Below are 57,671 nucleotides of genomic sequence, written 5' to 3' on the forward strand. Positions count from 1 at the left end.
AACTATACACACCCACACCCACCACCGCAACCCAGTGGGTGATGAGATAGAACACCAATAAAAATACTAGTCAGATATCTATAAATTCTACAGTGCTGGTTGGGGGTGCGAAAGACCCCGAAACTATGAAGCTCTTCACTGTTCTTAAAAAGCTCGTATTCCCGTCATGCCACCTCAAAAACTCGAATCGCTAAAATATTCTTTTCTCTTTAGGCCGCCGCACTGAAGATATAAATGAAGGGTTCCCATACATCGAACTGTGTGGAAACCCTTCAAGATCCTGTGGTAAATCAGGAATAGTAAACCCTATACTACGGTAATCGCACCCTGGTTTTTCTTGCCTCGACGCACGATTGCATACTTACCGTGCAAAAGCTGCTCAGATGAGATCAGGGCATCTTCACCTTGACCCTTCACACCATTGACAGATGCGCCGCCTTCTTTCAGGATGCGTCGCGCCTCAGACTTGGAAGAGGCAAAACCAAGCTCCGTAAGCGCAGTAATCAGATCCAGCCGATCCGAAGAGAGCTCAACCGAAGGCAGCTCATCCATTACAGCCTGAAGAGTGCTCTCGTCCAAGGACGCAAAGTCTCCCTTGCCAAAAAGAGCCTCCGAAGCCGCTATGGCCTGTTCCGTAGGCTCAACACCGTGAACAAGGGCCGTAACCTCATAAGCAAGCCGTTTCTGTGCTTCACGCTTGTACGCTTCGGTTTCGACCTTATGCTCGTATTCGCCAATCTCCGCACGAGTCAAGAAAGTAAAGACCTTCAAACGATCTATTACATCCGCATCAGCGGTATTAAGCCAGAACTGGTAAAAGGCATATGGAGAACACATCTCGGGGTTCAGCCAAATTGCGTTGCCTTCGCTCTTACCAAACTTCGTGCCATCAGAGTTTGTAATCAGAGGGGTTCCAATAGCATGAACGGTTTTTCCCTCGACCTTACGAATCAGCTCGGTGCCGCTGGTGAGATTACCCCACTGGTCAGAACCACCGGTTTGCAAAGTGCATCCGTACTGACGGTTAAGCTCAAGATAATCCAAGCCCTGCAAGATTTGGTACGAGAACTCAGTGTAAGAAATACCTTCTTCAGAGTTTAGGCGTTTAGCAACAATTTCCTTCTTGACCATCGTACCCACACGAAAATGCTTACCAATATCGCGCAAGAAATCGATAGCCGAAAGCTGCCCGCCCCAATCCAAATTATTCACCATACGAGCCGCATTCTCGCCCTCAAACGAAAGAAAACGCTCAATCTGAGACCGTAGAGATTGAACCCATTCAGCAACGACTTCTCGGGAGTTAAGTACGCGCTCCGATGTCTGCCGGGGGTCTCCGATCAGACCAGTAAAACCGCCCACCAGACCTAGGGGGTAGTGCCCGGCAAGTTGCAGACGACGCATTACCAAAAGCTGCACAAGGTGCCCCAAATGTAAGGATGCGGCGGTAGGGTCGTACCCGGTATAGAATGTAAGCTTTTCATCGCTCAATGCTTTTTCAAGTGCCTCTTCGTCAGTACTCACATGCACGAGTCCGCGCCATTTGAGCTCCTGCCAGATGTTCTCGAACGTGTCGTCATTGTGCTGCGCATTAAGGATGTCGGCAGACATGGTTCTCTATGTTCTCCGTTCCATGACATACGGTGTAAAAATATTTGATGCGCAGAATACAGCCTGCACATAGTAAGTACACCCAGGATTGATAGTTATAGCCTAGCACTACGTCGCTACCTGCGATACATGCCAACACTACTTACGGGTCTACTTTACGACTGGGCAGATCCGACTGCTTCAGCACCTAGACCTGCGGGCATTGAGGTTCCTACCAGATGAAGCCGCTGTGTGGGGCGAGTCATTGATACGTATAGATCACCTACAGCACCTTGTGCATCGTCAAGAAGCTGCTGCGGTTCCACGATGATGACAACATCAAACTCAAGCCCTTTAGCTTCCCAAGGAGTCAAGACAAGAACCTGATTTTCGACGGCATCCTCAGCGGTTCCTGTACGATCCGCATGTGTTTCCATAACTGCACGCGCCACCTGTGTGTACTGGGCGGGGGAACAGACTACTCCGATAAGAGCCCCATCTCCTAGGGCAACCTCATCACTCACGCGCTGGACAGTCTCAGCAACCACGTGTTCCTGGGGCACCCGATGGATAAAAGGTGCCCATTGTCCTTCACGCACAGCACGAGGTGCTGACACTTCATACCCGGCTTCGCGTGCAACGGCGACCGCCGCATCCGCAATTTGTGCCGGGGTACGGTAGTTAATCGTCAATTCATCAAGAGTAAACCGTTCCCCCACAAAAGGTTCAAGAGCCTGAGACCACGATGAAGCGGCAGAGGCTGAAGACGCCTGCGCAATATCTCCCACTACCGTAAACGATTTCATGGGGCATCGTCGCATCAGCAAACGCCATTGCATAGGCGAAAGCTCTTGCGCTTCATCCACAACAATATGCCCATAAGCCCAGGTGCGATCCGCCTGTGCCGCAGCTGCAGCAGTCATACGATTGATACCTACCTCGTTGAGAGCGGCGATCTGCTCGGCCGTAACAACGCCGTCTGCACCAATATCGGCGAGTGTCTGATGCACATTCTCAAGTGCTTTTGACGCATTCTCAAGGTTAGCTCGATGCTCAGCCTCTGCGCGTGCTGCTGCTGCCGCACCCGTGACCCGGGAGAAATCACCGAGAAGCTCCGCAGCTTCATCCAGTAAAGGAACATCAGCCTCAGTCAAAGGAGCATCGGCAGGGCGTTTGAGAAGCTCCCTTTCTACCTCAGTAAAATTCTGAGTTGCGGACTCTAGATATTGCTGTTTCGAGAACAGGGAACGCACCAGCGTTTCAGGTGAAAGCGGCATCCAGGCAAGGTTAAGAGCACGTCGTACGTCCAAAGAAGCACGCACATCATCTTGTAAATAAGGGCGCTCCACAATGCGACCGGCGGCTTTATTAAGCTGATCGTCCAGCACGCTCGTCAGTTCCTTAAGCAAAATTTTGACGAACGTCTCGCGAGCTTCATTATGTGGTTTTCCAGTAGCACGAGCCCGAGAACGTGCTGAACGTACCATCTGTGGAGTAAGAACAACATCAGTGCCCTCAACGTTGAGGCGCTGTTCCCGCTCAGGAACTTTTTGGCGATCTTCAACTGCTTTCTTGATTACCTCTACCATGCGCAAATCACCCTTAAGCGCAGCGATACGACGATCGTTCTCGGGTACAGCGCGAAGCCCAGGGTACAGTGTTGCCAAGGAAGCCATGACCACTCCGGTTTCGCCCAGAGAAGGCAGAACACGCTCAATGTACCACATGAATGAATGCGACGGTCCTACCACTAATACACCCGCTTTAGCGAGGCGTTCTCGATTTGTATACAGCAAATATGCCGCACGGTGCAGAGCAACTGCAGTTTTACCGGTACCCGGTCCGCCCTGAACAACCCGAACGCCGGGCAACTCGGAACGAATAATCGCATCCTGCTCGGCTTGGATGGTCGCGACGATATCATTCATCCGCCCGGTACGTTTCTTATTTAAAGCCGCGAGAAGCGCACCTTCACCATGCAAAGTGTCGCTATCCTGAAGCAATTCGGAGTCGAACACTTCATCTTCGATGTTGGTGACGGTACGTCCCTCCAGCATCAGATGCCGCCGACGCCGAACCCCTAACGGATTAAACGCCGTAGCCTGATAGAACGTGCCGGCCTCGGGGGCACGCCAATCCATCAAAAGCCGCTTCTGGTCGCTATCCATAATTCCTAAACGGCCGATATACCGAACCTCATCGGCTCCGTCTTTTGTAAGGTCAAGACGGCCAAAAACAAGCCGCGCATCCACTGCGTTAAGCTGGGCCAGGCGATCTTCGTAATGGGTCGCAAAAGAGTCCCGCTCGGAACGGTTTTGATGCCCACCAACCGCCTGATTCTTGCGAACATCCGCGAGTTTTTGTGAGGTTTCTTCCCGTAAATCATCTAGTCGTGCATAGATTTTTGCAACATGTTCGCGTTCTTGGGCAAGCTGCTGCGCAAAGACACGTGTAGCAACATTCTCGGAAACATTCTTAGATGTTTCTGCGGGCATAAAAACTCCTTTAACGGCATAACGCCGATTAACTCACGATTTACGGCGATGCCGAAAACAGAGTATCTATTTTACAGGGTTATATGCACGCTCAAAAGCTATGTCTATGTGCTTTGAGGCAGGACGTTACTCAGAAACTACACTTAAAGTTTCTACTCGGTATTGCGCCAGAGCTTCACGCCCACCCAAATCTTTGAGCTCCAAGAGAGTGCCAATTCCTGCTACTTTCAGCTTCGCACGTTCAATAAGCTTCGTGGCAGCCACCAGCGTGCCACCGGTTGCCAAGATATCATCGAGTAGAAGCACGCGGGTTCCCGGTGCGAAATCATGACAGTGAATCTCGATAGCTGCAGTACCATACTCAAGCTCATATTCTTCGCGGTATGTTTCACGGGGCAGCTTACCGGCCTTACGTACCGTCATAAGGCCTTTGCCGGAGGCATAAGCAAGCGCTGAAGCCATAAGAAAACCACGGGCTTCTACACCAGCGACAACGTCATAAGTACCTTCAAAAAGCCGTGCTATCTCGTCAATAGATGCTTTAAAAACCTCAGCGTTTGCAAAGAGAGTGGTGACGTCGTAGAACAGGATTCCCTGATGTGGGTAATCCTGAATGGTTGCGCATGCCGCCGGAATAAGCTCTTGCATGGATGCGAGCGCTGAAACGTTCATTACTCTCTCTTTCGGAGGTCAGCGGGTTTTGGGATCAGTCGATGTATGTTCGCCGCAGAATTAATGCGGCACGGTGGCTTTGACAGCCTCAAGAATTCTACCTTTTTTCGATAAACATGGCACGTAGTTCATGTTTAAGGATTTTTCCAGTGGGCCCCAACGGCATGGAATCTACAATTCGATAATGGCGCGGATACTTATAGGCAGCGAGTTTATCACGCGCGAGAGTATCTAATTCTTGAATCAGCGATTCATCATCCTTGTGCCCGCGAGAGACGACAACAGCTATAATCTCCTCGCCAACGAGCGCATCATCAAGACCAATAACGGCAACGGCTCGAACCTGCGGATGCGCTTGAAGAACATCCTCTATTTCACGAGGATAAACGGAATACCCATTACGCAGCACCATGTCTTTAATGCGGTCCACAATATAAATATTGCCGTTGTTATCCAGACGAGCTATATCTCCGGTGGCAAACCATGTACCGTCGAAAACCTCGTCCGTAGCCAGAGGGTTATTCCAGTATCCCGCCATGATATTTTCGCCCGAAACCCAAAGCTGCCCATGAGTTCCTGCAGGTAAAGACCGACCTTCATCGTCACGTATCTGCACCTGCACTCCCGGAAGCACACGTCCGACGGAGCCAGTTACGTGCCCAAACTGGGCCTGATTAAAACTGACAACTGGTGAGGTTTCACTCAGTCCGTACCCTTCATATATAGGACAGGAAATTAACGCATCAAATGCACTGTGCGCAGATGCGGGCAGGGGTGAGCCTCCAGAAATACCAAATCGGATGCGTCCTTTCAGTTGGCGAGCGTTAGACGGGTTTTCTTCGAGTGCGGCTATAAGCGCAGCATACATGCTGGGTACTGCTGCAAGAACCGTCACATCGGCTTGGTCGATGATTTTGATTGCCTCTTCGGGGGTGAACCTTGGCAAAAGAGCGATGGATGAGCCAGCAGCGCATACCGCGTTGAGGGTGACTGTTTGCCCAAAAGCATGAAAAAGAGGTAAGCCGCCAAAAATGATATCTTCAGCGGTAAATCCGAACACTTGAGCACAGCTTTGGGCATTACTCAGAATATTAGCGTGCGTTAGGGTTGCACCCTTGGGCTTTCCCGTAGTTCCCGAGGTATAGAGAATAAGCGCCGGATCCGCCGGGCTTACGGGGCATAATTTAAGTTCTGGTTCAGACGGATGGTCTGTTCCAAAGGAAGCTAATGAAGATTGAGGGTCTGCACTCGTGCCGCCTAATATCTCAAGATGCACGGTTCCGTCGCACACGAGGGGCACTTGGTGTGCTTCAGCTGCTAGGCGGGTTCCTTCCCAGGCAAAGAGCATGGTAGCGCCGCTATCCTGCAGATGATGTTCAAGCTCGGCACCACTCAGCAGAGGGTTTAACGGAACACAGAGAGCACCGCTTGCCAGAATGCCATAGTATAGAGCGGGCATCAGGGGAACATTAGGCAAAGAGAGCGCTACTCGATCGCCTTCCTTCACACCACATTTTCGCAGATGTGTCTGTACCCGAGCCGCCGCCTGCCCCAGTTTTCGATATGTCACCGTAGCGATATTCGAGGAGGCTGAAAATACTAGCGCTGGAGTGTTCTCGTGTATGCGGCTTGCGAGCAGATGTGCAATATTGTGCGATGTTGCCGGTTCAGGGGTGGAGGCATTCTCAACAGTAACGGGCATCGTTTCTTTATTCCTGTTGTATGTTCTTTCGTAGCATGAAAAAGCTCTAACTCGGGGTAGTGCTAACAGCACAATATGGCGTTTGTTTAGCCTTCTCCATTCTAAACCCGTCAATCTCAGGCAAAGTTTACAGCATACCTATAAACCGAGCTTTTTACCTGTCACATTTATTCAACAAATTTGTATTCTGATGAATTCATAATAGTATTTACGAATAAATCAAAATAAACGATAATCTCTTATGCAGGAAGCCTCCATGACCGATAACTTTTCAACATCATCTCAGGTCTGCCCCGAACTAAAAGACCAAGAGCTCGAATTCCTCAATTCGATCTTTGACCTTGCCCGCAATAATAAGCCTATTGCGCTCCAGTCGCTCCTCGATCAAGGCATACCGGTAAATCTCACAAACTCCCACGGAGACACCCTCCTCATCCTTGCCGCTTACCATGAGCATGAAGAAATCGTGCGCGTTCTTCTCAAAGCGGGCGCAGACCCAGATCGTCTCAATGACCGTGGGCAAACGGCGTTAGTCTGCGCGGTATTCCGCGATAACCTCACTATCTCTCAGTTGCTTCTTGATGCTGGCGCCAATGCGTCTTTAGGTACACAAACCCCTGCGGATGTTGCTCGGTTCTTCGACCTACCGCGTATGCAAGAACTTCTCGCTGCGGCAGCAACAACCGCTGAATAGCACAGAGGCAGCGGGAACAAACCATCACGTCTCAATTTTGCGCCCACCGCCTCGTGCAAACCATAGCTTTACACGGCATCCAACGTATCTGAATATTCAATAAAGTCTTTTATTAGTTTGTAGACCATGCCAAGAAACTAGCTGCAAGTTCCTGTCCACCAGCAGGATCGCGGGATATTACCATTACGGTATCGTCTCCAGCTATTGTGCCAAGAATTGCCTCTAAACCGCTCTGATCGATAGAGGACGCTAGGAATTGCGCGGCACCGGGTGGGGTACGCAAAACCGCAATATTGCCCGAGCCTTCCGCCGTGATAAGCAGCTCTTTAAAGAGCGAAATCATGCGCGCATCGGGAGCTGCCCCTCCCCCACGACGCGCAGGATAGTTTGGAACAGCATATATGAGACCAGCACCCTCATCACGAATACGTTCAGCACCAATTTCCACAAGATCACGTGAGAGTGTAGCCTGAGTAACTTTCATACCGTCATCGGTAAGATATTGCGCCAGCTCAGCCTGAGAACGTACACGGCGGGTCTGCAACAATTCCACGATACGTGCCTGACGCGCGATTTTTGTCGAGGGGAAAGGCATTTTGTCTTCTACTTCCTTCGGTTCCAACCACAGGTTGAGTCTAGTCACGGACCCCACGAGGTGCCGCACCGCTCTCAATACTCAAAGATAATACATATACACATAATTATGCGACCTAAATATCGATTATGCGCAACTTTCTTTGAAAACTTTTACGTTTCTAGCATACTTTGTGGACTTTATATCCTCTATTCCCGCATACAAAAGCGGAACCTGACCTCGCATATTCTACAAGGTCAGGTTCCGCCTACTACTGTGCTACTTTTGCCGCGACTCTACATCGTCCTGTGAAGATTCTTCCTCAACGATGTAGCCCTCATCGTCCTCTTCATAGTCGTCAGATTCCTCGAATCCGTCGACATCTACATAATCAACACGAGAGCGGCGATTAGACCATATGCCAAAGGCGCATCCACCGATCAACACAACAAGAGCTAGCGCAAAACTACCCCAGCCAACGAGGTACTGCTGACCTACACTGCCCTGCTCAATCGCTTTAACGCTTCCTTTTTCACCGGTACGCACAACCTCAATCTGGTGGTCAGTGGTCTCTGCGACTAAAGCACTTACCTCACGGGGGAAATCCTGCGCATAGGTTCCAGTCTGCGTACCACGAAAATCGATATTTTCACCCGCATGGACCTCATAGGTGTCCTTCAGGTTTGAGCGATATTTCATGCCGTCGATGCGGTTATCCTTCGGCAGATTACCCTTATATTGCGCTACATTCGAGTCTGTTTCTAAATCGGGGGTCAAATCAACGTAACTGCCTTCAATAACCCAGCTTTTGCCCTCGTATTCCGCGTCCTGATTCGCGGAGAAAAGCGCACGAACACCCACAACGCACAGAACGATTGCAACCACGATAGCCAGAAGTACGCTAAATACCGATACCCAGTTGATGTGGGGTCGTTCTTCGTAGTATTCATCGTCGGCATCGCTCATGCCGAAAAAATCATCCCTGGATTCTTCAGTACCCTCGTAATCGACGTCTTCGTATTCGTCATCACGCTGTGTCATGCGCTCTCCTTATCGTGTTTCCTGTACTAGGGTACCGGTGCCTTAGCCTTACGGAAAGTTAAGACGTGATAGAACCTTCACAGAGTGACGATTTTCTAACGCTCACCTACAGCTTGGCAAGTACATGACTCGTATGAATACATAGCTAACGCCCCTTCTGATCCGTGTAACGGCGAAGGGGCGCTAGTTATGAACTATGCCATAGTGCGTCTACACACGCGCCACAGCCCCAAAGCGTTCCGCGGCAACAGCAACCGCTGCCTCACGCGAAGCGCTTGCTTCTTCAGCAGTGAGCGTGCGATCAGGTGCTCGGAAGCGCATAGCAAACGCCAATGATTTTTTACCGCTCTCGACACCCTGGCCACGATAATCATCGAAGACTCGCAAATCTTCGAGCAATTCCCCGGCGCCATCACGAAGAGCCTGAGCTACCTCAGAAGCAGGAATATTCTCATCGACCACAAGAGCAACATCCTGAGTAGCTGCCGGATAACCGTAAATAGGCGATGCCTGAGGCACACCCATGCGGGAAGCAAACAGTTCAGTAAAGTTCACCTCAAAAGCACAGGTACGTTCAGGGAGATTCTCAGTCTGCAGGAGCTTCGGATGCAGCTCGCCAGCATAACCGATAGTTTGTCCGTCCTGTGTGCGGAGCTGCGCGGTTCGTCCAGGATGGAATGCCTGATGGGTTCCTTGGGCAATCACAATCTCAACACCTAAAACATCCGCTATGAGGCGCGCCGCATCCAGCGCATCGCGCCAGTCATAGGCACGAGCCTGAGTGCCAGGCATTGGCTCGTGCTCGGCGCCAGCAAACAGGCCACTAAAATACACAGGCTGCTCGGGGATACCCGCATTCAAATCCGCAAGAACCTCATCACTGGGCCGTTCACCCAAAGGAGGGATACTAGCGGAGCCCTGTCGTTCACCAGGAATAAAAACGCGGCCAGCTTCAAAAATCTTCAAGTTTTTGAAACCGCGCGAGAGATTCCGCTGCAAAACCTCTGTTAAACCGGGCAGAAGCGAGCGACGCAGCCATCCCTCAGCAGAAGAAATTGGGTTCGCTAACCGTACCGAGTTCACTTTTTCGCCGGCGGTTGGCGAAGACCAAAGATTATTCGCTTCCTCCGAGACGAAGGGATAAGCGAAAACCTCGGTCAACCCAGCTGCCGCGAGTGCATTAGCAGCTCGCCGACGGGCGGCTTGTTCTGGGGTATATCCGTGACCTGCGGGAGCGACGGGTAGAGTGTACGGAATATTCTCGTATCCATCCAAACGAGCAATTTCTTCCGCTAGATCTTCCGGAGCCAGCAAATCATTACGCCACGAAGGAGCTTTTACGGTGTATCCCGTCGCGGTCGCCTCAACCTCACATCCTATTTCTGTGAGAGTATTGACGATCTGTTCGGGTGAATACTCCACCCCGATACGGTTCGCCACGTAATCCTGGGGAAGGTCGATGACCACCGGCTCGCGAGAAATCACGACATCGGTCACCCCCGCATCTGCAACTCCTGCTGCGAGCTCGACAAGCAGCTCAACTGCACGCTGGGCAGCCGCTGGCTGAAGTTTCGTATCTACCCCGCGTTCAAAACGCTTAGACGCTTCAGAGATAAGCTTATGACGGCGCGCGGTACGCGCAATGGAAACTTCATCAAAGCGTGCCGCCTCAATCAGAATATTCTTTGTCTCGGTCGTGACCTCGGTAGAAGCACCACCCATGACACCAGCAAGGCCGATAACGCCAGAATCATCGGTAATCACAATGTCCTCTGGATGCAAGTCGCGTTCAACGCCGTCCAAAGTCGTCAGCTTCTCCCCTGCGACTGCTCGGCGCACCACGATTTCTCCCTGTACCTTATCGGCATCATAGAAGTGCAGCGGCTGACCAGTCTCAAGCATCACGTAATTGGAAATATCAACCGGCAGCGAGATAGAACGCACACCCGCTAAGCGCAAGCGTGAAGCCATCCACGTGGGTACTGGCGTGGTTGCATCCACACCATTAACCTGGCGCATGGTGAAGCGTACAGTTGCCGGGTTATCGTGAATTGGCGTGGAATCCTCTAGACGTACCGAGATGCCTTCAGAGTTAGCCTTGGGGGCGCGAGCGCCGTATTCCAGAACGAAGTCGTTAAAAGAAGTTCCGGTCGCATGCGCATATTCACGGGCAATACCGCGAATCGAAAACGCATATCCGCGATCGGGAGTCACATTAACCTCTGCTGCTTCGTCATGCAGACCCAAAAGTTCCAACGCATCGGAACCAAGTTCCGGGTCAAGACCCAGCGTAGAGAGCACCAAAATACCACCGTGATCTTCACCAATCCCCAGCTCTCGGGTAGAAGCAATCATACCGGCAGACTTATGTCCATAAGTTTTACGGGCGGTAATGGCGAAGTTTCCGGGCAGTACGGCGCCGGGAAGAGTTACTACGACTTTGTCGCCGACCTTGAAGTTATGGGCACCGCAGATAATACCCTGCACGCCGGATTCTTCAATGCCTTTGCCGGTGAGAGTCTGTGTTTGTCCGTCGGGAACTACGCGCACCTGGCACCAATTCACGGTCTTGCCGTTGGAGTGAGTTTCGGGCTCCAGTGAAAGCACCTGACCGACCACGATGGGGCCGGAAATCTCATCGGTAGGACGATGCACATCCTCTTCCTCTAGACCTACCTTCACGAGAGTTGCAAGAACGTCCTCAGCCGAAGCATCCTCGGGGACAGGCGCAAATTCGCGCAGCCATGATAGGGGTATACGCATAGTGTCTAAATCTCCATCCCGAACTGCTCAGAGAAACGGATATCGCCCTCAATCATGTCGTGCATATCAAGGACATTATTACGGAACATGAGGGTACGCTCAATACCCATACCGAACGCAAAACCCGAATATACATTGGGATCAATACCTGCGGCACGTAAAACATTGGGATGCACCATGCCGCAACCGCCCCACTCAATCCACTGGGGCCCGCCTTTCGCATGGGGGTGCCATAGGTCGAGCTCTGCAGAAGGTTCAGTGAAGGGAAAGAAGTTCGGACGCAAACGAATCTTCGCATCCTCACCGAACATTGCACGCGCCATATATTCGAGAGTGCCCTTCAGATCAGCCATGGTCAGTCCCTTATCGACTGCCAAGCCTTCAATCTGATGGAATACTGGGGTATGCGTAGCGTCAAGCTCATCTGTGCGATAAACCTGACCAGGGCACACAATGTATAGTGGCAGCTCACGGGTAAGCATGGAACGCATCTGTACCGGGGAGGTATGGGTGCGCAAAAGAAGATGCGTTTCTTTAGGCTCTACATAGAAAGTATCCTGCATCTCGCGTGCTGGATGATCTGGCTTAATATTCAGGGCATCAAAGTTATACCACTCGGACTCTAGTTCCGGCCCATCGGCGACTTCCCAGCCCATACCCACGAAAATATCGGTAAGTTTTTCCTGCATCAACGCAACAGGGTGACGCCCGCCCAATGAATGGCGTGCTGTGGCAGCGGTTACATCTACCGCTTCTTCCGCAAGGATGCGCGCCTCGCGCTCTGCCTCAAGTTCTACGGTACGGGTCTCAATAGCCTCGGTGAGTGCCGCACGCGCCTGTCCCAAAAGTTTACCGACCGGCCCCTTATGCTGGTTTTCAAGGTCACGCATCTGCCGGTTGGCAAGGCTTAAGCTGCCTTTATCGCCAAAGAATCCAAGACGTACTTCCTTGAGCGAGTCAAAGTCTTGCGCGTGCTCACGCAGAGCTTTCTGCGCGCGTTCACATTCTGCCTCGAAGGCTTCTCGAACGGTTTCTAAACCGTTCTCAGGGTTCTCTTTTAAAACCTCTGCAATACGGGCAAGAATGTGCGCTGATTCGGGCGCGTTCTCATGTTCCTGCACGGAATCGGTCATAACTACTCTTCTCTGCATTTGTGCATTGTTCTCACCAGGCGGGCGCGCCGCAGGGCACGCAGACACGCGCTATCTTTCTAGTTTAGTGCAGTTGGAGTCTTCTTTCACGATAGCTTGTGTCTATAGGCCCTAGGCATGAAAAACTACGGAACATTCTCCCGATCAGAGTAGCCGAAAGCCTTCCACAAAATCTCAGCGCAACCAGCGTTAAATTTAAATAGATCCTGGCCGCATCACCTCTGTGAATGCAGCCAGGAATTATGTCGTCATTTATGTATTTAGACGAGGAGCTCTTTAACAGCGGGGTCAAAAGCGGAACGAATCCATAGGACATTCGTGATAAACCAGCCAGCATAGATGGGAACAAGACCGTAATGCTGGGAGTTAAGAATATTGCCGATCATCGACATAATAGCGATAAAAGCGCCCAAAATCGCAAATATCAGTCCAAAAGTAAGACCGATGCGTTTACCTTTCTGAATGGTGAAATAAACCCATAGATAAACGACCGCTGCCACGGCAAGAAGCACGAGACCGCCCCAAACCCCAAATTCCGGAAGGCCTTCAAGCGGTTTGAAGTTGTTTGGCGCAAAAGCTGAGATAACACCATGAAGAAAGCACAAAAGCGCCGATACAATCATGATTTCTTGAAGACGGAAAATTTTAGGATGTTTCGATGGTGAATTAAATAGGCTGTCGTGCGATTCGCCGCCTTCTTGGATGTAAATCGCTTGAGTATCCGAGGGGGCTGAATCACGTCTAAAAGTGTTCGGATCGTACTGAGGTGCTGGAGTAGTCATCATTGTCTCCCACGATGTATATGTGATTTCTAGCTCAATAGTACCCTGAGGGCTTACGGAAACAAATTAAATTTCCACAATATGACGCATAGCGGCTGGCCAACGTCCGCTATATGAACGTAGACCAGCCGCTAAAGGTTGAATACGAAGCTTAGTTAAAAAGTTTTGATGCTATAAAATCGTTCTCGTCTTTAACTCCTGCCGGAATAGCGAAGACCGCGCTCCCGGTATGCCGCAGATACTCACTCATAGCATCCGATGCCGTCATGGTACTGAGCAAAGGAATAAAATGCGTGCGAGGGTCACAGATAAAAGCGATAAAGAAGAGACCGGCATCCAGGTGCCCCAGCCCGTCAGAGCCATCCGTGTAGTTATACCCACGACGAAGTATCTGCACCCCGTTGTTTTGGTCTGGATGCATCAGGCGCATATGCGAATCATCGGGAATAATGGGACCGTATTTGCCCTTCATATTAAAATCTGGAGCGGTAAATTCTTCACCGCCTGACAGCGGCGCGCCTGTTACTTTGGTGCGCCCCACGATTTCTTCTTGTTCCCGTAGCCGGGAGCGGTCCCATGTCTCGATAATCATGCGGATGCGACGTGCCGCAAGGTAGGTACCGCCATCCATCCATTCGGGGTGCCCCTCCGAATTAGATTTTGAAGCCCAGACATGCTTTTCCAACAACTCTGGATTCTGAACCTTAATATTGTTGGTACCGTCTTTGAACCCGAAGAGGTTGCGCGGGGTATCCTGCGTACTTGACGTGGATGCGGTACGCCCAAATCCGAGCTGGCTCCACGCCACGACGGCACGACCCGCCGCAATACGCACCAGGTTTCGGATGGCGTGAAAAGCTACCTGAGGATCATCAGCGCAGGCTTGAATACACAGATCGCCACCGCTTCGCTCGGGCTCTATGACATCTCCCGCCATCTTGGGAATATCTACCAAGGCGGGCGGAAGTTTATCTTTAAACCCGTACGTATCTTTGCCTTCTGAATCCACGAAAAACGATCGTCCCAAGCCAAAGGTGATAGTTAGATGCCCAGCAGAAAGGTCCATAGCTTCGCCGGTATCTTTTGGAGGTGCTTCATAGGAGGAGTCCTCCCCCACGATTTCTCCCGCCATGAGTTTACGCGATGCTTCTGACCATTCTTTAAAAAGCTTCTTGATCTCATCCTTCGATGTGGTTTTAAGAGTGAGAGCCGCAAAATACATGCGGTCTTGGGCATCTGTCGAGATACCACTCTGATGCTCACCAAAGAAAGAATATGAGTCTTTAACAGCAGACTTACCCGAGGCCTCGGCATTTTTTTGGTCTTCTGCGGAACATCCGGCAAGAGCGCCTACAGTTGCCACAGAGGCAGCCGCTATACCTGCGCCCGTCATCAGAGTCCGTCGACTGGTACCACGAGATACGTCTGACTGGTCAGCAGTGTGGGATTGCTGAATCTGTGTCGTGGGTGTCTTTTTTTCACGCATGAGATATTCTCCCTATATATTTTGGAGATTATATGACAACTGTGTATCAGTTGAGTATTTGAGAACCGACCGCCCGCAAGCGTCTCTGTATCCGCAGTTATCTCGCGAATGTAGAAACACTCACGGACGGCTCAGCGTCTAGAGGCAGCATCTCTCAACGTCATCAATCCCCTGTGTGATCAGGATCTGTACGTTGAAATGCTGATACGTTACTTAGCTGTTGCCGATGAGGTACCTGCCGCTGGCTCGGAAGCATCCTGCGAAGCTCCAGCGGAGGACTCAGATGACGCAGCCGGCTTCGAAGAAGAAGTATCATCGCTCTTGCCCTCAGCGGACTCACCGCCTGCCACGGTCTCAGTCATCTGCGAGACAGGCTCTGCGAGCGCAGTCACGGCATCGGAGAGCTCACGGACTTCTTCTTTGCTCAGCTCGTCATAGGGCTTGAAACCGTCGCCCTGCTTGTACTTATCCAGGATCTTCTGCACGGCGTCGAATTTCTCTTGCAGAGTCTTGGCAAGCTCAGGGTTCTTCTTCTGCAGAATCGGCAGAAGGTTTTCGTAGTCCACCTTCGCACCATCTACGTTACCCTGGAAATCGGAGAGGTCAGTGTGTGACCAGTTCTCTTCCTCACCGGTCAGTTTGGTGTTGACAACCTCGTCCAAGAGCTCTTTCGCACCATTGGAGATCTGGAAAGCATCAAGCTTAAACTTATCCGAATGCACGTAATCGTACAGCTCTTGGGTGTCCTTCACGAGCGTTTCGCTGACTTGTTTACGTTCTTCAGTGGTAAGCGGCTTGTATTCTTTTCCGTCGTTGGCATCTGCCTTAGGCTGCCACAAGTCTTTCTCGATCTTGTGCCAACCGGTCCACTCCTGAATCTTACCTTCTTCAAGGTCGGTTTCACGCGCATCCAGCTTGAGGTCTAGGGTCTCACCGTAGCTTTCCGCAATGGGCTCGATGCGCTCGTAATGTATACGGGCCGCCGCGTACTTAGCCTTTGCCTCGTCGTTCTTGCCTTCTTGGTAGAGCTTGGCGAACTCGTCAGTATCGGTTTTAAGCGCCTCGACCTGGTCTTTCACGTATGAAGAGTATTGCGTAACTGCGGTATCGCGCATAGCCTGCTCATCAGCAGAGATGGGCTGAGCGCTCTCGTTCTTGACAACTTTAAGATCACCCTTGATGCCGTCGCCAACCATACCGGGCTTGCAGGCTGTCTTATACGAGCCTTCAGGAAGTTCAACAGTGAGATCACGAGAAAGGTTGGGACCAATGTTTTCGACCTCAGAAATAATGCGCAGTCCATCGGAGCCTAGTACGTAGAACTCGGTCACTTTCGAGCCTTCGTTCTTTACCTTGAAGGTAGCCTTACCAGCTTTAACTTCGGTGGCAGAAAGCTTGCACTCGGTATCGGTTGAAGTAACCGAGATAGAACCGTCAGCGGTTCCGCCAGAACCACCTGAGGCGTTATTCGCGCTATTGGGCGTGCACCCGGTCAGCGCAATAGCGCCGACTGACAGCAGGGCACCTGCGGAGTATAGGGACTTTCGCATTGTGTTTTCCTTTGTTCGGGGACAGAGAAATATGAAAAATCAGTTATCCGGCATCGGAAGTAGGGGTCTTAATACCTGCAGAGTTGGAGGAAGAAGCAGTTTCACCAGTGATTTTATTAGCCACCTTCGATACGTGCACCATGCCAGATGCTTGAGGCGCATCAGCAGCTTTACGCGAAGGGGTATGACCTCGCTTTTGTTTCCAGAAGAAGAGGGGCATAACGATACCCACGTACAGCACCCACGCTATAGCCTCGACCCACGTGGTAGTGGTTGAAAGGTTAAAGACTGCTTTCAGGATCGTGGCAAGGAAACCGCCCGGTTCGATAAAGTCTTGAGAAGCGAATGCTATATTGTTCAGTCCCGGCAGTATCCGTGCTTCCTGTAGATCGTGAATACCATAGGAGAGCACACCAGCGGCAATAATAATGAGGAAGGCGCCGGTCCAGGTGAAGAACTTCGCAAGGTTGATCTTCATAACGCCGCGCATCATAGCCCACGCGATGAGTACTGCCGTCAAGATACCAACAATGGCACCAATGACGGGAAGCACCGTACTAATCTCAGTACCTTGGGTAGCGGCGCGAGTGGCAGACCAGATAAAGAGCGTGGTTTCAAGACCTTCACGCCCTACCGAGAGAGTCGCAAGAACTATCACGGCCCATGAGCTAGTTTGAACCGCATCAAGTTTTCCGTGAAGTTCTGCAGAGAGGGCGCGAGCGTTTTCCGCCATCCAGAACACCATCCAGGTGACAAATCCAACCGCAATAATCGAGAGGGAACCGCCGATGGCTTCTTGGGCTTCAAAGGTCAGCGTTTCAGGTCCAAAGGTCAGGATTGCTCCGAAGATGAGCGAAACAGCGATGGCGGCTGCAACGCCAATCCAAATAGGTGGGAGAAGGTGATTACGCTTGGTCTTGTGCACATAGGCAATAAGGATACCCACGACAAGCGCGGCTTCTAGCCCTTCCCGTAAACCGATGAGGAAGTTACCAATGAATATTCCCCATGATTGTGCATCAAGACCCATAATTCGTCACCACGTTAGATTAGACAAAATTTCTTTTCTTTAATTTAACTCTAAAGGTTCCCTGGGTTACACGCCCCATCAGGATCGTGTGAGACTTAGCACACCATAAGTGTAGTGTTGGGATAGGCATAGTTTACCTACAGAATGTCTGCATAATAACAAGGGACCCAACGCTTGTTCAGAAAGAAATATCCGTTAACCTTTCATTTTTTACAGAAATAACGGATACTTATGCCTTTACGCTCTGGAAATGCCTCACAAGACGCACCGTTATATTTCAGCTCTGATGGAGTATGCTCAGCAGCTCCCGCACTATAGGCAAGTCGGCAGGAATCCAGGGTAAATCAAGAATATCTTGACCGCTCTGCTTCTTCACCGAAACCCATCGAAGTTCACGATGATCTTGGAGTGGTAAAGGCTCACCCCTGCTAATCTCGACAAGGAACACCCGCATAGCAGCCTTCTCGTTTAAGACCCAGCCTTGCGGATGATCTCCCTGTACCTCAGAACCAAGATGTACGCTCACACCAAGTTCTTCCATCAGTTCACGTTCCAGCGCCTGCTCGCAAGATTCCCCCGGCTCAACCTTGCCACCCGGAAACTCCCATAAACCCGCAAGGGATTCGGGCGCAGACCGCTGCGCAACAAGCATCCAAGAGGGTGATTCAAGGCTGTCTACAATAGCAGCACCCACCACTTGAACGGAATATTCCGACATCTGTTCCTTTCGAGAATAAGCATTCCAGCAGACCAAGAAGATCTATAAGTCCGGGCTTTCTACCGGCTAATGGGATACGCTCGTGGAGTCCTGCGCTTCGGGACGGTAAACATCCGGTTCCAGATATATAACGCGTGCCGCCGGTACCGCCTCACGAATACGTTCTTCAGTTTTGTCGATCTCATTCGCAACGGTAATTCCCGTATCAGCATCATGAATGCGGATCTTAGCCGCAACTAAAATCTCTTCAGGTCCCAGATGCACAGTCTTAATATGAATAACACGACCCTGATCCCCGTTTTCGATTGCAGCACGAATTTTCGCGAGATCCTCCGGGGAAGCAGCCTCCCCCAGAATCAAAGACTTCATCTCAGAAGCAAGGAATATAGCAATAAAAACCAGAAGTATACCGATAGCCAAAGTTCCGGCGGCATCCCACAGACCGTTGTCGGTCAGCAAAGTCATCGACACACCGAAAAGAGCCAAGACCAAGCCAAAAAGTGCGCCCGCATCCTCCAGTAGAAGTACCGGAAGCTCCGGATTCTTTGAGGTACGTAAGAAACGAAGCCAGCTCTGCTGTCCTTTTATCTCGCGCGATTCTTTAATAGCAACGCGGAATGAGTTACCTTCCAGGAGAATAGAACCTACAAGTACCGCAACCGGTACCCACTGCCACTCCGTAATTCCGTGAGGGTCATGCCATTTCTCGTACCCCTCGTAGAGAGCGAAGAGGCCGCCAAGCGCGAAGATAATAATAGATACGATGAAGGCATAGATATAGCGGTTACGCCCGTAACCAAAAGGGTGCTCTTCGTCTGCTTCTTTTTGCGCTACTTTGCCGCCTACCAGCAGAAGTAACTGGTTACCCGAGTCTGCCACCGAGTGAATAGCCTCGGCCAACATTGAAGATGAACGGGTCAGAAGGTAGGCAATAAACTTAAGAACCGCAATGCCTAGGTTCGCGCCTAAAGCCGCAAAAATTGCGCCTGATCCGGTGTGACCAGAATGAGCGGACATTCTTTCTCCAATACATGTCTGTGTTTCAAAAGTTCTTATTTTAGTGAGCCAATAGGTCCGGAAGCTATCGAGTCTGGTGTTGTGCCATTGCCGAAGCATAGAGGCATATCGCTGCAGCAGTACCCACATTCAGCGATTCAGCCGCGCCGTACACTGGAACTGCAATGCGCATCGTAGCCGCAGATTTCTCCTCAGCACTAAGCCCTTGAGCTTCATTTCCAAAAAGCCATATAGTAGGACGAGAAAGGTCAAACGCACCTTTTACCCCCGCCGGAGCTTCACTGTCAAGACCAGCGCGAAGAACTGCCGCGTGGTCAATAAGGTCTTGAAGATTTACAGTACCGTACCCATCGGCGGCAAGCACAACGGTTCCCTGAGATTTTACATCCTCGGCAAATTCTTCCAGCTCAACACCTTGAATAATGGGAACGTGAAAGAGAGAACCTGCCGTTGAACGTACTGTCTTGGGGTTATAAAGATCAACTGCCCCCTTCGTGGTGATAACGAGATCGGCCCCTGCCGCATCCGCCACACGCAGAATAGTACCCGCATTCCCAGGGTCCTGAATCCTGGATAGTACAGCGATAAGTTTAGGGTTGAGAGCGTTTTCACCCCATAAGACAGAGAACGAAGTATCCACCATGAACGAAATGGCAATAATACCTTGCGGGGTTACGGAATCCGCCATAGCCGCCAAGACTTCATCGGTCACGACACGCATAAAGACACGGCGGCCTTCCTCAGGTGTAGGGGTACCGTGCGCTTGTTCCAGAAGTTCAGCAATATCGGGGTGACGCTCATAAGCACTTTCCGTAACGTACACGGCGTCTAACACCGGCGATTGCAGATGAGCTTTCAGTGCCTCACGCACGGCTTGGGGTCCTTCGACCATGAACTGTTTTTTCTTGGTACGACCACGACGAGTGCTCAGCTTGGCGATGTCACGTACACGATCAGCATACGGATTCGACATCACGGTTGGGGAACTTATGCGTTCTAGAAAATTCACCCTTTAAGGGTACAGGCAAAAGGTAACCGATGCGCTCCCCCGCGCACACTAAAGTGGGGCTGCGTTTTACAGGATTTCTATGTAAGTAAAAAACGGTCGCCGTCATGAGACACGGCGACCGTTTACGCTTTAATACCTGCACTGCTGCAGGTATTACCTGGCTCTCAGTTACGCTTTAGGAGCCGAGGTATCCTCAGGTAGGTTCTTCTTAGCGATCTCAACCAGAGCGTTGAAAGCTGCTGGCTCGTTCACAGCGAGCTCAGCCAGCATACGGCGATCAACCTCAACACCGGCAGCTTTAAGGCCCTGAATGAAGCGGTTATAGGTCAACCCCTGTGCACGGGATGCAGCGTTAATACGCTGAATCCAGAGGCGACGGAAATCGCCCTTCTTCTTACGACGGTGGTCGTAACTGTATACGAGCGAGTGGGTGACCTGCTCCTTAGCCTTACGGTACAGGCGCGAACGCTGACCGCGGTAACCGGATGCACGATCGAGAATAGTACGGCGCTTCTTGTGCGCGTTAACCGCGCGCTTCACACGTGCCACGTGTGTCTCCTTCGTCTTTTATGTCCTGAACGGCCATCATGTTATACCGTGCAGGAGCGAGTCTTGGTCTATGGTGCGGTTTTCCCGCTTCTCTAGGCGAATTGTAAGCGTAGCTTACTTACCCAGCATCTTCTTAACAACCTTTGCCTGGCCACCAGTAACAATCTGGTCGGATGCCAGACGACGGGTCAAACGAGAGGACTTGTGCTCCAGGTAGTGGCGGCGGTTCGCCTGCTGGCGCTTAACCTTGCCGCTACCGGTGAGCTTGAAGCGCTTCTTAGCACCAGAGTGGGTCTTCTGCTTCGGCATAGCTGCCGTTCTCCTTACATTCATCCCCGCGCGAGCGGAGTAGCTTGAGGGGGAAGAGTGCCCTCCCCCAAGGACGAATTACGATCGGGGATTAACCCGCCGCACCGAACCCAAAGTTCAAGGACGCCACCTCAACGAGGGGCGCCCCCAAGCTGTGTTTCGGCTCTATTACTCGGCTGAAGCCTGAGCTTTCAACTCGGCAGGCATAGCATCTGCCAATGAGTTACTAACGGGCTTCGCCATAGTCGTGTCGAGACGCTCGCGACCCTTGCGGTTGCCTGAGTTCTGTCCACGGCGCACTTCTGCTTTACCGCGAAGCGGTGCCAGAACCATCACCATGTTGCGTCCATCCTGACGAGGACGAGACTCAATAGTGCTCACCTCAGCCAGTTCTTCTGCCAAACGCTCAAGCAGACGCACACCCATCTCGGGGCGCTGCTGTTCACGACCTCGGAACTGAATCATGGCCTTGACTTTATCCCCACCGGTCAAGAAACGACGAGCGTGCCCAACCTTGGTTTCATAGTCATGGGTATCAATCTTCAGCCGGAAACGGATTTCCTTCAGAACGGCGTTAACCTGTTTCTTGCGGGATTCACGAGCCTTGACCGCAGCTTCGTACTTGTACTTACCGTAGTCCATGAGCTTACAAACGGGCGGTTTCGCGTTCGGGGCAACCTCGACAAGGTCGAGTTCGGCATCCTCAGCAAGACGCAAGGCATCTTTAAGAGGAACAACGCCTACCTGCTCGCCACCGGGGCCAACAAGTCGGACCTCCGGAACGCGGATACGATCGTTTATGCGTGGTTCGCTAATGAGTAGCTCCTGTGCTCTGTGGGTTTCCCCGTGAATATTATCCGTGGCGAGCACTAAAAAAAGCCCTCGCCGTTTACAAGCGAAGGCACACATCGAATACCGAAAATTCGGTTATCTAACCCGTCTGCCTCATACCATATGCGGGCGGATGCGGGTGGGAGTATACTCCACTTGCAAACAGTACACTAGTCTACCGGGTTTATAGCTAATTCACAAGAAAATGCCAAGAAGGATAACCTTCTTCGTTATATTCCCGTTTTATCCCTGTGAAGCCGGTCAGTCAGCCCAGTAAACCTGCCGTGAGGGGCAGCTACGACTATGCGCATTACGCTACCCCGCACAAGGCAAAATCTTATCTGAAAGCCTGTGTGGCGAACATATGAAGATTTACATTCACGGATCGTTCAAGGTACTTCAGCACGCAGAATTAGTACACAGGACCGGTAAATTTCTCTCCAGGTCCCTGCCCCGGCTCATCTGGGATTGACGATGCTTCCCGGAACGCCAGCTGTAACGTCCGCAGCCCATCACGCAGCGGGGCGGCATGCTGCGAACCAATTTCTGGAGCCGCCGCCGTCACAAACCCCGCCAATGCAGTAATAAGTTTGCGTGCCTCATCCAAGTCCTGTAACTCCGCAGCATTATCTTCGGCAGCCAGACCGCATTTGACGGCTGCAGCGCTCATGAGATGGACAGCCGCAGCACCGATAATCTCAACGGCTGGCACATCGGCAATATCCCGCATCTGTTCACTAACGGCATGCATTTGTTCATCAGTTAGCTCTGTACCGCCGTGTACAGGTACAGATTCATTTGATGATGCGCCAAATTGAAAACTATTCGTCATATTACTCATGGTTCTAGAATCTCACACTCTCTAAAGTTCACCAAGACATCATCAACTGAGCCTACACAAATCTATGAAGCAGAAAGAAGCTTAATCTGCACAGAATCAACCACCTGTGACATAAGGTCGCTGCTCGCCAAACTCCGCTGAAAATCCTGAATTACCATATTGAGCTGTTCGCGGGTAAGTCCGGGAAGAACAGCAAGTTTAATCGCAAGTTCAGGACCGGCACCTCCGCCCCTTAGGATCTTCCCCGTGCCTGTGCGTGCCTGTACGCCATCACCAGTATCACACTGAATATCTACCAGAGCGGGTTGTGTAGAGATAAGGCGTTTTAGTTCATTTAGTACCTCGTCGTTGAGATACGAAGGGATCCACGGTTTCCCCTGCGCCAAAGACCAAACAGCGGGGCGACGTACCACAAAGGTGAGGTTCTGACCAGGATTCACAACAATGAGTTGGTTATCATCTTCCACAGCACTCAATGCCGTTTTACGCATAGAGGCTGCAACCGGGCGAGCCTGTGGGTGCCACTGCGTCAAAGCATCAACACTCGTAAAAACAGGAAGAGCTTTTCGACCGTCGGGAGCCTGCAGGCTGACTAATGCCATGTCAGCTTCTTTATCAGATACCAGACCATCATGGGTTATATGAGCTTGTGAAAGCTGAGCAACAATCGGAGCAAATATTCGCACTTCACTCAACGCTTCAACAACTGTTGCCTCATCAACTTCATCAGCTTCAAAAGAGGTCAGAACCCGCGCTAAATCTGGGTTCGTCAAGCCATCGTCTCCATAGTATTGATGGGTTTGTGACGTTCCCTCTCCTAGGTTCCTCCCTTTCCAGGGCTGTCCGCCAGTATCAGTTTGCCTCCCAGCGCTGCGCAATTGAGCCGCAATATGCTCTGGCAACGCGCGCCGTGCAGCTGCACGCTTTTGGGGTTCAGACAGATTCCGTTGTTCTTGTGGGTTATGAGGCATCATCATTAGCCGCCTTAAGAGCCTCCTCAAAAGTAAAATTGCCGACGTACAGTGCCTTCCCTAGGACAAGACCTTCCAAGCCCTGATTCGTCAGCGCACGAAGAGTGCGAATATCTTCCAGAGAAGCAACACCTCCCGAAGCCACAACGGGATGCTCAGTGAGACTGAGAACTTCACGAAGCAGCTGTAGCCCAGGCCCTGAGAGAGCACCATCTCGGCTTACATCTGTCACAATATACCGGCATGCTCCCGCAGTTTGCAGCCATCGCACTGTGTTATGCACGGAATCGCCACACCATTCGGTCCCACGTGCTACAACGGTTCCGTTGCGAGCGTCCAAACCCAGAGCTATCCGCTCACCATAGTGCCCTAGTGTTTTCTCTAACCATGCCGGATGCTGCAGCGCCGCCGACGTCACATTGATGCGATCGGGTTCAAGACTCAAGGCGAATTCCAAAGAACGTTCATCTTTAACACCGCCACTGACCTGTATTTTGATAGGATTCTGAGCTGTCGCACGAACTCGATCAATAACCTCTCGAAGGATGCGGGTGTTGTTACCACGACCAAACGCCATATCCAGATCAACAAGGTGAATCCATCGTGCCCCCGCGCGGCGCCACGATAGAGCCGCTTCCACTGGATCTGTACCCTCACTCTGTTGGGAGAGGCGACCGCCTACGGGACGCACTGCACGCCCCTGAGCAATATCGACTGCGGGAAGAAGTTCTAGAGTACCCATATTCTTATCCCTGTGACCCGTATACGAAAGTTACATATGCCCCGTACCCAAAGAGGGCTAAAGCAATAATCCACAGCACAATCTGCGCGCCAAGAGATATGCCCTGTTTACGGAAAGATATACCCCCACCGGCAAAGAATGCCCCAACAGTCATAAGAATAAGTCCGGAGTATAGAGGTGACATGTGATGCTCCTTCGCAGTTTTTCGTAAAATTTATGATGCTACAAACGGTTCATGACGGGAAGATGCGCAACCCAGCGGCGAAGAAATTCTTCACCTGCAGCACCCGAAGCTACCGGACAAAATTGAATTGCTGTGAGAGGACCGTTCTCGACAGCTGCAATATAACGCGGATCTGCATCAGTCCAACTGACAGCAGGCGGCTCCATATAGTCTATACTCTGGTCAAAATCCCAGGTAAACACGGCATCCTCTGCCTTGAAATTCAAGGGTTCAGGAAGATCCTGTAAAAATTTACTGGACGCAGCAGCCTCAACCCTATAGTGTCCTGGATGAGCCCCAGCGGTGGCCAGAGCTTGTGCAGCACCCGGCCACTCTCCCAATGCAGAAATATCAAGGTCTCCAAGATCTGGGTTCACGGTTCGGATAACTTCAAACAGCATCCCAAAACCAGCCCCCGCAACAAGGACAGGACGGCCGCCTGCAACACGCCTGCCAAGCACCCGATCACCGTGGAGTTTCCGCACAGCCTCGTATGTTTCGAGAGATTTCTTATGGCCAGCAATCACCATACCATCAGCGTCTCGTAGAGAATTGAGATCTGTGGTAACGAACGCTTGGGCACCGACGCGCTCGCACGCTTGCTGGAGCTCGCTATATGTGCCAAATTCACCAAGTATAGCTACGGTGGGACGTGTGGGCATAGAGACTCCTTAGTTCCGCTCCCACCGGATTCCAGACGAGCAACCGGGCGAGCATACAAATGTCATGTATTCTAGGGTACAAACTCCAAGGTTTCTGCCCCTAATCTCACGCTATCATCGCATACCGCATGTTACGTCGCCTGTATTGAGCATCATATGTCCATAAAAGGGCCCTACGCGATATAGGTCCCTTTCAAAGCCACCAGTCGCAAATTAGTCATGAGAACAAAGAATGCGGAACAGTTATAATAAGCGCACATCCAGTCACGTTTTCTAGATAGCAACTATGACTGCTATCGCACATTTGGGACTTCTAGACGCTGCCCAACTTTGACAGTTGAACCCTGCAGATCATTAAGTTTACTGATCTGCACCATGGTGTCGCGTGGATCAGTCTTCGGGTCTACCTCTTGTGCAATATCCCAGAGCGTATCTCCAGATTGAACGGTCACGTACCGGGTTCCTGCGCCTTGAGAATTATTTCCAGCGTTTGCTGTATGCGGCGATATAAGAATGAGCGCCCCAAGAACGACAAGGGCCGCCAGCGTTATCAGCGGAATGCCAAAAACCCAATTTTTCAGAGCCCTAGAGCAATGCATAGCACGTGTGAAAAATGAGGGATTGCGCATATTAACCACCGGCACACCTTTAAGTTTTTCTGGAACCCGCCGCTGTCCGCTTGATGTTTTACCGTTTACGCTCTGCTGAGTCTGAGAGGAAGATGTGACGTTCACTTTCTGTGGTGTAGCCGAGAATGAAGTTTCGTATACAGCTTGTACTTGAGAAAAAGTCAGTCGAGGATGAGGATGAGGCACACGGGAACGGCTCGGTGAAGCATAGTGTGTACGTGCTCGATAAGAGCCCTGACGAACACGAGCCGGGTGAATGACGGTTAACCCCGCCGGAATCCGGGAGGAAGAAGCAGCCGTTGCCATAGTATTTTCCTTTCCTCTGGTGTGTGACAAGTTCATATCCTCGCCGTTACACACCATTCTCAATGCTCATAATGCGGTTGGTATGAGTTCATATTCCTGCAGAAAGCACATATTTTGCTTTCGGATTCTTTCAGGATGCTCTAGAAATACCGAAGTACTTCGAAGACCGATAACCCCTGCACAGCAAGAGCTTGAACTAGAACATCTCACCGAAAGACCTCAACTTTTATCGAATATGTCTTCCGTAGACACCAACTATATCGAATCTAGTTTCGATAGTCTAGTAGAAAGTTACTAAATATTTCTTCGATCAGATTCGGCTTGCATAGAATATTTGTTTGAAGTTTTCCCTCTGATGCTTTAGACTGAGAACGAGACGGTTCATCGTTATGCCTACCTGGATCCAGTCAATGTTCTAGGAACCATAGCGTGCGCAAATAGTTAGAAAGAAGGCTCCGCATGACACCCGAAGCTCAGCGCCCTCCGCTGACTCCACGTCAGCAGAAAATTTTGGATGCGATTCGTACAGAAATCGAGCAGAAGGGATATCCCCCTTCGATGCGTCAGATTGGCGATATCGTTGGATTGGCTTCACTTTCTTCGGTGACTCATCAGCTCGGTCGTCTTGAGAAGATGGGATATATTCGCCGCGATCCAAAACTACCGCGTGCCATCGAGATTCTTGACGATATAGAGTCTGAGGGCGCTTCAGCCCATTTTCCGGAGCTGCCTACATTTGAGGTGAGCGATGAGGATATGGTTCCCGTGCCCCTCGTAGGTCGCATTGCTGCTGGTGGTCCTATTACGGCTGAGCAATCCGTTGAGGATGTTCTCTCTCTCCCCCGCCAGCTCGTGGGCAGCGGGAAGCTCTTCATGCTTCGCGTCAAAGGGGATTCGATGATTGACGCCGCCATATGCGACGGTGACTGGGTTGTTGTACGTGAACAACACACCGCCGATAATGGAGACATTGTTGCGGCTCTTCTTGACGACGAAGCGACCGTCAAAGTATTCCGCCAAGTAGATGGTCATACCTGGCTACTCCCCCGAAATTCCCAATATGAGCCCATACTCGGCGACCGCGCCACGGTGATGGGTAAAGTAGTTTCTGTTCTGCGAAGCATCTAACAGGGACCTTCTGAACTGCGCGCGTTTTTCTCAAAAGACACAACACTAGAGGTTCCGTTCCTGCGTATTCAACCGTCTCATGTCCAGAAGGAACAACAGCACAATGATTGACCGTGAGATCGTTTTTATTGTCTATGTATCGGATATTGAGGCCTCAGTGTCCTTCTATACGAGCATTCTAAATCTTGAGGTCAGTTTTACCTCACCACGCTATGTCACCATGGATTTAGCGCCGGGAGTCTCGCTAGCGTTGTGGACCGGAGCAAGCAATACTCTTCATGAAACTTCAACACGTACGTCTGAGGTATGTATAAATCTCAAAGGCTCCGATGCAGAAATCCTCACGCAGTACCAAGCCTGGGTGGAACAAGGGGTTGTCATATTGGAAGAGCCCCATCGTGATGTATTTGGGATGACTTTCGTAGCAAGTGATCTAGATGGGAACCGTATCCGAGTTGCCCCGATAGACTAACTAATTACTATAGGCAGCCATAAGCGCACAATACATCAGGGAGGGTACCGTCGAACGGTACCCTCCCTTTCTCACATTACATCTATGGACGCTTCGCTACGTTTATGTCTCGGCACCAGTACCGGAATACGACGTGCATTAAGCCCGCGTATCTTATTGCTTTTAGTCAATACTCTGATAGAGCCGTTCTAAAGCACCCAAAACAACATTCTTATCCTGGGTGGTCCAAAGGTTAGGCATCGCCCGCATCAGGTACCCACCGTATCGCTGAGTCGCCAGCCTAGAGTCAAGGATCGCCACTACCCCGCGATCGTGGACGGAACGTATCAATCGCCCTGCTCCCTGAGACATGCGGATTGCCGCATGATATGCCGAAACAGCCATAAACCCATTCCCGCCTTTTTCTGCCACGGCACGGGTACGCGCTTGAGCGAGAGGATCGTCTGGGCGCGGGAACGGTATACGGTCTATCAGTACCAGGCGACAGGAATCCCCGGGAACATCCACTCCCTGCCAAAGGCTCATGGTGCCGAAAAGACAAGAATTTATATCTTCAGTAAACTCCTCGACAAGAGCCCGCAATGAGGACTCTCCCTGCAAGAGAATATTCAAATCCGTGTGCTGACGTACATATTCAGCCGCCTGCTCGGCACCTCGCTTCGACGAGAATAACCCCAGAACCCCACCACCAGAAGCTTCACATAATTCGCGTAATCGTTCGAGCTGCTGAGGATTCACGCCAAAGCTCGGTTTGGGCAAATCGGAAGCCACGTACAGAATTCCCTGCCGTGGATAATCAAAAGGAGAGCCCACATCAAGACCTTCCCAGCGCGGAGCCTGCGGCCCAGCCAGTCCCAGGGAGCCGGCTACTGCATCGAAGGATTCCCCCACAGTAAGCGTTGCGCTCGTAAGAATAACGGTACGATCCTCAAAAAGCCCCTCACGTAAACGGCTTCCGATATTCAAAGGAGCAACGTGGAGTGTGGCGGGATCCTGATCGGAAGCTGCGGTATATCGTCCGTTTTCCCAACCGCCCTGGCGTGATAACCACAGCACTTCGCGATGTTCGGTAGACTCCAGCATGCGCGTTGCGGCATCGTGTACCTCAGAGACACGTGAACGAGCCATCTGAAGCCCGGCATCCGCCTCTTTATTGTCGCTCTTAGAGTCGGAAAGCGCCGCCCGTGCGGCATCGGCTACAGCCGCGAGTGCATTCAGAAGTCGCCCTTCGAGCCTTTCTATCAAGCCCTCAGAAACACCTTCACATGCGGTTTCTAAAGAACCGGCGGCTTGTTCAAGCGCGCTGGAGTCTGCTTTGGAGTTCTTGCGGATATCGCGAGCGGCACGCCTAATTAAGGAAGCAGAAAGGGAATCCGTCACCGCGCCGGTCACGCGGTCTGCGAGCTCATGCGCCTCGTCAATAATAGCGATATCGTGTTCGGGAAGTACACCTAGACCTTCAAAAGCGTTGATGGCAAGCAGCGCATGATTAGTAATCACGAGATCGGCTTCATATGCTTCTTGGCGCGCCCGCTCACTAAAGCACTCCTCAACGAGGGGGCAGCGTTTTCCCAAACACTCTGAGGCGCTCACGGATACCTGCGCCCAGGCACGATCCGATACACCGGGTTTAAGCTCGTCGCGGTCACCGGTTTCGGTTCGTTCCGCCCATGACCTGAGCCGCAGCACCTCTTCACCGATGCGAGACGTACTATGCTGAGGCATGTCGAAGAGAGTATCGGGTTCCTCTTCGGGATATCCGCCGTCGAGTTTGTGCAGGCATAGATAGTTGTTCCTGCCCTTGAGGATTGCGACCTGAGTTTCAGATTCGGGCTCAGAAGAGAGCGCCTCCATAAGTTTTGGAAGGTCTCGTTTTACGATCTGCGCTTGGAGGGCCAGGGTTGCGGTCGCCACGATAATGGGTTTTGTACTTGCACCCGCATGGTGCAGGGCTGGCACCAAATACCCGAGGGATTTACCGGTTCCGGTGCCTGCCTGCACGAGGAGATGCCGCTCAAGGTCGAAAGCTTGCGCAACATGGGCTGCCATCCTACGTTGCCCGAGGCGTTTTTGCCCGCCCGTTTTTTCAATCGCACGATCGAGCAAATCTAACACGGGCTTTGCACCGGGCAGAGTTTCAAGCTCCATTCCGGTGGGCGCAGTAATATTATCGGTCACGGGCGCTCACGCTCTCATCACGCGAGTTCACAGACAGCTTCGGGCTCAGATGCAGACTCTTGAAGCTCCAGTTCAAGCACTTCAAGAAGCTCACCATCGATCACATAGTCAGAGAGTTCTGCGGCGACATCCTCACGCACCAAAGCAGTGACAAAGGTCCCATCTGAGACAAACGCAGTGCTCTTAATCTCCGCGTCCCAGGCATGAAGACGGGAAATAACTTCACCGTGGTTGTAGGGGATCAGTAATTTAACTTCAAGCGATGGCCGCGGAATTGTATCCGCAATCTTCTGCTTGAGTTCGTCAATGCCCTCCCCTGTGCGCGCCGAGACGATGACGTGGTTCGGTTCGCGCTGTCGCATGCGTTCGAGGATAAAGGGATCAGCCGCATCCGCTTTATTGAGCACAATAATCTCGGGTATACGGCGAGCATCTAAATCTGCGATAACCTCACGCACGGCGCGAATCTGCCCCTCAGGGTCTGGGTGAGATGCGTCTACCACATGCAGAATCACGTCTGCATCGGCTACCTCTTCGAGCGTGGAACGGAATGCTTCCACGAGCTGGGTGGGTAGCGAGCGCACGAATCCTACAGTGTCCGAAAGTGTATAGCCGATGCCGTCCGGAGTCTGTGCTTTGCGCACGGTCGGATCCAGGGTTGCGAAGAGAGCATTCTCCACCAGAACACCGGCATCGGTCAGACGATTCAGCAACGACGACTTACCTGCGTTCGTATACCCCGCGATAGCAACCGAGGGTACCCTGTTGCGTTTACGGCTTAGGCGTTTTGTCTCACGTGCGGGCGCCATAGCGGCTATTTCGCGCTTGAGTTTTGCCATGCGGGCACGTAGACGGCGGCGATCCATCTCAATTTTGGTTTCACCAGGTCCGCGTGAACCAATGCCTTCACCGGATGCTGCACGCCCGCCTGCCTGGCGTGACAGGGATGCGCCCCAGCCGCGCAGACGCGGAAGCATGTATTCGAGTTGGGCAAGTTCGACCTGTGCTTTGCCTTCACGAGATTTCGCGTGTTGAGCAAAGATGTCTAGAATCAGGGCGGTACGATCGATCACTTTGACTTTGACGATATCTTCGAGGGCTCGTCGTTGTGAGGGTGCTAATTCAGAATCGACGATCACGGTATCAGCACCGGTTGCCTCAACAATGTCTTTGAGTTCGAGGGCTTTTCCTGAGCCAAGAAAAGTTCCGGGGTCAGGTTTGAGGCGGCGCTGAACTAGCCCGTCCAGCACTTCAGATCCTGCGGTTTCGGCGAGTGCAGCGAGTTCTCGCAGAGAGTTCTCAGCATCTTCGACGGTCCCTTCGGTCCATAGCCCGGCGAGAACCACGCGTTCTAGGCGCAGCTGACGGTATTCGACTTCGGTCACATCATCGAGCTCGGTAGAAAGCCCGGCGACTCGGCGTAATGCGCGGCGTTCGGCAAGGTCTTCCTGCTCGCCGTCAAATTCTGAGTGTTCCCGCTGATTATCGGAAATTTCTCGGGCACGGGTATCGAGCACGCGGCGTTGTGCGGTGCTACCGGTGCTTTCGGGGTAGATAGTGGTCTGTGCCGCTGCGTCTGCACGACCCAGGACTCGTTCTACGGTTCGGCGTAGCTGCTCATCACTGGGCAACTTTTCGCTGGAAAAAGAGGTATTTGTTATTTTCATATGTTCCTCTATTTTAGCGGTCGCATGCCACAGTTGTCGCGGTTTTCGGGTATCTCTCGCTGTGGGCGCATCAGCGTAGCAGCGATGATGCGGAGCGCATCCGGGTACACTGGATTCATGAGCGAACAGCATTATTTTTCCTCGTCTCCCGAAACCGAGTTCAAACCTCGAACGGTTCAGGTTGACTTGGCGGGGCGTCAGGTTTCTGTGACGACCGCGAACGGTATTTTTAGTCCTTCGGGAATAGACAAGGGAACTGCGGTTCTTTTCGCGCAGGTACCTGAGCCGCACGGAAAATATATGCTCGATATTGGATGCGGCTGGGGACCCATCGCGTTATCTTTAGCTATGCTTGCTCCGCAATCTGAGGTTTATGGGATTGACGTCAATTCCCGGTCGCTTTCGCTTACGGAACAGAATGCCCGCGCTTTGGGGTTGCATAACGTCTCGGTGAGCACCCCCGATGAGATAGATCCCACGTTACGTTTCGATACTATCTGGTCCAATCCTCCGATTCGCGTGGGTAAAGAGGTTTTGCACAATATTCTGCTCACGTGGCTTCCGCGGCTAGCCCCCGGCGGCGCGGCTTATCTGGTCGTTCAAAAGAACTTGGGTTCTGATTCCCTGCAAAAATGGCTGGATGCGCAGCTCACCGAACGTTTTGGACCCGAGTTTTCGGTATCTCGATATGCCATGTCGAAGGGTTTCCGTATCTTGGAGGTTGTACGTTCTTCCAAAGGTTCTTAAAGGCTTCAGGTGGATGCTCACTCGATAATGCCCGCCAACTTCTTCACTTCAGAAGAAGGTTGACAGGCATAAGTTCTCAAAAATCCTGGGTTAGTGGAGCTCAATCTTGGCAACCGTCTGAGCTGGCCCTGCTAGAACGACGTGTTCGAGGTCGTCGGGGCCTAGAACGAAGGTTACTGCGAGCGTGCCGCCGGGAACATGAACCAGCCATTCATCGGGCGCCTCTTCGCCACCCCAAAAACGGGTTGCCGCCGCAGCCGCGCATGCGCCAGTCCCGCAGGATAGAGTCTCACCTACGCCGCGTTCGTATACGCGCATCCTGATGGCTCCAACGTTTTTATTCTCGTCAGACGTTTCTAGATCAACCGGAACCACAAACTCAACGTTAGTCCCTTTTTCCGGTGCTGGATTTACCTGTGGCTGGCTGTTCAGATCGAGTCCGTCCAACTTGCCTTCCTGACCCAGCATCACCACAGTGTGGGGGTTACCCATCGAAATCGACAGACCGGCTCGGGGAGTCATCAGTCCACGCGCCGAAACATGCGAATCTTCACCACTTTCGCGTGCTGTGTCTCCATGGATAAAACTCCACGGACCCATATCAATGGCATATCCTTCTTCGGTGCGCGCCACGATTTTGACACCGCCTCGCGTAGCAATCTTGACGGTCTCACCCACCTCAAGGTCAATCATTCCTTCAGTACGCAAGTAATCGACGAAGGCACGCACACCATTCCCGCACATTTCGGCGATCGAGCCGTCACCATTGCGGTAATCCATAAACCAGATAGCGTCTGGATGCTCTTCCAGCATATTCTGCCCGGTCCTGAAATTTTCGGTATACGCTGCACGGATAAAGCCGTCGGCACCGATTCCAAAATGACGATCGCAGACACGCGCGATGAGGTCAGCATCGAGCGGGATCTCAGAGGCTGGATCGGTCAGAAATATAAAGTCATTACCCGTTCCATGCCCCTTTGTCAGAGTACGCCCGGCTAGTTCTCCCCACGTGGATACGCCATCGGTCATGCTCGTTCTCTACCCTTCGTTCTTCGTGACTAAATCTCTGTAAATTCTACCGGTTTACCGCAGAGGATGCGCTGCCTAAGCGTGTTTCGGTCCTTTACAACCTTGGCTCGCCTGATGCACGGCCTCAAGCGCTTGGCTGAGCAGGTTCTTCGATTCGGCGTCAAACCAGTGTACGCGGTCGTCCCCGCGAAACCAGGTTATCTGACGGCGCGCAAATTGTCGGGTTGCCGTCGCGGTGTCTTCGATCGCATCGTGTAGAGTATACGTCGCGCTCAACACGGAATCGGGGTCGGTGGACTGCACATCCAAAACCTTCAAAAACTGGGCGTACCCGATGGCACGTGAGGCGGTCTTTCCCTCGCGTAGACCATGCTGTTCCAGCGTTCGTACTTCGTCTAAAAGCCCTAATTCTGCCATGTTCACCACCCGCCGGTACAGGCGTTCGTGCAGACGCTTACGATTCATATCCAGCCCAATCTGTATGGCGGGTGAGACATATTCGCGTACTGGCATGAAGGCAGAAAAGGGACGCCCCGTCACCTCAAAAACTTCGAGGGCACGGATAACGCGCCGCCCGTCGTGAACACGCGCCGCAGAGTCAGGATCGACCTGAGCCAGGCGTGTACGCAAAACACCGATCCCCTGCTGGGTGGCTTCCTGCTCCAACCGAGTCCGAACCGCCGAATCCGTACCGGGAAATTCGAGTTTATCAAGAGCCGCCCGAACGTAGAGACCGGATCCGCCCACCAGAATAGGGTACTTACCGCGCGCTCTAATATCTGCAAAGAGCTGCCGAGCCTGATGCTGAAATTCCGCTACCGAAGCTTCCTGCGTGATATCCAAAATATCGAGCAGATGGTGAGGAACCCCCCGCATTTCCTCAGCGGTAATCTTGGCAGTTCCGATATTCATACCGCGATAGAACTGCATGGAATCCGCGTTTACGCATTCACCGCCAAGATGCCGGGCAAGAGCAGTTGCGAGCGCACTCTTACCGGTACCGGTGGCACCGACAATAGCGATAATAGGAGGCTCTAAGGGGTACGTCATGGGTCTATTGTACGGGTCTACAGATAATATAAGACCACACGCACGCCCCGCAGTATCTAAGACTTAGGCCCAATAGTAGGCATGCCAAGTCCCACAGGACCGCCCGAAGCCTGAGTAGTTCCGGCACCGCAGGATTCAGCCTGTGAACGGTCCCAGGCATCCCCGGCTCGGGTGCGGCGAAGCTGATACTGCTCAGCGGTGGGATCTGAAATCAAATGGAATGACCCTGCCTCAGTGATAGGAACGGTCACCATATCTCCGGGGCGAGGCTCTTCGCACCCAGCAGGTACTGAGAAATGCACGAGGCGCTGATCCGGTCCGCGGCCCGCCAGACGATGCGTCTGCTGAGCTTTACGCCCAGACTCGGCGACAACCATCAGCTCAACGGTTTTACCCAACTGTTTACGATTCTCTTCACCAGCGATACGGTCCTGCAGAGCCACTAAGCGTTCGTAGCGCTCTTGCACAATATCTTTTGGAATCTGGTTTTCCATAGTCGCCGCCGGGGTGCCGGGGCGAATTGAGTACTGGAAGGTAAACGCTGACGAGAACCGGGCCTGCTCCACCACGCGTAGCGTATCCTGGAAGTCTTCTTCGCTCTCACCAGGGAATCCCACAATAATATCGGTGGTAATGACAGCATGCGGAATGCGCTCGCGCACCTTCTCTAAAATACCCAAGAATTTCTTGGATCGGTATGAGCGGCGCATGTCTTTGAGCACCTTATCCGATCCCGATTGAAGCGGCATATGCAGAACAGGCATGACGTTCGGGGTTTCTGCCATCGCTTCTATCACATCGTCGGTGAACATAGCCGGATGCGGTGAGGTGAACCGTACTCGTTCCAGCCCCTCAATATCACCGCAGGCGCGCAATAGTTTGGAGAATGCCTGACGATCCCCAAATTCCACGCCGTAGGAGTTCACGTTCTGCCCCAGCAGAGTTACTTCGATCGCGCCGTCATCAACGAGCGCCTGAACTTCAGCGAGGATATCGCCGGGTCGGCGATCTTTCTCTTTACCGCGCAGTGACGGCACAATGCAGAAGGTACAAGTGTTGTTACATCCTACGGAGATTGACACCCAGCCCGAGTACACATGATCGCGTTTCGTGGGTAGGGTCGAGGGGAACACCTCAAGCGATTCGAGCAGTTCCGCCTGCGCTTCGTGATTGTGACGGGCGCGTTCAAGGAGTGTGGGGAGCGAGCCAATATTGTGGGTGCCGAACACGACATCTACCCAGGGGGCTTTTTCGATAATAGTGTTTTGGTCTTTTTGGGCCAAGCATCCGCCTACAGCAATTTGCATGCCTTCGTGTCGTCGCTTCACGGAGGCCAACTGTCCCAAATGTCCATAGAGACGATTCGAAGCGTTCTCGCGCACCGCGCATGTGTTAAACACCACGAGGTCGGGTTCTTCTCCCTCGGCGGCGCGTACATACCCGTTCGCTTCTAGCAAACCAGACATACGTTCAGAATCGTGAACGTTCATTTGACAGCCAAAGGTGCGAACTTCATAGGTTCGGGGAGTTTCAGCGGACGTTGCGGATTCAGCAGAAAAATCATTTAGGGTCATGCTCACGCCATTAGGGTAGCGGATGGTGGATAATGGCTCTATGCAGGTATCCCTTAGTAATTCTTCCGGCCAGTATCCTGATGATCCCCTCGCGACTATTCTTGAGCGTGCCATCGCGGAATACCATCCCGCGCCCACGCACTCCCCCGCCGATTCTGAGGCGTTCCGGGTCAGTGTTCTCAAGATGCTTTCGTGGGCGGCAACCCTACCGGCTATCGGAGATCGGATTCCCTTCTCGCTGACGATTCTCTCAACCGGAATGCGCTCGGTAGTGCTGCGAGTACGCTATGGATCTAACCCGCATACACCCTGGCAGCCCGAATCTGTCATCTTAAAACGTTATCGCCGCGGAGACTCGGCGACTAACGCAGGCGGTTTTGGATACCTTCGGGAAAAATACGGTGCGGTTGCCCTCGATGAAATGGTTCCAGATATCTACCCTGCCCTCTACGGTGTTGATGATGATCTACGCTGCTTAGCACTCGAAGACGTGGCTTTTGAAGGGTCGGTACCCGTTGCAAACTCCCTCATAGCTGATACCTCCACGCAGCTTTTCAACCAGAACAATACGGCACGCGCTTTTGCGGCTTACGCGGCAGTATGGGGTGAATTCGCCCGACAAGGAATTTTTGACGACACCGTCGATCAATATCGCGCGTCGCTCGCGAAGGCGGACCGCAGGGCACAGTTCCCGGGGGCAATGCCCTCCCCGAAACTTGCCAAGAAGGGGCTTCAACGCCTATATCCCGATCTCCCAGCAGAACGGAGCGAAGATGCCGAAGAACCTACAAACGATCTCCAAGAACTAATCTTCCGGTTCCATCGCATTACTCAGCCATTTTTCCTCAAACGCCCGCCGGTACCCGAGCAGTTTAAACGTAGCCGCGGGCAGGTCTATATGCTCTCGTCGGGAGATTTTTCGCCGCATAACGTGCTGTACTCCCCGGCCGATACGGCACCTTCTCGCGGTATCGGCACCCGCGCCTTTGATACGGAGGGAACCTGTATTCACCATCGCGGATTCCCTTTTGTGGAGGCGATGCTCGGGTTTCCCTCGTCGCCCCAGTACCCGCTTTACCGGGTAGATAGGGAACAGGAGCTTCCTAAATTTTATACGGTCCTCTTCGGTGAAATACCTTTAGATGCCAGGCTTGCAGAAGACATCGCGGTGTGCGCAGCTATTACGGTGTGTACGCTTTTGGAACTTTACGCCGACGGAACTCGGGCGCGGGTTCTTCCCCGCATTTGCCGCCAGGGTGTTGAGCTGATGCGCATCCTGCTTACTCTTGGGAACACCCAAGACCCTGCGCTTTACGATCTCATCCAGCGCCTTGGCGATTACGGTAAGAACCTCGAAAAATAGGTTAGACGGCATGTTCAGTTGCCTCACCGACGGCAAGCGTAAAATCCCAACTAATTCCGTTCCGGGTAAGAACCTGTAGGCATAGTGTTCTTGTAACGGCTACATAGATTATCTCGTATCTGTTGGATACTCTTCTGATGAAGAATACTCAACAGTCTTCTTCTTGCTCGCTGCGGTACCTCCCGATTTCTTCTTTTACCACCGAAAACGCTACGGATGAAGAATATCCTCGACGTGCCAGCATCCCTACCAGCCGGCGCATGATTTTCTCCTTCTCGGTACGATCTGAGAAATTCATAGAAGGACGCAGTTTTTTGCGCACGAGCTCCGCCGCGTCCTGACGTTCATCTTCGTCCGTGCGTGCAGCGAGCGCATCTTCAGCAAGTTCTCCGGTAATTCCTCGCTCTTTGAGTTCACGGCGCAGAGCGGTTCGGGAAAGTTTCTTATGTTTTCCCCGCTGTTCCACAAAGGAACGCGCATACTCGGCATCGTCAATCAGGTGAGCAGCCTCAAATTTATCGAGCAGTGACTCTATCAGGCTTTCCTCAAACCCTTTATCGACAAGTTTTTTCTGCAGATGCGCGCGGGATTTAGCAGAATACGCCAGCTGATTGTAAACCAGAGTCTTTGCTCGCGTGTACGGATCTGGCTCTTCGCGCTGTTTCCAACGTCCTGAGCGGTTGGTGCCCGGAACATTCGTCTTTTCTTCGGCAGCGATACCTCGAATAAGAGCTTCTTCTTCGGTGCTCAAAGGTTCGTTGAGGGCACTTCCCTCACGAAATAATGGGCCTGATAACCGTTTCTTCTTTCGTACTTTTTCTGGATGTTCTTCCTCTGCACGATGAACCCCAATAGCCGGGGCGAAGGGCGATTTTTCGGTGTTCTTGGGGCGCCGGAATCCTTTTTTCCAGTCCGGGTTTCGACGCTTCTTACGGGCGTCCGATGTACGCCCTGCTGAGGGTTTTGACGAAGCGTTTTGTGTACGGGGCTCTGCATCATGTTGAGCTGCAGCCCCTCCCCCTCGTGTGCGTGGGAACGAGCGCAATGAGGAAGAACGATAGGGTGCAGAATCGGGGTCGGGTTTGTCTTCCACATGCCCGTGTGCGGCGGGATGCCAATCAGAAAATCCTGTGGCTTTGCCCTCTGCGGATTCCTGCACAACATCAGAAGTTTTTTCAGCGTCAGAAATCGCAGGATCACTCAACGGGTTATCACCCCAGGCATCCGCCAACCAATCGTTACCCATGCCGCCTTCCTGTGCTGGTTCGATGCTGTAATCCTGTAGGTACAACGCCTCAAAAGGCGTAGAGTCTCAGATATGCTAGAGCGTGTGCCGCGTATCCTCAAAGCTAGGCTATCGTGGATGCGCGGCACACGCCATCTTATTTAGAATTCTTCTGCGAGCTCGTCGAGAGGATCGGCTTCAACCGATGTGGCTTCAGCTTCTTCCGAAGATTCCTCGCCTTCAGGATCGATAATTCCGAGTTTTACGAGGACCTTATACTGTAGTTCCTCAGTCAATTCCGGGTTATCCTTGAGCAGTTTACGCACGTTCTCGCGCCCCTGCCCCAGCTGTTCGCCATCATAGGTAAACCAGGCGCCAGACTTCTTGACGATGTCATGCTCTACCGCGAGGTCAAGAATACCACCTTCAACGGAGATACCCTCACCATACAGAATGTCGAACTCGGCCTGTTTGAAGGGAGGAGCCATCTTATTCTTCACGATCTTGGCACGAGTTTTATTGCCAATGGGGTTCGCCCCGTCCTTTAAGGTCTCAATACGTCGAATATCGATACGCACCGAGGCGTAGAACTTCAGGGCCTTACCGCCGGTCGTGGTTTCGGGAGAACCAAAGAACACGCCGATCTTCTCACGAAGCTGGTTAATGAAGATTGCTGTAGTGCCGGTGGATGCCAGGCGACCCGTAATCTTACGGAGAGCCTGGCTCATCAAACGCGCCTGCAGACCCACATGAGAATCCCCCATATCGCCGTCAATCTCGGCGCGGGGAACGAGAGCTGCTACAGAGTCGACCACAACGATATCTACAGCACCGGAACCAACCAGCATATCCATAATTTCGAGTGCCTGTTCCCCAGTATCGGGCTGCGATACCAAGAGGGCATCGGTGTCAACGCCGAGTTTGGCAGCATAGACCGGATCGAGCGCATGTTCAGCATCAATAAACGCCGCGATACCGCCCGCTTTCTGCACATTCGCTACAGCATGCAGAGCGACAGTGGTCTTACCGGAAGATTCAGGACCATAAATTTCGATCACACGGCCGCGGGGCAGTCCGCCGATACCGAGAGCAGCATCCAAAGCGATAGCGCCGGTTGAAATAACCTCCGTTTTCACGGTCTCTTTATCGCCTAGACGCATAATCGCGCCTTTACCATAATCCTTGTCAATTTTAGCCATTACGGCTTCAAGTGCCTTGGCACGGCCTTCTTCAGGAACACGAGCGACGCCCTGTGCCTTGCTGTTTTTTGCCACGATTAGTTACCTCGTTCTATTAATAGAAGGTCTCAATGATTCTTCGGGAGGTGCTTCTCGCAACCCTCTGCACACTACTCTACGAAGTCCGCCTGACACTTTAAGACCGGCGGCGGAAGAATGTGGAAAAATCCCCCAGAAAGTACAGATATTTTTACTCTGTGGATAGATTAGCATGACTCGAACAAAAATCCTATAAATCGCACAAATTTTCGGCAAATTTTTTCGAATTTATGCTCGCCGTGTCTATCTCAGAGTCTCCCCATGTGGTATCTCAACAGCCCCTAAAATCGGACTTATTCCGCAGCAATTCATGGATTCCAGCTACCTGCGCGGTTCACGGTCGGGTCCCAAACGGCGAACTGCCGGAATATCCTGTGTCTCGCAGACCGCAAGCCAAACATCCTTCGGCGCAACCCCAGCTTCAAGTGCCTCTAAAGCCGTCATATTCCCAAGCGACCCAAGCACCAAATCGCCCGCCAAAACTCGGGCATATCCAGCACCGAATTCGTAGTCCATATTGGTCCAAAACTCGCTGAGTTTCATCGTCCCTCCTTACATTTTCCCGTTTCAGGGCGCATCCGAGAAAAATCATGAGAATGCTTCATCAGAGTCCCCTGTGAAGGTAGACCTCTACCGTTGTCAGTGCATAAAAAAGCGAACCGCGCATCATAACGGATGCGCGGTTCGCTCACATAAGTCTCTTAGAGCGAAGCCATCATGTAATCGTTACGGTACTGCTCAGCAAGCTCGGCGGGAACGGTATCCGGAACATGTACGCCCTCTAGAATTGCCATACGGTCGGCGACTTCACGGAGCATCTGGTACATCGGGATATCAAGCGCCTGGCAAATCCATGCCAGAAGCTCCGAAGAAGCTTCCTTCTGCCCACGCTCAACTTCGCTGAGATAACCCAGGGAAACACGTGCGCTCTGTGAAACCTCGCGTAGGGTACGACCCTGGCGCTGACGAACGTCACGAAGAACCTCGCCAATAGCCTGGCGCAGAGGTACAGTCTTTGCCTCTTCCACAACAGGAGCTACCTGCTGCGGAGCTGGGTTAATTTCTTTCCACCGGGTAATACCATTAATAGATACACGCTTCTTGGTCATATGCGTTGTTTCTCCTCGTACGTAGGTCAACCAGTGTTCGGTTCTTACAGTTATTAAGCCTAACTCATTTTTTAGTTCTCGGCTAGCCTCGGGTACTGTACCGTTTATATGAGCCTGGCTAGTATATATTCAAACTTACCAAGCTATAGTTTTATTCCCATTTACCTGGGAAATTCCTGGAAACTTGATTAAAGTATCCCGTGAAAAGATACTTCAGCTGACCTCTAGATAAGGCTACGATGCGTCCTTAGTACCGTGCACAGCCTGGGTCAGCAGGAGAATTGCATCCGCCATTGCCGAGGCGCGAATCTGTACCCTATCCCCCTCATAGTGCCGCTGTACGGCATAGGTTGCCTCCGGAGTGTGCACACCCAAAAATACGGTACCAACGGGCTTACCATCGTGCGGCTCTGGCCCTGCAACTCCAGTGGTCGAAACCCCGTAGTCAGCTCCACAGATTCGTGCGGTTCCCTGCGCCATCTGCCGGGCAACTTCCGGATCAACGGAACCATTCTTAGCTAAAAGCTCCTCGTTTACGCCTAAAACGGATGCCTTGACCGCGCTCGCATATGAGATAACCCCGCCGCGGTAGTATTCCGAGGCTCCTGCAACGGTGCAGATAGTACCCCCAACGTCTCCTCCGGTGAGAGATTCCGCCGTGGCGATTGTCAGACCTGTACCGACCAAAGCATCGTGAAGTATCTGAGCGGCTTCCTTCGCACTATGCGGTACCGTTTTGAGTACGTCCATAAGTACTCCTCCCAACGAGATATATCCATCGTATAAAATACCGGGACAATCCATCTAGAATGTCCCAGCCTCATGACTGTGTGGGATGCTGCGCCAGCCATATCTGGCGAAGCTGGTGAGCATCACGCACGTAAACTACCCCTGTCCAGACGGTAATAGCGGTTACCGCCGCCATAAGAACCCATCCGGGAACCAACCAAGGCTCGCCGAGGAGTCCTAAGGGTAAGAGCATCACCACGAGAGCAACGGTTTGTAAAACGGTTTTGATCTTTCCGCCCTTATTTGCCGCCATAACCCCGTATTTGATAACGAAAAAACGCATGATGGTGATTCCCCACTCCCGAAGGAGAATTACAGCGGTTACCCACCACCACAGCTCGCCCAACCAAGAAAGGGTAATGAACGCCGCACCGGTGAGGAGCTTATCAGCAATAGGATCAGCGATCTTCCCAAAGCTCGTGATGAGGTTACGGCTTCGAGCCAGGTAACCGTCCGCCCAGTCGGTAATCATCGCGGCGATAAAGAGGGCAAAAGCAAGCCACCGCTGTGCTACATCTTCAGCTCCGAATGTTCCGCCCGCAAGGAGCACTACAACGAAAAAAGGAACTGCAATAATACGCACAACCGTCAGAATATTCGGCAGATTCCAGTTAGATACATGACGCTCGGTCTGCGATACCGCCGATACTGATTCCTGACTCACTGTTACCCTTCTCTACAGTCTGGTACCAACGACTCGTTGTTGGCTGCAAGTAACTCCCAGAGCGTAGCCCTTGCCTCATATCTTTCCAGTATACGAGGTATCGTTCCTATAAGAATGGCATTCCGATAAATCCTTGTTTGGGCTCTCGCAGTAATAGAAAAATTCCCGCTTCCGCAGCACGATATGCCAGCAGAAGCGGGAATCTCTCTAGGATGATGAAGAACACTTTGAATACGACTGTTGGTGGGTTACCGCCCCGTGAGCTGCCAGGCGTCCTCCGAGCCCTCATCGCTCTCTTCCACCGCATATTCGGCAGGCTCTGCGGGGTTCACCGCTTGCGCATACGGGTCTTCAAAAGTTTCCTCAACGGGTTCGGGCACCTCTTCACCCCGGATGCGTGCCAAGGTATTCTGCAGATCGTCTGGGCGCACCAACACATCGCGCGCCTTCGACCCCTCAGAAGGACCAACTATGCCTTGAGACTCCAGCAGATCCATAATGCGCCCCGCCTTCGCAAAGCCCATGCGAAGTTTACGCTGAAGCATTGAGGTAGAACCAAACTGCGTGGTAATCACGATTTCAGCCGCTTGGAGCAAGTCATCAAGGTCATCGCCGATTTCCTCATCGATCTGCTTCTTCGCGGCTGAGACCATAACATCTTCACGGTAAATTGTCGGAGCCTGCTGCTTCACGTGCTCAACAACCGCATGAATCTCGGATTCAGAGACCCACGCACCCTGCACACGCATCGGCTTCGAGGCACCCATTGGCAGGAAGAGCGCATCGCCCTGACCGATCAGTTTTTCAGCGCCTGGTTGATCCAGCACCACACGCGAATCCGTGACCGATGATGTCGCAAACGCCATACGCGAAGGAACGTTCGCCTTAATCAGACCGGTTACCACGTCAACCGAAGGACGCTGAGTTGCAAGCACCAGGTGAATACCAGCTGCACGCGCCAACTGCGTAATACGAACAATCGCCTCTTCAACGTCACGCGGGGCAACCATCATCAAATCGGCAAGCTCGTCCACGATAACCAACAGGTACGGGTACTCGTGAATTTTTCGTTTACTCCCCGGCTCAGGCTGAATCTTGCCCTCGCGTACGGCCTTGTTGAAATCGTCCACATGCTTAAACCCGTAATGCGCCAGGTCGTCATAGCGTGCATCCATTTCACGTACTACCCATTGAAGCGCCTCCGCTGCCTTCTTCGGGTTAGTAATAATAGGCGTAATCAGGTGTGGAATTCCCTCATAGGCGGTAAGCTCCACGCGTTTGGGGTCCACCATCACTAAACGCACCTGATCAGGTGTAGAACGCATAAGAATCGAGGTAATCATCGAGTTCACGAACGAAGACTTACCGGCGCCGGTTGCACCCGCAACCAGCATATGCGGCATTTTCGCCAGGTTCGCAAGCACAAAACCGCCCTCGACATCTTTGCCCACGCCCATAACCATCGGATGCGGGTTCGAGTGAGCCTGCGGGGACCGTAAGACATCGCCCAGAGATACCGTCTCGCGGTCAGTATTTGGAATCTCAATACCGATCGCCGATTTACCGGGAATAGGCGATAGTATACGCACATCCGGGCTGGCGACTGCATAGGCGATATTCTTACTCAGCGCGGTCACACGTTCAACCTTCGTACCGGCACCCAGCTCGATCTCGTAGCGGGTCACGGTCGGACCGCGCGAGAATCCGGTGACAACCGCATCAACCTTAAACTGCTCTAAAACGTTGGTCAGTGCTTCGACCATGTGTTCGTTCACTTCGGATGATTCCTTAGCAGGGGGACCCGCCACCAGCATCTGTTCTGCGGGCAGGTTATAAGTGCCCTGCGAAGACTCGACGGATTGTTCGGGGCGGGCCTGCTCGGTATGCGCGGTGCGCGTGTTGTTTTGCAGGGGTCGTGACGCCCCCGTACCGGCAGCCGCTGCTCCGCTGACCGTAGCTTGCGGCTTCGTCTGCGGCATGCGGGATGCACCGCTACTTTGCTGCGGTTTAGCCGATGTACCTTGCTGCTGCACTGCTTCCGGCTGTGACTGTTGAGCAGGCTGCGTCTGAGGACTTGCTATCTGCTTTGTCGCAACATTCTGCTCGGATGCGGCGGGTACGAGAGGCTGCACCGATGTGTCATCAAAAGCCTCTACATCAAAGAGTGCATCCGGTGCCACACGACCGTGTTCAACGGCGGCACGCTGCGCCTGAGCCAGGCGTGCCGAGGGCGCATCCGAAGCCTCATGATCGAACACGGTGTTCTCGGTGCGGCGTTTGGGCAGGCGGCTCAACCTACCCTGAGACGATGCCGAAGAATGCGGCGCTGGGGCTTCCGCAGAGGTTGCGGAAAACTCTTCATGAGTATTAACCACAGGGCTGGCGAATGCCTCATCGCCAACGTATTCGTCCAATCCCTGATCGGCCTGTTGGGAACGGCCGAATCCGAACCACCGCTTAATTGACCCGAAGATACCGCCGCGAGGCGTACGGCGTTCTTCCTCATCACCGTAAAGATAGCTACGATCATGTTCCGAGGCACTCAAATCGACTGTCTGAGTCGCTGCCGTGGAATCCGCATCATAGCCGTCCTGCGGGTATGCGATGGTCGGGTCGTCATCGGTGGAGGCAACCGGCTTTTCGCCCAAGGCCATGCGAACGAGATGTGTAAGCCGCGGAATAACCTGACGCACCGGAGTAGCCGTCAATACCATAAGCCCCATGACGAAGAGAGCCAGAATAACGAGCCACTGCACAAATACTATGCGTTGCATGAGAGGTCCAAGAAGCGCACCAATGGCGCCACCCCCGGCCCATACAGCCTCAAAACCGCCCGAAAAACTGGGGTATCCGGCGTTCATCGCGAAGAAAAGCGACGCTGCAATAAGGATGAGCAGCAGGCCGAGCGAGACTCGATTGGTGCGGCGAACATCATCTGGCGTACGGAAAACGCACCATGCCAAAATAAAGCTCAGAATCGGTACCAAAATAGCACCCTGACCGAAAACGCCGCCCAGCATGGTGTGCCATGCCGAGATTGGGGCATGGATAATGACCGGGGCAGACATGACGCGCCAGCTATACCATTCGACCCCAGCCGTAATAATGCCGAAAAGCAAGATGAAGAGCGCTCCACCATCGCGGCGTGCCTGTGGATCTAAATCTGTGCGATGCACCCCAAGAGCACGCACAGCGCCGCCCACCGTGTGGGCAATGCCTAACCACACTTTCGCAATAGCGTTTGCCACAGGGTTAGTTTCGGGGGTATTCGCGCGCTTAGATGTGCCCCGGGAACCGCGTGCCGAGGTTTTCTTAGCTGATCCGGCTTTGCTTTTACGCCCTTGATTACTCCGTGAAGCCATATTTACTAGGTTAGCAACCTTCCATGTGCTTGGGGCTAGATGCCGTCATTCTCTCGCGACCGATGCAATCGGGGCAAGAACGTGATACGACGCATCCATAGTATTCATATGCTACCGTACACGGGAACGGAGCCGACCGCTCAAGCAGCTATCGGCCCCGTTTGTCGTGTATTGTGCGGGGTACGTTCGCACAGAGCGTGCCCGCACCGCCTTTCGCCGTGGGCTGTGCGCTCGCTACACCGTCGGCTTAGGTTCCTCATCCGTTTTAGTCTCAACGACCACTGGGACGATCATGGGCTTACGGCGCAGGCGGCGGGAGATCCATGCACCAATGGTACGGCGCACAATCTGCTGAAGCTGCTGTACCGTATGCACCTTCTCGGGCGCGCGGTGAAGCGCATCCTCAAGGGCGGCGGTAATTTTGGGGGTGATCTCGTCGAAGACCGAATCGTCTTCGGCGATACCGCGGGCATGAATATCTGGCCCGGTTACCACACGTTTGGTAGCACGATCGATGACCGTCACGATAGAAACGAATCCTTCTTCGCCCAGAACGCGGCGTGCCTTAAGATCGTCCTCGGTCACCGAGCCAACAGAACGTCCATCCACGTACAGGTACTCGCAGGGAACTTCGCCAACGATCTTCGCTACGCCGTCTTTGAGATCCACAACGGTACCGGATTCGCACAGGAGCACGCCCTCTTCAGGAACGCCTGTCTCTTTCGCCAGTTCCCCGTTAGCAATCAGGTGACGAACCTCGCCGTGAACAGGCATCACGTTCTTCGGTTCCAGAATGTTGTAGCAGTACAGCAGCTCTCCCGCCGCCGCGTGACCGGAAACGTGAACCTTCGCGTTGCCCTTATGCACAACAGTCACGCCGAGTTTCATCAGGGCATTAATAATGCGGTACACGCTGGTTTCGTTGCCCGGAATCAGCGATGAAGCCAACACGACGGTATCGCCCGGTTCAAGCTGAACCTTGTGATCGCCATTAGCCATACGCGACAGAGCCGCCATCGGCTCGCCCTGCGAACCGGTACACATGAGTACAAGCTCATCGGGGCGGTATTCATCGACCTTCTTCAAATCTACAAGAACGCCCTCGGGTACCTTGAGGTAACCCAGTTTCTCAGCGATGGTCATGTTGCGCACCATGGAGCGTCCGACCAGCACAACTTTGCGCCCGCGCTCGACTGCGGCATCGAGCACCTGCTGCACGCGGTGAACGTGTGAGGAGAACGAGGCCACAATAATACGACCGGGCGCATCGCGGAATACGCTCGATATAACAGGTCCGATATTTTTTTCGGTGGGTGTAAACCCGGGAACCTCTGCGTTTGTGGAGTCAGGCAGGAATAGATCCACACCTTCGTCGCCCAGACGCGAGAAGTGACGCAGGTCGGTGATGCGCCCATCCAGTGGAAGCTGATCCATCTTAAAGTCGCCGGTGTGCAGCACAGTTCCTGCAGCGGTTCGGATAAATACGGCGAGTGCATCCGGAATAGAGTGGTTAACCGCGATGAACTCGCATTCAAAAGGACCAAACTTTTCGATCTGGTGTTCCTTTACGGTGAGCGTATAAGGCTTGATGCGATGCTCGGCAAGCTTCGCTTCTACCAGCGCGAGAGTAAGTTCGGAACCGATGAGAGGAATATCGGGACGTTTCTTAAGCAGATAAGGTACCGCCCCAATGTGGTCTTCGTGCCCGTGAGTGAGAACCATGGCGACTACATCATCCAGGCGATCGACCACATAGCTGAAGTCGGGCAGGATTAGGTCTACACCGGGCTGGGACTCTTCAGGGAAGAGCACACCGCAGTCTACAATCAGCAGTTTGCCGTTGATTTCGTAGACGGTCATATTTCGACCGACTTCACCCAGACCACCGAGAGGCACCACGCGCAGGGTGTCTTTCTGCAGTTTGGGAGGCGCCGGCAGATCATTTTCAAAAACGCTCATGCGTATCTCCTTGTTTTCTATGATTCTATTTTTCGTGTCGTCTAAGGGCGCACCCGCTGTGAGTATCAAACTCCGAAGCGTATCGGGTTGCTTCGCGAGTGCTGCTCATGCGGCTTGAGAGGCTGAGAGTCCGTTCGCTAAAGGTCGTGGACGCATCTCGCCTCTAGAGGAGGGGTCCACGCCTTCACGTTCCGCTTCTGCACGGAAAGCGGACCCGCGTGATCTTCTCGCTACATACGAGTCACGCTGGGTCCGCCCGAAACTAGCCGCAGAAAGTCTTATGCGTTTTTAAGAGTCTGCGCGATAGTGGAGGAAAGCAGATCCGCTCGGATAGCCTCCACCACTTCGGGTTCGGAAAGTACATGAGGCAGGCGTACAACAGGTGTTCCAAGAACGCCTTGCCAAGCCAGGATTTCTTTGGCAGCAACGGCGCCGGGGGCTCGTCCCATGGTGGCGTTCACAATGGGCACGAGCTGCAGGTTAATGCGCTGCGCACTCACAAGATCCTGCGCTACAACGGCATCAATAAGCTCACGGAAGAGCATGGGTGCCACATGCGCGGTAACTGAAACTAAGCCTACGGCTCCTACTGCCATCCAAGGCAGAGTCAAACCATCATCACCGCTGTAGTAATGCAAATCTGTGGTTGCCATAACGTCGGTTGCGGCGCCAAAGTCAGCCTTCGCATCCTTAACAGCAACAATATTATCAAGTTCTGCCAGCCGACGGTAGGTGTCGGGAGCAATCGGGATGCTGGCACGCCCCGGAATATCGTAGAGCATGATGGGTGTACTGGTGGCTTTTGCTACGGTGCTAAAGTGCACGTAAACGCCATGCTGAGTGGGCTTGTTATAGTAGGGAGTCACCACAAGCAAACCGTCAACACCAACCTTTTCGGCGCGACGGGCAAGCTCAATGGTGTGCGCGGTGTCGTTCGAGCCCACGCCAGCAACGATAGAGGCACGGTCTCCTACAGTTTCTTTGACGATGGCGAAAACTCGTTCGTTCTCATCATCGGTCATGGTCGAGTATTCTCCTGTGGTACCACAGACGATCAACCCGTCATGACCATTGTTAATGAGGTATTCCGCCAGGTGTGCAACCTGTTTTTCATCCACAGATCCGTCTTGAGCGAAGGGCGTTACCATTGCCGTGAGCAGACGCCCAAAGGGCGGGTTTACAAAAGTACCGGGGTTCATCACGTTCTCAGCCATACACCCCAGAGTACTATCTTAAGCTGTTCTTACGCTACATTAATTTTGCTTTTGTCCCGAAAATTTTCACTTTTTTGTGGAGTTCTGCGTTCTTGAGCTCAAAACGCAACTTCAAGCACTCTTCATGAACACGCATCGACTCCCCTAACAGACACACTATTTCAGGTCGGTCACACCACGACCGCGGCGCAGAGAAATCGCATTTCGCATAGAGGCGCGGGCACGTTTACGTTCACCGCAAACATCGTACATGCATGAGAGATTAAACCAGGCTTCCCAGCTGTTCGGATTTGCTTCGAGAACATCGGCAAATTTTTCAAGTTCTACTGAAGCGGCCTCACGATCAACCCGTCCGGAGGGACTTCGCGGCAGCGTATCTTCGGGAAGTTTACCCTGGGCATCAAGCTCCTGAGCCATCCGCTGTATACGCGCACCAAATATCACCTCGCGCACAAGCGCCCACGCACCCACTGCGGGCAAAAGCAATAGTCCTGCCCCGAGCAGAATACCTGCGATATTCCCCGACGCAATGAGCACGACCCCACGCTGTGCCGTAAACAGCAGATACAGCCCCAAGAGCGCCACTGTGAGCGCCGCAAAGATTTTACCTTTACCGCCCGCATCCACCAGCATAAATACTCCGCTAAAAATCAGCACGCCCAGTATTGACGCACGAATACCCAGCGGCAGAGGCAGCAGAAGCACGGTACAGACTAATAAGAGACAGGCAATCGCAACCCATAATCTCAACGATGTCAGCCATGAGGCGCCCCGCACGGGTTTTACCGTTTCTTGTTCAGAGGTCATTGGAGTCGGTATCCGCACGATCTACAGATCCATATACTTATCGAGTCCAACGCTCAACCCCGGATGCGCCGCAACCTTCCGCACACCTAAGAGCACACCGGGCATGAAGGATGCGCGGTCGAAAGAATCGTGACGGATTGTCAAAAGCTGTCCGGGGTCGCCCAGCAGAATTTCCTGATGCGCAACCATGCCGCGAAGCCGCACCGCATGCACGTTAATACCCTCAACTTTGCCGCCGCGAGAGCCCAGAGGATCGCTCTCGGTAGCATCCGGACTGATCCCACGTCCCGCTTCTTCTCGCGCAGCCGCAACCCGGCGTGCTGTGTGAGCGGCTGTTCCCGAGGGAGCATCAACCTTATTGGGGTGATGAATCTCGATAATCTCAACCGATTCAAAATACGGTGCCGCCTTAGCCGCAAATTCCGTCGCCAAAATGGATCCCAACGCAAAATTCGGTGCAATCAGCACACCCACCTGCGGGTGCTCATCAAGAAGCTCGCGCAAGGATTCCACACGTTCTTCAGTCCAGCCGGTAGTACCCACAACGGCATGCAATCCATGCTCTACGGCAAAACGGACGTTTGTCTCGGTAGCGGTCGGCACGGTCAAATCAACCACAATCTCAGCACTAGTTTCAACGAGCTTTTCGAGAGAATCTTCACGCCCTAAAGCGGCAACTAATTCAAGATCGGGGGCATCGGTAATAGCTTTGACCGTTTCCGATCCCATACGTCCCAATGCTCCAAGAACCGCCACCCGCCGTATTTTAGTCTGCGTTGCTTCTACCATTCTGTTGCCTCCAAAACTTACGAATAGCCCAGTTATCTCTACCTATTATCGCATGTAGTGTACAGCACGAATCGAGACATGATGTTGCTTATGACCACGCCCCATCAACGCTCAAGCACCAGCACAAAAGGCTTACAGATACCAAAATATCTGGTAGCTACGTTTCTTAAATTTCACAAAACTTCTCGATGGCTCCAAACGTCTCTATCTAACAAATAAACTCTTATACTAGTAAACAGTATTTTTCTTCACTCTTTTCATCACCCCGGAGTAACAAGACATCATGAAGCAACTTTTTCCGTCCGCGGTCAGCCCCCATGAGGCTAACCGCTCTTTTATGCTACCCGGGCTCGACGGCCTGAGAGCCATCGCCGTACTCCTGGTAATTGTGTACCATCTCTGGCCTACTTCGGTGCCGGGCGGTATGATCGGGGTCGATATTTTCTTCGTCATCTCGGGATATTTGATTACCGCCCTCCTACTCCGCGAAGGAGCGGTAACCGGGCGTATCAACCTACTCCTTTTCTGGAAGCGCCGCGCTCGCAGGCTCCTTCCCGCGATCGCGCTGCTTATTTTAGTAACCGGTCCCATCGCGCTAGCCATAGGCGGCGATATACAGGTCAATCTGGGCAGACAACTTACTGGCGCAGGCACATTCTCATCTAACTGGCTCTCTATTTTCAGCGGTAGCGACTATTTTGCGCAGACTTCTCCCGAACTTTTCACGAACTTTTGGTCGCTTGCCGTTGAAGAGCAGTTCTATTTGTTCTGGCCTCTTCTGCTGGTAGCAGCGGGTGTTATCCTCAGCAGACGGTGGAGACGATTCAGCCTCATTATCTTTATAGCTATCATTGCATCCTTAACAAGCGGCACGGTTATGCTGGCATTTGGAGCGCCCATCAGCCGTATTTACTACGGTACCGATACCCATGTTTACGGTCTGCTCTTAGGTGTTCTACTAGCTTTTTCTATCCCGTGGTCGCTCTATCCACCTCGTGATAAACACGTTATATATCGAGTGGCGCAACCCCTTGGTGTGGTGGCTTTCCTGCGTGTAATTCTCAGCTGGCTCTGCTTGGTTGCTCTCATTCCGCTTGCTCTTCTTATGCCTGAGAAGGCGCCGGGCACTATCCCCTGGGGGCTCCTCGGCGCTTCGCTGCTGACACTTGGAGTTATTCAAGGAATCCTGCCGGATATGCTCGCCGGGGCATCGTCTCTATTACGTTCGGTACTATCTTTCGGCCCCCTCACCTGGATTGGGCAGCGATCCTACGGACTTTACCTCTGGCACTGGCCGCTTGCCGTTATGGCGCATTATCTTCTGGGTGTGGATCGTTCACCGCTGTGGAACGTCGTTGTTCTGCTGGTTACCGTCATTATTGCTGAGCTTTCTTATCGTTACCTTGAAACTCCAGTACGGCGATATGGTTTCCGTAGCTCGTTCGCACAATTTTTTGGAAGCATTCGTTACGGCAGGTATCGTGCTCTACCCGTTATTGCATTAGTCCTTGTGATGGGCGCAGGCTCAGCGACTGCTGTCGCGGTACGAACTGCTCCTGATCAAACTAGTGCACAACGCGCCGTTGAAGAAGGCAAAAAGCGCGCCCAGGAACGTTTAAAAGCGCGTGAGGAACAACGAGCACATGCGAGCGCCTCGCCAACAGCAAGTTCGACAGCAGCAAATCCTAGCGCTGCGACCTCTGCGGTGCCAGATGAATATCCGCAGGTGAATTCTGCTGATGTAACCGTGATCGGCGATTCTGTAGTGCTTTCTGCAGAGCCCGATATTTATGATGCGATGCCGGACGCCACGATCGACGCGGCAGAGGGACGCACCATTGTTCAGGCGTTGCCCATGGTTAAATCCTGGTCATCGCAGGGAAAAATTGGGAAAGTTTTAGTACTCTCGGTAACCGCTAACTCGACGCTGATGCCCGGCCAGCTTGAAGAGGTTTTGCGGGCGCTTCCGGCAGACACGAAGTTGGTGCTCGCAACGGGGTACGGTCCGCGAACCCTCACCTGGATTGATTCTTCAAATAATCTGATTCGTGAGTTTGCGCAGAAAAATTCTTCCCGCGTCTATATTGCAGACTGGAATGGTGCAATAACGCAGGCGGTGCGGAGCGATCCAAGCCTGATGACTTCGGACGGCGTGCATCCGGAGGTTAAGGGGCAGATGCTCTACGCCCGTATTCTGACGGAGGCGGTTGCTCGGGCACAAAGTTAGGAGGAAATCGTACGTTTAGTGTATTGGTATCGTTTTTAAACCTTTTGAATCCACACGCTTCAAACTACGGGTCAAACAAATCAAACCGTTTTGATACTGGCAGGCTGAAGTAGGGAGTTTTGAAAGTAATTGAACCTTTCAAGAACTTCACGTACCTGGAGTACTATCATGTATAAAACTACATAACCGGCTAAATCTATTCCGCATCTTCAAGACGTCTTCGGGATCCAGCTTTGGCTTGCTTAGTACAACAAAGTAATACTCCCCTGCATATCAACAAAAGCCTTCCTATCGGCAGGTTTCCACGAATTGCAGCGAAACAAAATGTCGTTTTCACAGCGTTCAACTAGCATTCCACTATCACCGGTGAAAGACTCTAGTTGCTTTACATCCGTAAGTCCCCGAGGGCCAACTAAATACTCGTTGTACACGAGGATTGATGATTCTTGAGTGGCACCATGAATAGGTATTCGGGCGTAATTCTCGTCGCCCTGTGTCGGGTTCACATCACCATGAACCAGCCTGATTCTCTCCGATAGCTTTCCGTCTGGGTGGGTAAACTTACAGCCAAAGGCATTTAATCGTAAAGCTACCTCTCCAGCCGGGTGCGGTGACGTGAACCGTATTTCCAGTTCCTTCGGGACATCCGTGATATCAATTGCTCCGAAAATCTGCAGACCCTCCCACTCAAAATAGAATTCCTGGGTGGTTGGTCTGCGGCGCATCATTTCACTGAAGTCTGGCATGTGTCTTCCCTCCTATTGCCTGAGGGCGTTAGCTGAGATCTATGTCAAAATTCCTTTTGATCGCAAACTTCAACTCATCCATCACATCATCAACCGTTTCCTCCCGCCGAACAGATGACCTTATTGATCCAAGAAAGAACTGCAGACCATCAATATACCCTTTTGAGGTTTCATAATTAGGGCGAGCTATCAATGGTCGATTGTACGCACCTGACTTCTTTGACGTTTTCGATGCCACCCAATCCACATCACTCCGGTATTTCTGCAAGAATGTACACAAGCAGAAAGCAAAATCAATGGCCAGGCTGAAAAAAGTGCCAGAAATATCATCCATCTGCGGCCCTGTCCTATCTAAGGACTCCCTCCCCAACCGCAACAGCTGTTCTAAATCACTGAGAGTAGGAAAATCTTTGCCACTTGTAGAGCCTAGATACTCTGCAACATACGCGGTCCTTGGCCCTTGATCCTCTTTGAATAGTTTAACGACCTGTCGCAGTTGGGCTCTAGTCATTTCCTTGAATGGTATCGGCTCATAACGCGGCGCAAACCAATCATAAGCTTGATCAAAATCTTCAAAGTTCATCATGAGTTATAGGTTTTCTCTCTGACATGCTGAAAATACGCCAGCGGTGATGTTAGTTGTCTCTTAGACGGTGATGTCACTAAAAATCTCTCAGAAAGTTCTCTACCGCTAAGAGCCTTGACGAGCTACCCGCAAGGCATCAAGCATCAGGTGATCCGTATCGGTCTCCTGTGAGAAGGAGTACTCGTAGAGCAGATAATCCAGGCTTCTATCCTCCGTAAGAGCGTCTTGAGCATACGATAAAGAGGCGGCAAACCGGGCACGGTAGAAAAGCGGTTGTACAATATCGTACGGTTTATCGGCGTCGAGCTCCTCAAGGTACATCTCGTCCATGCTCTCTGCCCACTGCTGGAGACGTTCGGCGTGGGAGAATATTTCTTGCTCACGCACTATACGCACAATATCCTCAGCCACCTCAAGCGCTGAAAGGTGCTGCTGTTTCCAGTCAAGCCACGCCAATGCTAAAAGGCTGATAAGTTTCTCACGTTGTGATGCATCTAGACCGCAGATTTGCTGTAGTTCTTCGGTATAGTCGGGAGGGACAACGATAGTGAACATAGCGGGGTTCCTTTCGCGAATTCTCTCAACCTTAGCACAAGGGTAAAGTGAAACAGGGAGGAATCTCCTCATGAGAAACTCATGAAAGCTGTACACGATAATCTCTATCATAAAAGCACCGCCCCTATACCCAATATCAAAGGGATTCTATGGAGTCACAGCAGGAAACATCACACGATATATTAGAGTCTCTTCTTCAAGAGCTTGTAGAGCGTGGAGAAGACTTTAGTTTCTACATAAGTCTCTGTCTTCGTCTGCTTGCGCGGTCTCCAAAGCATGGTTGGGATGTTAGGGCTTTTGGGGTTTAGAGCCCGAAGATATGGCAGCTCCACGCGATCCTGCCGAGCTCCGAACAAACCCAAAGTTTCTGGAGAGCGAATGGCTCATGGGCAAATATTCTGTCCTTCTAGAAGCTTTCGATGAGGCGGTAACTTCCCATCACATATCTACTGCCGCTCCAAGAGATACGACCTTGGCAGGATACGATCATCGCATCCTGTGGAAAATCGTCAATGCCCACTACAGCTCGTATTTTGAGCCAGACCCGCGCAGGCGTGTTACCTGTGCGATTGAGGGGCTTGTGGGAAAAGATTATTCGGTTGAAGACCTCACACGTGATCTTCAAGATTACCTTGATCGGCATGCGTGTCTGCTTAAACTACCGGACCTCTGCCGCGAGCTGGCGGATCAGGGTAAAGATCTGGCATTCTTCGCGGACCTTGGTATACGTCTTCTTGAATCCGTCACCTGGCCCGTGGATGATCTGCGTTCTTTCCTTCAGGAAATAGGCTCGGAGGATGTGGTGACTCCGGTCGGTATTCCCAAGCTTGACTGGCATGAGCTGTTTCGCACGTCTGACGATGAGATTTTTGCCGACAGTGAGCAACTCATGCAAAAGTACAGTATTCTCGCGGACATGCTTGGTGAATTGAGCAGTCCCGCATACTCTCAAGTTGATCTTGCTGCCCGCGTCGCCCACGCCCAGTACGAGCTGTTTTTCGAGCGTGAAGGGCAAACGCGCATCCTGAAGGCTCTGCGGATTCTTTTATCGGAGGACTACACTGCCGATATGCTTTGCGCTGATGCAGAGGCATATCTAGCAGATCGGTAAAAAGTTAAGGTCAGCCCGATTAGGCTGCCAGAAATTCCAGGAGGTCTTGAACGAAAAGCTCCGGCTCCTCCAGAGCCGCAAAGTGTCCGCCGCGCTCAGGATGTGTAAACCTGACAACGTTGAAAAACCGTTCCGCATATTCACGTGGAGGATTACTGATATCGTGCGGAAAAATCGCGAATGCGGTTGGAACCTCTACCCTACCCCGCTGTATATTCCCGGTCCCCAAAGCCTCCCGATATATCCTTGCGGCAGAGTGCCCGGTATTCGTTATCCAGTACAGCATCGTATTTGCGATGATAATATCCCATGAAATCCCGTTTTCGCTCCACGACTGCATTTTCTCCGCCATAAAAGCAGCCAAAAATACTGGTGAATCGGCAAAGCCATAAGAAACAGTCAAAGGTTTCGTGGAAAGCAGCATATAGTAACCGCCTTCGACCTGCGACCAACGCGCAACCCGGTTCAGATAATCTTGTTCCGCATCCGAAAGCGTGCTCTTATCGAGAGAATACTGGTTTGAAAACGGGACATCGGTCAAGTGCAGTTTCAGGATACTCTGCGGATAACGCAACGCCATCTGCTGACCAATCGAGGCTCCCCAATCACCACCATGTACCACATAGTGCTCATAACCCAACTGTTTCATCAACGTATGGAGCCGTTCGGCAATATCTGCGACAGTATGTTTTTCCAGCTGTTCCGAGAAAGCGAATCCGGGAAGCGAGGGAACAACAACGTTATACCCCGCCTCAACGAGAGGATGAATCACCGGAATATACCGTAAGAAAGAATCGGGCCAGCCGTGAATCAGCAGAACTGTACCAAGATTTCGTGGACTTTGCTCATGAAGAGCGTGCAGCTCTTTGCCCTGTATTGTATAGATGCTATGCCGATACGAGTTCAATATTTTCTGATGCGCCGCCCAATCGTACTCGGTAAGCCAATAGTCCACGAGATTTTTCATAAACTCGACCGAGATTCCTGCGTTATTCTCCTGTTCATCTAGAACAACAGGAAAACGTGCACCCCGCAAACGGACCTTCAGGTCTTCAAGTACTTCGTGCGATACGTCAATATATAGGTCTCGCATAAGCTTCTTTCCTCCCCCAGTCTTCTCTCTATGAATACCCCATACTCATACAGCATTACATGCCGCCGTATAACAAATCCCGCAGGGACATAGACGTTTTCGTCATCAGAAACGAGAACATCTACGCACTGCGGGGGTTTGCGAGAATAATAAAGGACGTTAGCGCACAATCGTAGTGATCATCTGCTGCTCCCCCAGATACCTGGCAAGGTCGTGCACATCGTCAAGGGTAACCGCACGAATTTTCTCCAATAACTCATCGGTGCTGGTGAACTTGCCTGAGTCCAGCTCGGCACGCCCCAGTCGAGACATCCGAGAACCCGAGTCCTCACTGCCCAAAACAGTTGAACCGGCCAGCTGCCCGCATACTTTACTGAGTTCTTCCTCAGTAATTCCTGCGGACACCAACTTATCAAACTCATACTGCAAGAGTTCGCACACCTGCTCGGTTTTAGCGGGCAGGCACCCTGCGTACATGCCGAAATATCCCGCATCGGAGTAGGCGCCCGAGAACGCAAACGTACTGTACGCCAGCCCGCGTTTTTCGCGAATCTCCTGGAAAAGCCGCGAAGACATGCCCGACCCAAAAGCACTCGACAGCACACTCATCGCG

At 52.3% G+C, this 57,671-nt stretch carries 53 protein-coding genes (1 of these 53 running past the window's edge); 8 read left to right on the forward strand and 45 right to left on the reverse strand.

The window, feature by feature from the left end:
* Positions 1-306: 306 nt before the first annotated feature.
* The 4 genes from tyrS to HMPREF2756_RS00050 form a co-directional block, all read right to left on the reverse strand.
* Complete coding sequence (gene tyrS, locus HMPREF2756_RS00035; RefSeq protein ID WP_048778763.1) at positions 307-1,611, reverse strand: tyrosine--tRNA ligase; 1,305 nt, start codon at positions 1,609-1,611, stop codon at positions 307-309.
* A 155-nt stretch (positions 1,612-1,766) separates the two neighbouring features.
* Positions 1,767-4,085, reverse strand: a complete 2,319-nt coding sequence (locus tag HMPREF2756_RS00040; protein ID WP_070617071.1) for a HelD family protein — start codon at positions 4,083-4,085, stop codon at positions 1,767-1,769.
* 126 nt (positions 4,086-4,211) lie between these two features.
* Positions 4,212-4,757 (reverse strand): adenine phosphoribosyltransferase, encoded by a 546-nt coding sequence (locus HMPREF2756_RS00045; RefSeq protein ID WP_070617073.1) that lies wholly within the window; start codon positions 4,755-4,757, stop codon positions 4,212-4,214.
* A gap of 97 nt (positions 4,758-4,854) precedes the next feature.
* A complete protein-coding gene (locus tag HMPREF2756_RS00050) occupies positions 4,855-6,459 on the reverse strand; it encodes an AMP-binding protein (RefSeq protein ID WP_048778756.1) in 1,605 nt (534 codons plus the stop codon).
* A 256-nt stretch (positions 6,460-6,715) separates the two neighbouring features.
* On the opposite strand from HMPREF2756_RS00050, the gene HMPREF2756_RS00055 reads away from it, so the two are divergent.
* The gene (locus HMPREF2756_RS00055) at positions 6,716-7,153 is read left to right on the forward strand and encodes an ankyrin repeat domain-containing protein (protein WP_070617075.1); all 438 of its coding nucleotides are present in this window, start codon (positions 6,716-6,718) and stop codon (positions 7,151-7,153) included.
* A 112-nt stretch (positions 7,154-7,265) separates the two neighbouring features.
* On the opposite strand, the gene HMPREF2756_RS00060 is transcribed toward HMPREF2756_RS00055, so the two are convergent.
* From HMPREF2756_RS00060 to HMPREF2756_RS00155, 20 genes are all read right to left on the reverse strand, one after another.
* Positions 7,266-7,748 (reverse strand): arginine repressor, encoded by a 483-nt coding sequence (locus HMPREF2756_RS00060; RefSeq protein WP_037231933.1) that lies wholly within the window; start codon positions 7,746-7,748, stop codon positions 7,266-7,268.
* Between the two features lie 258 nt (positions 7,749-8,006).
* Positions 8,007-8,768, reverse strand: a complete 762-nt coding sequence (locus HMPREF2756_RS00065; protein ID WP_070617077.1) for a hypothetical protein — start codon at positions 8,766-8,768, stop codon at positions 8,007-8,009.
* A 210-nt stretch (positions 8,769-8,978) separates the two neighbouring features.
* On the reverse strand, positions 8,979-11,531 hold the full coding sequence (gene pheT, locus HMPREF2756_RS00070; RefSeq protein ID WP_070617080.1) for a phenylalanine--tRNA ligase subunit beta: 2,553 nt from the start codon (positions 11,529-11,531) through the stop codon (positions 8,979-8,981).
* A gap of 5 nt (positions 11,532-11,536) precedes the next feature.
* The gene (gene pheS / locus HMPREF2756_RS00075) at positions 11,537-12,664 is read right to left on the reverse strand and encodes a phenylalanine--tRNA ligase subunit alpha (RefSeq protein WP_048778748.1); all 1,128 of its coding nucleotides are present in this window, start codon (positions 12,662-12,664) and stop codon (positions 11,537-11,539) included.
* A gap of 278 nt (positions 12,665-12,942) precedes the next feature.
* Positions 12,943-13,464 carry an ABC transporter ATPase gene (locus HMPREF2756_RS00080; protein WP_239652978.1) on the reverse strand — a complete coding sequence of 174 codons (522 nt, stop codon included), beginning with the start codon at positions 13,462-13,464 and terminating at the stop codon, positions 12,943-12,945.
* 151 nt (positions 13,465-13,615) lie between these two features.
* Positions 13,616-14,950 (reverse strand): iron uptake transporter deferrochelatase/peroxidase subunit, encoded by a 1,335-nt coding sequence (gene efeB / locus HMPREF2756_RS00085; protein WP_070617082.1) that lies wholly within the window; start codon positions 14,948-14,950, stop codon positions 13,616-13,618.
* 209 nt (positions 14,951-15,159) lie between these two features.
* Positions 15,160-16,500, reverse strand: coding sequence for an iron uptake system protein EfeO (gene efeO, locus HMPREF2756_RS00090; protein ID WP_070617084.1), 1,341 nt, complete (start codon positions 16,498-16,500; stop codon positions 15,160-15,162).
* Between the two features lie 43 nt (positions 16,501-16,543).
* Positions 16,544-17,530 (reverse strand): iron uptake transporter permease EfeU, encoded by a 987-nt coding sequence (efeU, locus tag HMPREF2756_RS00095; protein ID WP_070617086.1) that lies wholly within the window; start codon positions 17,528-17,530, stop codon positions 16,544-16,546.
* A 277-nt stretch (positions 17,531-17,807) separates the two neighbouring features.
* Complete coding sequence (locus tag HMPREF2756_RS00100; RefSeq protein ID WP_070617089.1) at positions 17,808-18,248, reverse strand: (deoxy)nucleoside triphosphate pyrophosphohydrolase; 441 nt, start codon at positions 18,246-18,248, stop codon at positions 17,808-17,810.
* A 66-nt stretch (positions 18,249-18,314) separates the two neighbouring features.
* Positions 18,315-19,265, reverse strand: coding sequence for a cation diffusion facilitator family transporter (locus HMPREF2756_RS00105; RefSeq protein ID WP_070617091.1), 951 nt, complete (start codon positions 19,263-19,265; stop codon positions 18,315-18,317).
* A 64-nt stretch (positions 19,266-19,329) separates the two neighbouring features.
* Positions 19,330-20,238 carry a TrmH family RNA methyltransferase gene (locus HMPREF2756_RS00110; protein ID WP_246825768.1) on the reverse strand — a complete coding sequence of 303 codons (909 nt, stop codon included), beginning with the start codon at positions 20,236-20,238 and terminating at the stop codon, positions 19,330-19,332.
* 204 nt (positions 20,239-20,442) lie between these two features.
* Positions 20,443-20,823, reverse strand: coding sequence for a 50S ribosomal protein L20 (rplT, locus tag HMPREF2756_RS00115; RefSeq protein ID WP_004006288.1), 381 nt, complete (start codon positions 20,821-20,823; stop codon positions 20,443-20,445).
* 114 nt (positions 20,824-20,937) lie between these two features.
* Positions 20,938-21,132 (reverse strand): 50S ribosomal protein L35, encoded by a 195-nt coding sequence (gene rpmI, locus HMPREF2756_RS00120; RefSeq protein ID WP_004006287.1) that lies wholly within the window; start codon positions 21,130-21,132, stop codon positions 20,938-20,940.
* A gap of 168 nt (positions 21,133-21,300) precedes the next feature.
* A complete protein-coding gene (gene infC, locus HMPREF2756_RS00125) occupies positions 21,301-22,002 on the reverse strand; it encodes a translation initiation factor IF-3 (protein ID WP_083301628.1) in 702 nt (233 codons plus the stop codon).
* A 373-nt stretch (positions 22,003-22,375) separates the two neighbouring features.
* Positions 22,376-22,795 carry a DUF1844 domain-containing protein gene (locus HMPREF2756_RS00130; RefSeq protein ID WP_013398776.1) on the reverse strand — a complete coding sequence of 140 codons (420 nt, stop codon included), beginning with the start codon at positions 22,793-22,795 and terminating at the stop codon, positions 22,376-22,378.
* A gap of 71 nt (positions 22,796-22,866) precedes the next feature.
* Entirely contained in the window at positions 22,867-23,577 is a 711-nt protein-coding gene (locus HMPREF2756_RS00135) for an SseB family protein (protein ID WP_239668129.1), read from the reverse strand.
* 187 nt (positions 23,578-23,764) lie between these two features.
* Positions 23,765-24,517, reverse strand: coding sequence for a HisA/HisF-related TIM barrel protein (locus HMPREF2756_RS00140; protein ID WP_048778736.1), 753 nt, complete (start codon positions 24,515-24,517; stop codon positions 23,765-23,767).
* 4 nt (positions 24,518-24,521) lie between these two features.
* Positions 24,522-24,701, reverse strand: a complete 180-nt coding sequence (locus tag HMPREF2756_RS00145; protein WP_004006282.1) for a hypothetical protein — start codon at positions 24,699-24,701, stop codon at positions 24,522-24,524.
* A gap of 38 nt (positions 24,702-24,739) precedes the next feature.
* Complete coding sequence (locus HMPREF2756_RS00150) at positions 24,740-25,402, reverse strand: imidazole glycerol phosphate synthase subunit HisH (protein WP_070617095.1); 663 nt, start codon at positions 25,400-25,402, stop codon at positions 24,740-24,742.
* A gap of 293 nt (positions 25,403-25,695) precedes the next feature.
* Positions 25,696-26,136, reverse strand: coding sequence for a LysM peptidoglycan-binding domain-containing protein (locus HMPREF2756_RS00155; RefSeq protein ID WP_246825756.1), 441 nt, complete (start codon positions 26,134-26,136; stop codon positions 25,696-25,698).
* A 20-nt stretch (positions 26,137-26,156) separates the two neighbouring features.
* On the opposite strand from HMPREF2756_RS00155, the gene HMPREF2756_RS11560 reads away from it, so the two are divergent.
* The 3 genes from HMPREF2756_RS11560 to HMPREF2756_RS00165 all read left to right on the forward strand — a co-directional run bounded on the left by HMPREF2756_RS11560 (position 26,157) and on the right by HMPREF2756_RS00165 (position 27,937).
* Positions 26,157-26,291, forward strand: a complete 135-nt coding sequence (locus tag HMPREF2756_RS11560) for a hypothetical protein (RefSeq protein ID WP_256388166.1) — start codon at positions 26,157-26,159, stop codon at positions 26,289-26,291.
* A gap of 505 nt (positions 26,292-26,796) precedes the next feature.
* Complete coding sequence (lexA, locus tag HMPREF2756_RS00160; protein ID WP_048753103.1) at positions 26,797-27,465, forward strand: transcriptional repressor LexA; 669 nt, start codon at positions 26,797-26,799, stop codon at positions 27,463-27,465.
* A gap of 103 nt (positions 27,466-27,568) precedes the next feature.
* The gene (locus tag HMPREF2756_RS00165; protein ID WP_048753101.1) at positions 27,569-27,937 is read left to right on the forward strand and encodes a VOC family protein; all 369 of its coding nucleotides are present in this window, start codon (positions 27,569-27,571) and stop codon (positions 27,935-27,937) included.
* Positions 27,938-28,099: 162 nt separating this feature from the next.
* Here the strand turns inward: HMPREF2756_RS00165 and HMPREF2756_RS00170 are convergent, their stop codons facing one another.
* Both HMPREF2756_RS00170 and hflX read right to left on the reverse strand, forming a co-directional pair.
* The gene (locus HMPREF2756_RS00170; RefSeq protein WP_083301633.1) at positions 28,100-30,085 is read right to left on the reverse strand and encodes an ATP-dependent DNA helicase; all 1,986 of its coding nucleotides are present in this window, start codon (positions 30,083-30,085) and stop codon (positions 28,100-28,102) included.
* Between the two features lie 47 nt (positions 30,086-30,132).
* Positions 30,133-31,782, reverse strand: a complete 1,650-nt coding sequence (gene hflX, locus HMPREF2756_RS00175; protein WP_070617101.1) for a GTPase HflX — start codon at positions 31,780-31,782, stop codon at positions 30,133-30,135.
* A 117-nt stretch (positions 31,783-31,899) separates the two neighbouring features.
* Between hflX and HMPREF2756_RS00180 the strand changes: the two genes are divergently transcribed.
* Positions 31,900-32,529 carry a class I SAM-dependent methyltransferase gene (locus tag HMPREF2756_RS00180; protein ID WP_070617244.1) on the forward strand — a complete coding sequence of 210 codons (630 nt, stop codon included), beginning with the start codon at positions 31,900-31,902 and terminating at the stop codon, positions 32,527-32,529.
* 90 nt (positions 32,530-32,619) lie between these two features.
* On the opposite strand, the gene dapF is transcribed toward HMPREF2756_RS00180, so the two are convergent.
* The 3 genes from dapF to miaB all read right to left on the reverse strand — a co-directional run bounded on the left by dapF (position 32,620) and on the right by miaB (position 36,182).
* Positions 32,620-33,558 (reverse strand): diaminopimelate epimerase, encoded by a 939-nt coding sequence (gene dapF / locus HMPREF2756_RS00185; protein WP_013398765.1) that lies wholly within the window; start codon positions 33,556-33,558, stop codon positions 32,620-32,622.
* 75 nt (positions 33,559-33,633) lie between these two features.
* Complete coding sequence (miaA, locus tag HMPREF2756_RS00190; protein ID WP_070617103.1) at positions 33,634-34,608, reverse strand: tRNA (adenosine(37)-N6)-dimethylallyltransferase MiaA; 975 nt, start codon at positions 34,606-34,608, stop codon at positions 33,634-33,636.
* Positions 34,609-34,664: 56 nt separating this feature from the next.
* Positions 34,665-36,182: a tRNA (N6-isopentenyl adenosine(37)-C2)-methylthiotransferase MiaB gene (gene miaB / locus HMPREF2756_RS00195; protein ID WP_070617105.1), complete on the reverse strand. Its 1,518-nt coding sequence runs from the start codon at positions 36,180-36,182 to the stop codon at positions 34,665-34,667.
* Between the two features lie 40 nt (positions 36,183-36,222).
* On the opposite strand from miaB, the gene HMPREF2756_RS00200 reads away from it, so the two are divergent.
* Positions 36,223-37,545 carry a hypothetical protein gene (locus HMPREF2756_RS00200; protein ID WP_246825757.1) on the forward strand — a complete coding sequence of 441 codons (1,323 nt, stop codon included), beginning with the start codon at positions 36,223-36,225 and terminating at the stop codon, positions 37,543-37,545.
* A 148-nt stretch (positions 37,546-37,693) separates the two neighbouring features.
* On the opposite strand, the gene HMPREF2756_RS11370 is transcribed toward HMPREF2756_RS00200, so the two are convergent.
* The 11 genes from HMPREF2756_RS11370 to dapB all read right to left on the reverse strand — a co-directional run bounded on the left by HMPREF2756_RS11370 (position 37,694) and on the right by dapB (position 50,740).
* Positions 37,694-38,791 (reverse strand): regulatory protein RecX, encoded by a 1,098-nt coding sequence (locus tag HMPREF2756_RS11370; protein ID WP_246825758.1) that lies wholly within the window; start codon positions 38,789-38,791, stop codon positions 37,694-37,696.
* 140 nt (positions 38,792-38,931) lie between these two features.
* Positions 38,932-40,044, reverse strand: a complete 1,113-nt coding sequence (gene recA / locus HMPREF2756_RS00210; protein ID WP_004006268.1) for a recombinase RecA — start codon at positions 40,042-40,044, stop codon at positions 38,932-38,934.
* A 324-nt stretch (positions 40,045-40,368) separates the two neighbouring features.
* Entirely contained in the window at positions 40,369-40,590 is a 222-nt protein-coding gene (locus tag HMPREF2756_RS00215; RefSeq protein WP_048778720.1) for a DUF3046 domain-containing protein, read from the reverse strand.
* Positions 40,591-40,748: 158 nt separating this feature from the next.
* Entirely contained in the window at positions 40,749-41,156 is a 408-nt protein-coding gene (locus HMPREF2756_RS00220; protein WP_004006266.1) for a helix-turn-helix domain-containing protein, read from the reverse strand.
* Between the two features lie 234 nt (positions 41,157-41,390).
* Positions 41,391-41,906 carry a CinA family protein gene (locus HMPREF2756_RS00225; protein WP_070617109.1) on the reverse strand — a complete coding sequence of 172 codons (516 nt, stop codon included), beginning with the start codon at positions 41,904-41,906 and terminating at the stop codon, positions 41,391-41,393.
* Between the two features lie 70 nt (positions 41,907-41,976).
* Positions 41,977-42,609 carry a CDP-diacylglycerol--glycerol-3-phosphate 3-phosphatidyltransferase gene (gene pgsA, locus HMPREF2756_RS00230; protein WP_070617112.1) on the reverse strand — a complete coding sequence of 211 codons (633 nt, stop codon included), beginning with the start codon at positions 42,607-42,609 and terminating at the stop codon, positions 41,977-41,979.
* Positions 42,610-42,857: 248 nt separating this feature from the next.
* Positions 42,858-45,971: a DNA translocase FtsK gene (locus tag HMPREF2756_RS00235; protein ID WP_070617114.1), complete on the reverse strand. Its 3,114-nt coding sequence runs from the start codon at positions 45,969-45,971 to the stop codon at positions 42,858-42,860.
* Positions 45,972-46,205: 234 nt separating this feature from the next.
* Positions 46,206-47,930 (reverse strand): ribonuclease J, encoded by a 1,725-nt coding sequence (locus HMPREF2756_RS00240; RefSeq protein WP_013398755.1) that lies wholly within the window; start codon positions 47,928-47,930, stop codon positions 46,206-46,208.
* Positions 47,931-48,208: 278 nt separating this feature from the next.
* Positions 48,209-49,144: a 4-hydroxy-tetrahydrodipicolinate synthase gene (gene dapA / locus HMPREF2756_RS00245; protein ID WP_083301629.1), complete on the reverse strand. Its 936-nt coding sequence runs from the start codon at positions 49,142-49,144 to the stop codon at positions 48,209-48,211.
* A gap of 156 nt (positions 49,145-49,300) precedes the next feature.
* On the reverse strand, positions 49,301-49,951 hold the full coding sequence (locus HMPREF2756_RS00250) for a tetratricopeptide repeat protein (RefSeq protein ID WP_070617116.1): 651 nt from the start codon (positions 49,949-49,951) through the stop codon (positions 49,301-49,303).
* A gap of 21 nt (positions 49,952-49,972) precedes the next feature.
* Positions 49,973-50,740 (reverse strand): 4-hydroxy-tetrahydrodipicolinate reductase, encoded by a 768-nt coding sequence (gene dapB, locus HMPREF2756_RS00255; protein WP_070617118.1) that lies wholly within the window; start codon positions 50,738-50,740, stop codon positions 49,973-49,975.
* Between the two features lie 283 nt (positions 50,741-51,023).
* On the opposite strand from dapB, the gene HMPREF2756_RS00260 reads away from it, so the two are divergent.
* On the forward strand, positions 51,024-52,967 hold the full coding sequence (locus HMPREF2756_RS00260) for an acyltransferase family protein (protein ID WP_070617120.1): 1,944 nt from the start codon (positions 51,024-51,026) through the stop codon (positions 52,965-52,967).
* 242 nt (positions 52,968-53,209) lie between these two features.
* Here the strand turns inward: HMPREF2756_RS00260 and HMPREF2756_RS00265 are convergent, their stop codons facing one another.
* The 3 genes from HMPREF2756_RS00265 to HMPREF2756_RS00275 all read right to left on the reverse strand — a co-directional run bounded on the left by HMPREF2756_RS00265 (position 53,210) and on the right by HMPREF2756_RS00275 (position 54,854).
* The gene (locus tag HMPREF2756_RS00265; protein WP_070617122.1) at positions 53,210-53,713 is read right to left on the reverse strand and encodes a hypothetical protein; all 504 of its coding nucleotides are present in this window, start codon (positions 53,711-53,713) and stop codon (positions 53,210-53,212) included.
* Positions 53,714-53,741: 28 nt separating this feature from the next.
* Positions 53,742-54,299, reverse strand: a complete 558-nt coding sequence (locus HMPREF2756_RS00270) for a hypothetical protein (protein WP_070617124.1) — start codon at positions 54,297-54,299, stop codon at positions 53,742-53,744.
* A 105-nt stretch (positions 54,300-54,404) separates the two neighbouring features.
* Complete coding sequence (locus HMPREF2756_RS00275) at positions 54,405-54,854, reverse strand: hypothetical protein (protein WP_246825759.1); 450 nt, start codon at positions 54,852-54,854, stop codon at positions 54,405-54,407.
* Between the two features lie 319 nt (positions 54,855-55,173).
* Here HMPREF2756_RS00275 and HMPREF2756_RS00280 point away from each other — a divergent pair, with 319 nt between their 5' ends.
* Positions 55,174-55,965, forward strand: coding sequence for a hypothetical protein (locus HMPREF2756_RS00280; protein ID WP_246825760.1), 792 nt, complete (start codon positions 55,174-55,176; stop codon positions 55,963-55,965).
* Between the two features lie 19 nt (positions 55,966-55,984).
* Here the strand turns inward: HMPREF2756_RS00280 and HMPREF2756_RS00285 are convergent, their stop codons facing one another.
* The gene (locus HMPREF2756_RS00285) at positions 55,985-57,058 is read right to left on the reverse strand and encodes an epoxide hydrolase family protein (RefSeq protein ID WP_070617128.1); all 1,074 of its coding nucleotides are present in this window, start codon (positions 57,056-57,058) and stop codon (positions 55,985-55,987) included.
* Between the two features lie 159 nt (positions 57,059-57,217).
* On the reverse strand, positions 57,218-57,671 hold the final stretch of the coding sequence (locus HMPREF2756_RS00290) for a M16 family metallopeptidase (protein ID WP_048778701.1). It continues 878 nt past the right edge of the window; the window shows 454 of its 1,332 coding nt (coding positions 879-1,332); its start codon lies beyond the right edge, outside the window; its stop codon occupies positions 57,218-57,220.

The organism is Rothia sp. HMSC067H10 (assembly GCF_001810635.1).
In the GTDB taxonomy this organism is placed as follows: domain Bacteria; phylum Actinomycetota; class Actinomycetes; order Actinomycetales; family Micrococcaceae; genus Rothia; species Rothia dentocariosa.

What these genes read in the sequence shown, in the direction of transcription:
- HMPREF2756_RS00100 (WP_070617089.1), bottom strand. Translation starts at nt 18,248, where the DNA reads ATGTCGGAATATTCCGTTCAAGTGGTGGGTGCTGCTATTGTAGACAGC.
- HMPREF2756_RS00165 (WP_048753101.1), top strand. Translation starts at nt 27,569, where the DNA reads ATGATTGACCGTGAGATCGTTTTTATTGTCTATGTATCGGATATTGAG.
- HMPREF2756_RS00235 (WP_070617114.1), bottom strand. Translation starts at nt 45,971, where the DNA reads ATGGCTTCACGGAGTAATCAAGGGCGTAAAAGCAAAGCCGGATCAGCT.
- rpmI (WP_004006287.1), bottom strand. Translation starts at nt 21,132, where the DNA reads ATGCCGAAGCAGAAGACCCACTCTGGTGCTAAGAAGCGCTTCAAGCTC.
- dapB (WP_070617118.1), bottom strand. Translation starts at nt 50,740, where the DNA reads ATGGTAGAAGCAACGCAGACTAAAATACGGCGGGTGGCGGTTCTTGGA.
- HMPREF2756_RS00040 (WP_070617071.1), bottom strand. Translation starts at nt 4,085, where the DNA reads ATGCCCGCAGAAACATCTAAGAATGTTTCCGAGAATGTTGCTACACGT.
- HMPREF2756_RS11370 (WP_246825758.1), bottom strand. Translation starts at nt 38,791, where the DNA reads ATGGGTAACGATTGGTTGGCGGATGCCTGGGGTGATAACCCGTTGAGT.
- HMPREF2756_RS00225 (WP_070617109.1), bottom strand. Translation starts at nt 41,906, where the DNA reads ATGGACGTACTCAAAACGGTACCGCATAGTGCGAAGGAAGCCGCTCAG.
- pheT (WP_070617080.1), bottom strand. Translation starts at nt 11,531, where the DNA reads ATGCGTATACCCCTATCATGGCTGCGCGAATTTGCGCCTGTCCCCGAG.
- HMPREF2756_RS00220 (WP_004006266.1), bottom strand. Translation starts at nt 41,156, where the DNA reads ATGACCAAGAAGCGTGTATCTATTAATGGTATTACCCGGTGGAAAGAA.
- HMPREF2756_RS00110 (WP_246825768.1), bottom strand. Translation starts at nt 20,238, where the DNA reads ATGTCGAATCCGTATGCTGATCGTGTACGTGACATCGCCAAGCTGAGC.
- HMPREF2756_RS00265 (WP_070617122.1), bottom strand. Translation starts at nt 53,713, where the DNA reads ATGCCAGACTTCAGTGAAATGATGCGCCGCAGACCAACCACCCAGGAA.
- HMPREF2756_RS00215 (WP_048778720.1), bottom strand. Translation starts at nt 40,590, where the DNA reads ATGAAACTCAGCGAGTTTTGGACCAATATGGACTACGAATTCGGTGCT.
- miaB (WP_070617105.1), bottom strand. Translation starts at nt 36,182, where the DNA reads ATGACCCTAAATGATTTTTCTGCTGAATCCGCAACGTCCGCTGAAACT.
- HMPREF2756_RS00140 (WP_048778736.1), bottom strand. Translation starts at nt 24,517, where the DNA reads ATGGGTACTCTAGAACTTCTTCCCGCAGTCGATATTGCTCAGGGGCGT.
- HMPREF2756_RS00150 (WP_070617095.1), bottom strand. Translation starts at nt 25,402, where the DNA reads ATGCCCACACGTCCCACCGTAGCTATACTTGGTGAATTTGGCACATAT.
- HMPREF2756_RS00200 (WP_246825757.1), top strand. Translation starts at nt 36,223, where the DNA reads ATGCAGGTATCCCTTAGTAATTCTTCCGGCCAGTATCCTGATGATCCC.
- HMPREF2756_RS00250 (WP_070617116.1), bottom strand. Translation starts at nt 49,951, where the DNA reads ATGACCTCTGAACAAGAAACGGTAAAACCCGTGCGGGGCGCCTCATGG.
- HMPREF2756_RS00065 (WP_070617077.1), bottom strand. Translation starts at nt 8,768, where the DNA reads ATGACACAGCGTGATGACGAATACGAAGACGTCGATTACGAGGGTACT.
- HMPREF2756_RS00130 (WP_013398776.1), bottom strand. Translation starts at nt 22,795, where the DNA reads ATGACGAATAGTTTTCAATTTGGCGCATCATCAAATGAATCTGTACCT.
- HMPREF2756_RS00105 (WP_070617091.1), bottom strand. Translation starts at nt 19,265, where the DNA reads ATGTCCGCTCATTCTGGTCACACCGGATCAGGCGCAATTTTTGCGGCT.
- efeU (WP_070617086.1), bottom strand. Translation starts at nt 17,530, where the DNA reads ATGGGTCTTGATGCACAATCATGGGGAATATTCATTGGTAACTTCCTC.
- efeB (WP_070617082.1), bottom strand. Translation starts at nt 14,950, where the DNA reads ATGCGTGAAAAAAAGACACCCACGACACAGATTCAGCAATCCCACACT.
- HMPREF2756_RS00055 (WP_070617075.1), top strand. Translation starts at nt 6,716, where the DNA reads ATGACCGATAACTTTTCAACATCATCTCAGGTCTGCCCCGAACTAAAA.
- efeO (WP_070617084.1), bottom strand. Translation starts at nt 16,500, where the DNA reads ATGCGAAAGTCCCTATACTCCGCAGGTGCCCTGCTGTCAGTCGGCGCT.
- HMPREF2756_RS00240 (WP_013398755.1), bottom strand. Translation starts at nt 47,930, where the DNA reads ATGAGCGTTTTTGAAAATGATCTGCCGGCGCCTCCCAAACTGCAGAAA.
- miaA (WP_070617103.1), bottom strand. Translation starts at nt 34,608, where the DNA reads ATGACGTACCCCTTAGAGCCTCCTATTATCGCTATTGTCGGTGCCACC.
- HMPREF2756_RS00050 (WP_048778756.1), bottom strand. Translation starts at nt 6,459, where the DNA reads ATGCCCGTTACTGTTGAGAATGCCTCCACCCCTGAACCGGCAACATCG.
- HMPREF2756_RS00275 (WP_246825759.1), bottom strand. Translation starts at nt 54,854, where the DNA reads ATGTTCACTATCGTTGTCCCTCCCGACTATACCGAAGAACTACAGCAA.
- HMPREF2756_RS00270 (WP_070617124.1), bottom strand. Translation starts at nt 54,299, where the DNA reads ATGATGAACTTTGAAGATTTTGATCAAGCTTATGATTGGTTTGCGCCG.
- lexA (WP_048753103.1), top strand. Translation starts at nt 26,797, where the DNA reads ATGACACCCGAAGCTCAGCGCCCTCCGCTGACTCCACGTCAGCAGAAA.
- hflX (WP_070617101.1), bottom strand. Translation starts at nt 31,782, where the DNA reads ATGAAAATAACAAATACCTCTTTTTCCAGCGAAAAGTTGCCCAGTGAT.
- HMPREF2756_RS11560 (WP_256388166.1), top strand. Translation starts at nt 26,157, where the DNA reads ATGAAGTTTCGTATACAGCTTGTACTTGAGAAAAAGTCAGTCGAGGAT.
- HMPREF2756_RS00145 (WP_004006282.1), bottom strand. Translation starts at nt 24,701, where the DNA reads ATGTCACCTCTATACTCCGGACTTATTCTTATGACTGTTGGGGCATTC.
- dapA (WP_083301629.1), bottom strand. Translation starts at nt 49,144, where the DNA reads ATGGCTGAGAACGTGATGAACCCCGGTACTTTTGTAAACCCGCCCTTT.
- dapF (WP_013398765.1), bottom strand. Translation starts at nt 33,558, where the DNA reads ATGACCGATGGCGTATCCACGTGGGGAGAACTAGCCGGGCGTACTCTG.
- tyrS (WP_048778763.1), bottom strand. Translation starts at nt 1,611, where the DNA reads ATGTCTGCCGACATCCTTAATGCGCAGCACAATGACGACACGTTCGAG.
- HMPREF2756_RS00080 (WP_239652978.1), bottom strand. Translation starts at nt 13,464, where the DNA reads ATGACTACTCCAGCACCTCAGTACGATCCGAACACTTTTAGACGTGAT.
- HMPREF2756_RS00180 (WP_070617244.1), top strand. Translation starts at nt 31,900, where the DNA reads ATGAGCGAACAGCATTATTTTTCCTCGTCTCCCGAAACCGAGTTCAAA.
- pheS (WP_048778748.1), bottom strand. Translation starts at nt 12,664, where the DNA reads ATGACCGATTCCGTGCAGGAACATGAGAACGCGCCCGAATCAGCGCAC.
- HMPREF2756_RS00285 (WP_070617128.1), bottom strand. Translation starts at nt 57,058, where the DNA reads ATGCGAGACCTATATATTGACGTATCGCACGAAGTACTTGAAGACCTG.
- HMPREF2756_RS00260 (WP_070617120.1), top strand. Translation starts at nt 51,024, where the DNA reads ATGAAGCAACTTTTTCCGTCCGCGGTCAGCCCCCATGAGGCTAACCGC.
- HMPREF2756_RS00060 (WP_037231933.1), bottom strand. Translation starts at nt 7,748, where the DNA reads ATGCCTTTCCCCTCGACAAAAATCGCGCGTCAGGCACGTATCGTGGAA.
- HMPREF2756_RS00170 (WP_083301633.1), bottom strand. Translation starts at nt 30,085, where the DNA reads ATGGAGCTTGAAACTCTGCCCGGTGCAAAGCCCGTGTTAGATTTGCTC.
- HMPREF2756_RS00280 (WP_246825760.1), top strand. Translation starts at nt 55,174, where the DNA reads ATGGCAGCTCCACGCGATCCTGCCGAGCTCCGAACAAACCCAAAGTTT.
- HMPREF2756_RS00045 (WP_070617073.1), bottom strand. Translation starts at nt 4,757, where the DNA reads ATGAACGTTTCAGCGCTCGCATCCATGCAAGAGCTTATTCCGGCGGCA.